The following is a 51,339-nucleotide window of genomic DNA, read 5'->3' as shown; positions in this document are numbered from 1 at the left end:
GGAGGATTCGAACCTCCGACCGCCTGGTTCGTAGCCAGGTACTCTATCCAGCTGAGCTACAGCCGCTTAAAACTGTGTCGTTTTTGATAAATGGCGCGGCTGGGAGGATTCGAACCTCCGACCGCCTGGTTCGTAGCCAGGTACTCTATCCAGCTGAGCTACAGCCGCGCATCTCAAAAACCTGTTGGATGCTACCCCAACTGTTCTCATTTCCTGAAAAGGAAATGGCGGAGAGGGAGGGATTCGAACCCTCGATACGCGTAATGCGTATGGTTCCTTAGCAGGGAACTGGTTTCAGCCACTCACCCACCTCTCCGTGAGAACGCCGCGTATACTACCATAAAATTTCTGTTTTCATAGGGTTGACACAACTTTTTTCGCCGCGGATTTCACTCACCATAAAAAAAGCCGCTTGGGTTTCCCGCAAGCGGCTTTTTAGCGCCTTAGCTGTTGCCGGGTTCCGGCTCGTCAGAGTCTGATTTCTCACTCTGAATGCGCTGATAAATCTCTTCACGGTGAACCGCCACTTCTTTGGGGGCGTTCACCCCGATCCGCACCTGATTCCCCTTTACACCCAGAACGGTGACAGTGACGTCGTCACCGACCATCAGGGTTTCGCCAACACGGCGAGTCAAGATCAACATATCCTTTACTCCCTTTTAAGAGCTACCAGTTCCGACAAATGAACTCTACAAAACGTTATAGTGGGCTCACGCACGATTTAAAAGGCGAGTGACCACTTATGCAGTGATCGGCCGCCTTTCGGAATCGTGAATGCAACCCTTCTTCTCTTACTTGGACAACCCCGACGCAACCAGTTCACTGACCTTCGGCGTCTGGCTCCCCCAATTCAAAAGCACTGTGAAGCGCCCGAACGGCTAGTTCGAGGTACTTCTCGTCAATCACCACCGAAATCTTGATCTCAGAGGTGGAAATCATCTGGATGTTGATGCCTTCACGAGACAGTGCTTCAAACATTGTAGTCGCTACACCCGCATGTGAACGCATTCCCACACCGACAATGCTCACTTTGGCAATTTTGTTGTCACCGCTGACTTCCTCACGGGCTCCCAGATCAACGGCGACCTTGTTGAGCACCTCTTTGGCGCGCTTGTAGTCGTTGCGATGGACCGTAAAGGTGAAATCGGTGTGATTATCAGCGCCAACGTTCTGGACGATCATATCCACTTCGATGTTGGCATCGCTGATCGGTTTCAAAATGTTCAGGGCGCTGCCCGGGGTATCCGGCACACCCGATATGGTTAGCTTGGCTTCATCGCGATTAAACGCTATGCCGGAAACAACCGGTTGTTCCATGACGCTCTCATCCTCAAAAGTAATCAGGGTACCGCCGCCGTCCTGGAAACTGGACAACACCCGCAGCGGTACGTTGTACTTGCCCGCAAACTCAACGGCACGGATCTGGAGCACTTTCGAGCCCAGACTCGCCATCTCAATCATTTCTTCAAAGGTAACCCGGTCGAGCCGGCGGGCACTGTCCACCACCCGTGGATCGGTGGTGTAGACACCATCAACATCAGTATAGATCTGGCACTCATCGGCCTTCAGCGCGGCCGCCAGGGCCACCGCCGTGGTATCGGAGCCGCCACGGCCAAGGGTGGTGATGTTGCCGTGCTCGTCGGTGCCCTGAAAACCGGCAACCACAACCACGCGACCGGCATCCAGGTCTTGCCGCATGCGCTGTTCGTCAATCTGGCGGATTCGCGCCTTGGTGTGGGTGCTGTCGGTGAGGATGCGCACCTGGCTTCCGGTGTAGGAGCGGGCTTCGCAGCCACGCTTCTGCAAGGCCATGGACAACAGGGCGATGGTCACCTGCTCACCGGTGGAGACCAGCACGTCCATTTCCCGGGGCGTGGGCTCTTCCATAATGTCGTTGGCCAGCCCGATCAGGCGATTGGTCTCGCCACTCATCGCTGACACCACCACGACAACGTCGTGACCCTCCTTGCGGAACCGGCAGACCTTCTCGGCAACTGCCTCAATCCTCTCGGTGGTACCAACCGAGGTGCCACCAAACTTCTGAACCAAAAGAGCCATTGCTTTCCCAACAATCCAATCAGGAACCCACGACGACCGGAATGTGTCGCCAGTCAAAAATCAAGCCGGCGGAATTATATACATCCGCCGGCTCGCGTTAACAGCCTCTCAGGCAATGTTTTTGTCAACCCACTCGGCAACCCCGTCCAGGGCCCCGGGCAACTTGGCCGGATCGCTGCCGCCACCCTGCGCCATATCCGGGCGTCCACCGCCCTTGCCATCCACCTGAGCCGCCAGGTGCTTCATCAGGTCACCCGCCTTGATCCGGTTGGTGGCGGACTTGGTGACCCCGGCCACCAGGGTTACTTTGCCTTCCTCGACACTGGCCAGGACAACCACCCCTTCTCCCAGCTTGTTCTTGAGCTGGTCGGCGGTTTCCATCAGCGCCTTGCGATCGGCGCCTTCCAGCTCTGCCGCCACAACCTTCAGCCCTTTCACCTCAACGGCGGACGACGCCAGATCGGATCCTGCAGAGCTGGCCAGCTTCGCTTTAAGCTGCTCCAGCTCCTTCTCCAGTTGGCGGGTACGATCAACCGTGGCCTGCACTTTCTCCACCACCGTGTCGCGGGAACCTTTTACCAGTTGGGCGGCTTCCTTCAGTTTCTGGTCGGTGTTATCAATCCAGTTCAGCGCGTTGAAGCCGGTAACCGCCTCGATGCGACGAACCCCGGACGAAATGCCGCCTTCGGACACAATTTTCAGAAGACCGATATCGCCGGTCCGGGACACGTGGGTGCCGCCACACAGCTCGACGGAGTAGCGGTCGGTGCCCATGCTCAGCACCCGAACGGTATCGCCGTACTTCTCACCGAACAGTGCCATGGCACCCTTGGCCTGAGCATCCTCCATGTCGGTGACTTCGGTTTCCACCGGCGTGTTGGCCAGGATCTGTTCGTTGACCTCACGCTCAATCTCCTTCAGTTCCTCCGGCGTGACCGCCTCGAAATGGGAGAAGTCAAAACGCAGCTTGTCCGGGTCCACCAATGAGCCTTTCTGGGTGACATGCTCCCCCAGTACCTTGCGCAGGGCCGCGTGCAACAGATGCGTGGCGGAGTGGTTGAGCGCTGTCGCCTGACGACGCACATGGTCAACCCGGGCATCCACTTCCAGGCCGGGGAACAGCTCACCCTCGATCACGGTACCGATGTGGATGTGATGATCCCCTTCCTTGCGGGTATCGTTGACCTGGAAACGGCCACCGCTCCAGGTCAGCAACCCGGTGTCCCCCACCTGACCGCCGGACTCGGCGTAGAAAGGTGTCCGCTCCAGCACCACAATGGCCTCATCACCCGCCTGGGCAGTCCTCTCTTCGCCGTCCACGATCACTGTCGTCACCGTCTCGTGGCCGTCCACTGTCTCGTAGCCGGAAAATTCGGTCTTGCCTTCCAGCCGGAGGCCGGCGTTGTAGTCGATGCCGAACTTGCTGGCGGCGCGGGCCCGCTCCCGCTGGTCGTTCATCGCCTTCTCGTAGCCTTCGTAATCCAGGGTCAGGCCACGCTCACGGGCGATGTCGTTGGTCAGATCCACCGGGAAGCCGAAGGTATCGTACAGGGTAAAGACGGTTTCACCGGGAATAACGTTCCCTTCCAATTCGGCGATGTCCTGCTCGAGCAGTTTCAGGCCCTTGTCCAGGGTCTTGGCGAACTGCTCTTCTTCCTGCAGCAGGACCTTCTCAATCTGCGCCTGGGTACGCACCAGCTCGGGATACGCCTCGCCCATCAGTTGAACCAGCGCTCCCACCAGCTTATGGAAGAACGGTCCCTGGGCACCCAGCTTGTTGCCATGCCGGGCGGCCCGGCGGATGATGCGGCGCAGCACGAAACCGCGGCCTTCGTTGGAGGGCATCACGCCGTCGGCAATCAGGAATGAACAGGAACGGATATGGTCCGCCACCACCCGCAGCGAAGCCTCGGTGGTGGCAGCACCACCAAGCACCTCGGACGCCGCCTTCAGCAGGTCGTCGAACAGGTCGATCTCGTAGTTGCTGTGCACACCCTGCAAGACCGCTGCAATGCGTTCCAGCCCCATGCCGGTGTCCACCGACGGCTTGGGCAGCGGCAGCATTTCACCGTCGGCGGTGCGGTTGTACTGCATGAACACCACGTTCCAGATCTCGATGTAGCGGTCGCCATCTTCCTCGGGACTGCCGGGCGGACCACCGGCAACGTCGGGACCGTGGTCATAGAAGATTTCGGTGCAGGGGCCACAGGGGCCGGTATCGCCCATCTGCCAGAAGTTGTCGGAGGCATAGGGCGCGCCCTTGTTGTCACCGATGCGGACAATGCGCTCCTCCGGCACCCCCATCTCCCGGGACCAGATGTCGAACGCTTCGTCGTCGGAGGCGTAGACGGTAATCCACAGCTTTTCCTTGGGCAGGTTGAGCCACTGGTCGCCGGTCAGGAAGGTCCAGGCGAATTCGATCGCCTCACGCTTGAAGTAGTCACCGAAGCTGAAGTTGCCCAGCATCTCAAAGAAGGTGTGGTGGCGCGCCGTGTAACCGACGTTCTCCAGGTCGTTGTGCTTGCCGCCGGCACGGACACACTTCTGGGCCGTGGTGGCCCGGGTATAGTCCCGCTCTTCCCGCCCCAGGAATAGGTCCTTGAACTGGTTCATCCCCGCGTTGGTAAACAGCAGGGTTGGGTCATCCGCAGGCACCAGTGAGCTGCTTGGTACGACGGTGTGCCCCTGCTGTTTGAAGAAATCGAAAAATGCCTGTCGCAATTCTGCGGTTTTCATAACCCTGCCCTGATCCAGCTTTCTGCCTTTATATAGGCCCTTTGGTGAAAATGACTGCTCCGGAGCGTCAAAACAAGGACGATGGACGTCCGGCGGTGCAAATCGGCTACTCTAGCATACGCCGCATTGAGGAAAAACGAATTACTGCCGGCGAGCCCCAATAACGCCCTCCCCCTGCGACAATCCGTCAAACGGGTTATACTCGGCCACCCGAAACTGAACGGTACCAAGAGGGGTACCGATGACGCAGGAGCCTTCAATGCCTCGCAGATTCCACGACGAAGACCAATTGCTGCCTCCGGCCAACATGCTCCGCCGGGTGCTCGCCATCATCTACGACGGCCTGATCAGCATTGCCGTGCTGATGGTGACGTCCTGGGCCTACACCCTGGTGGCAGCGTCAGTGATCGGATTCGAGCGTTACGAGGCGAAGATGGAGGCCGGCACCCTGGAGGCAGACCCGCTGCTGAGCAGCGTACTGTTCGTCGTGCTGTTCCTGTTCTTTGGCTACTTCTGGACCCGCTCCGGCCAGACCCTGGGCATGCAGGTCTGGCGCATCCGCATCCAGAACATCAGCGGCTGGTCGGTGAGCTGGGTGCAGGCGCTCAAGCGCTTCATGGTCGGCGCACTGACGCTGTTTGCGGGCATGCTGTGCCTGTATAACTGGGGAAGCTGGAGCCTGATTATCGTGGCACCGGCGGTGACAGCCGTGTTCTGGCCCATCAATGGCGAATCGGTCACCGACCGCCTGTCCCGCAGCCAGGTGGTTCGGGTACCCACGCCGCCCAAGAAGGCCGGCTGACGGAACCGGCACCACCGTTTTCGCGCGGACTTACCCGGCCCGGCGCATCAGGACGGCCCCCACCACCGCATTGATGGCGATGGGTACCAGGATGGCAATGACGGGGTTGAAGCCGAACACCAGGCTCATCGGCCCCAACAGATCCTGCATGTACTTGAACAGCAACCCGACGATCAGCCCGGTAAATACCCGGAAGCCCATGGTGACCGACCGCAGCGGGCCGAAGATAAAGGAAATGGCCACCAGCACCATCACAGCGGTACCCAGCGGCATCAACACCTTCTTCCAGAACGCCAGCCAGTAGTTGGCCGAGTTCAGTTCCTGGTCGTCCAGATAGGATGCGTAGGTGAAAAGCCCGCTTACCGACAGGTTCTCCGGCTTGACGATCAATACGCTGAGCACCTCGGGCGAGAGCCCGGTCTCCCAGCGCAATTCACGCCGCACTTCCCGCTCGGTGGCGACATCGGAGAAATGGGTGATACGGGCATTCTGTAGCAGCCAATGATCGCCCTGGTAGATCGCCCGGGGTGCAAACGTGGCCTGCTCCATGGCGCGCCGGTCCGAAAACTCGAACAGCGAGACGCCGTGCAGGACGCCGTTCGGCTCGACCGCGTTCAGGTGAATGAAGGTATCCCCTTCCCGATGCCAGATCCCACCCGAGGACGCGATGTTGCGGCTGGCCCCCTGGGCCACCGCCTTCTGGCTCTGTGCCATGCGCTCAAACGGGGGCGCCACATACTCGCCGATCAGCAAGCCAACAACCACCACCACCAGGGTGGGCTTCATCGCCGACCAGACGATGCGCCTGATGGAAACACCGGCGGCCCGTATCACCGTGAGTTCGGAGGAGCTGGCCATGGCCCCCAGCCCCACCAGGCAGCCCATGAACGCGCCCAACGGCAGGTAATCGTAGATCCGCCGCGGCAGGGTCATGAAGACATACAGCAGGGCCTGCAGGGTTTGGTAGTCGGCCTCGGCGTCGTCCAGCTCACCGATGAAGGCAAAAATCAGGTCGAGGGACAGCACCACCACCATCACCAGCAGGGTGGCGCCACCGACGGTGCGCATCACATAGTTGTCGAGCTTACGCACGGCGACGGCCCTCCCGGATCAACCGCCGCCGACGCAGCCAGGGCGGCCCGAAGTGCAGCCACAGGGCCAGCGCCAGGAACAGGGCATGGACCCACATCATCCCGATCCACTCGGGCACCTTACGGTCCTCCACCGCATCCCGGGCGACAATCAGCAGGCCCAGGTAGACGATGTACACCAGCATGGCCGGCAACAGGTGAAAGAAGCGGCCCTGACGGGGATTGACCCGACTCAGGTGCACCGCCAGCAGCGTCACGATGGGAACGATCAGGGGCAACGAAAAACGCCAATGCAGCATGGCCCGGTGCTCCGGGTCGTCCGACGACAGCAACTCCAGGGTGCTGATGGCCTCGTCCAGCTGCCGATCCCGGGCGTTGCCGGCCTGCACTTTCAGACCATAGGCATCAAACGTGGTCACCTGGTAATCCAGTTTGCCAGGCATTCCCTGGTAACGGGAGCCGCCCTCCAGGATCAGGAACCGGCTGCCGGTCTTGTCGTCGAGGAACTGGGAGCCAACGTCCGCGGTAATGATGGTCAGCCCCGGTTCGCCGCGGGAATATTCAGCGATGAATACGCCATGCAGTTCCCGCTTGTCGTTACTGAGGGCCTCGGTGTAGGTGACCCGCTCCCCCGAGGAGAGATCCTGGAAGCGCCCGGGCGCGAGCATTTCGAACTCGGTGGCCTTGCGCTGCTCGTTGAAGATCCGCTCCACCTGCTTCATGCCCCAGGGCGAGAGGTACAGACTCATGCCGCCCACCACCAGCATCACGATCACGCTGCCGATGAGGGTCTGGTTGATGACCTGCCGATCGCTGACCCCACAGGCATACAACACCGTCATTTCACTTTCCAGGTACATGCGCCCGTAGGCCAGCAGAATGCCAATAAAGAAGCCCAGCGGCAGGATCAGCTCCAGGAACCCCGGAAAACGATAGGCCATGATCTGGAACAGCACGTCACCGGCCAGTTCGCCGGCGGCGGCATCCGCCAGGTACTTGATAAAGCGACCGCTCATGAACACCAGCAGCAGGACGCCAGATACCGCCAGCATGCTGATCATGACTTGTCGAGTCAGGTAACGGAAAACTATGCTCAAAGCAGTCTCTTCAGTTGGCCGGTTGGATGCAACGATCAAATAGTGGGGTATTCTATGTAACCTGACCGGCGAATGACAGGGCCGCCTGCGCCTTTGAGCACGGGAACCGCTTGATTAATGACGCCTTAGCCCCAATGCTAGTGTCTTTCAAAATTGCCATCCCCGCCTTCGGACGGGAACGACAAAACAACCAGTTTCGGGAGTTGCCATGAATTTCACCCTGAGCAGTAAATCCATTGCCAGCCTAAAAGCCGATTGCCTTGTGGTCGCGGTACCGGAGAACGGCGACTGGCCTGCCACAACCCAGGAGGTGGATGAAGCGCTGGACGGCCTGCTGCGTCAGCTGAACAAGAGTGGTGACATCACCGGCAAGAACGGCAACTGCCTGCTGATCCCGGTCGCCGGCCAGCCCTGGCCCCGGGTTCTGGTGGTGGGCACCGGTCCGGACGAGGAGCGCTCTCCGACCAACTTCCGCAAGGCCGTCGCCGCCGCCGTCGGCCAGATCAAGGACGGCGCCGCCGGTCATGTGGCCATTGCCCTGACCGACACGCCCACCACCGGTGACGATCAGGCGCAGTCTGAAGCCAACCGCCTCAGCTTGATTGGCCGCACCCTCGAGGAGCAGCTCTACACGTTCAACGCCTACAAGAGCGGCAAGCCGCCGGTGCGCAAGCTGAAGAAGGTCACGGTGCAGGCGTCCGCCGCCACCAAGGTGCTGAAAAGCGCGTTTGAGCTGGGCCTGGCCACCGGCCGCGGCATGAACTTCACCCGCGACCTGGGCAACACGCCCCCCAACGTCTGCCACCCGAGCTGGCTGGCGCAACAGGCGGAAAAGCTGGCCAAGGAACACGACACCATCAAGACCGAGATCCTCGATGAGAAGCAGATGAAAAAGCTGGGCATGAACACCCTGCTGGCGGTTTCCGCGGGCAGTGCGCAGCCGGCCCGGCTGATCGTCATGGAGTATCGCGGCGGCAAGGCAAAGGACAAGCCCTACGTGCTGGTGGGCAAGGGCATCACCTTCGACACCGGCGGCATCAGCCTGAAGCCCGGCGAGGGCATGGACGAGATGAAGTACGACATGGGTGGTTCCGCCTCCGTGTTCGGCGCCATGCAGGTACTGGCCGAGACCAACGCCAAGATCAACGTGGTGGCCGTGATTGCCGCAGCGGAGAACATGCCCAGCGGTGACGCCACCCGCCCGGGGGACATCGTGACCTCCATGTCCGGCCAGACCGTGGAAATCCTCAATACCGACGCCGAAGGCCGCCTGGTGCTGTGCGATGCCCTCACCTACGTCAAACGCTTCAACCCGGAGGTGGTGATCGACCTGGCCACCCTGACCGGCGCCTGCATCATTGCCCTGGGCCACCACGCCAGCGGCCTGCTCAGCAATGACGACGACCTGGCCAACGAGCTGCTGGCCAGCGGCGAACGGGCCTGCGACCGGGCCTGGCGCCTGCCGCTGTGGGACGAATACCAGTCCCAGCTGGACAGCAACTTTGCCGATATGCAGAACATCGGCGGACGCCCCGCCGGCACCATCACCGCCGCCTGTTTCCTGTCCCGCTTCACCAAGGAATACCGCTGGGCCCACCTGGACATCGCTGGCACTGCGTGGCATTCCGGCAAGGCCAAGGGCTCCTCCGGACGCCCGGTCCCGCTGCTGGTTGACTACCTGATGTCCCATGCCGACCAATAATTCCGGCAACACTGGCCAGGACAGTCGGAACCAGTCCTACTGGTTCCACATCCTGAGCCAGAACACCCCGGCCGCGCGCAACCTCCATGCGGCGCGGCTGGTGGACAAGGCCTGGCAACAGGGCGACCGGGTGTGCATTGTCTGTGACAGCAGCCAGCAGGCCCAGGAGCTGGATGACCTGCTGTGGCAGTTCAGCCCGGATGCGTTCATTCCGCACAGCATCGTTCCGGACACCGCCACCACCTGCACCGACCCAGTGGGCATCCTGTTATGCCCGCCGGTCGCTGAAGACTGGGACACGGTGGTCGTCCTGTCCGCCACCCTGCCGCCGGATGCCGACCGCTTCCACCGGTTGGCCCTGGTGGCGCACAACGACCCGGCCGTGCTCAATCAGGCCAGGTCCCAGTTCAAACAGTTACGAGCCCTGGGGATCGAACCCCGGGTGCATGACTTCCGCAAGCGGTAACATCCCGGCACAGGCAGAGCAGCGACCTGCCGACCGCTGGCCGCGAGATCCATCGCTCCCAGCCAGGGCACACCACCATCGGCACGGGGCCGTTACAACCACCAGCGCCTCAGAGGGGAACCAGTTTGGGACTGCTATTCGAACAGATCGACACACAACCTTCCGCCATTGGCGACATCACACTTCGTCGACGCCGGATACCCGCCCTCGGTGACCGGGACATCTACGAGGTAAAGCTGGGCGAGGAGTTCCTGATGTCCAGCATGTTTGTGGACGCCGAAGTCGCGCTGTCAGACCTCGGGCTTGGCGCACTCAAGGGGGACAACCTGAGCGTCGTGGTCGGCGGGCTCGGCCTCGGGTACACCGGCCACGCCGCCCTCAAACATCAGAGTGTGGGCGAATTGCTCATCGTTGAGTATCTCGAACCCGTGATCCGCTGGCACCGGCAGGAACAGGTTCCCCTGGGCAAAGAGCTTAACGCCGACCCCCGCACCCGCTACGTCCACGGCAACTTCTTTGACCTGGCCATCGCCGATCCGGACACCGGGGGGTTCGACCCCAACGCCCCTGGCCGCCGTTTCGACGCCATCCTGCTGGACATCGACCACTCCCCGCGGGCCCTGCTGCACGATTCCAGCGCCAGTTTCTACACCGCCAGGAACCTCGGTCTGATGGCGCGCCAGCTCACGCCCGGCGGCGTCTTCGCCATGTGGTCCAACGAGGGAGAGGACGCCGACTTTATGGCCACGCTTGACGAGGTCTTCACCGACGTGGCCTGCCATGTGATCACCTTCTTCAACCCGTTCCAGAACCGGGAAGCGTTCAATACCGTCTACCTGGCCCGAAAGCGGGACTGAGCCACCCGCGGCCGCGACGCGGACGGAGGGTGGCGGGGGTTCGCCGCGCCACCACCGACCATGTATAATTGCGCTCCTGAAAAACTGAATTCAACCAACCAAAACCGGTCACCAGCAAAACCCATGGAAAAAACCTACCAGCCAGAAAACATCGAGCGCCAGTGGTACGAGAACTGGGAAGCCAAAGGGTACTTCCGCCCCTCCGGCGAGGGCGAATCCTACAGCCTGATGATTCCGCCCCCCAATGTCACCGGCAGCCTGCACATGGGTCACGCGTTCCAGCACACCATCATGGACACGCTCACCCGCTACAAGCGCATGCAGGGCAACAACACCCTCTGGCAGGTAGGCACCGACCACGCCGGCATCGCCACCCAGATGGTGGTGGAGCGCAAGCTGGCCATTGAAGAAGAGAAGACCCGCCACGACCTGGGCCGGGAAGACTTCATCAAGCGCATCTGGGACTGGAAGGAACATTCCGGCGGCACCATCACCCGCCAGATGCGCCGCCTCGGCAACTCCGTGGACTGGGACCACGAACGCTTCACCATGGACGATGGCTTCTACAAGGCGGTCCAGGAAGTGTTCATCCGCCTGTATGACGAAGGCCTGATCTACCGCGGCAAGCGCCTGGTGAACTGGGATCCCAAGCTGCACACCGCCATCTCCGACCTGGAGGTGGAGAACAAGGAAGAGAAGGGCCACTTCTGGCACCTGCGCTACCCGCTGGCCGGCGGCGCCACCACCCAGGATGGCAAGGACTACCTGGTGGTGGCCACCACCCGGCCGGAAACCATGCTCGGTGACACCGCCGTGGCGGTGCACCCGGATGACGAGCGCTACCAGCACCTGATCGGCAAGACGGTACTGCTGCCGCTGGTGGACCGCGAGATTCCCATTGTCGCCGATCACCACGCCGACCCGGAGAAAGGCAGCGGCTGTGTGAAGATCACGCCCGCACACGACTTCAATGACTACGCCGTCGGCAAGCGCAACGAGCTGCCGATGATCAACGTCATGACCCAGGACGCCAACATCCGTGATGTGGCCGAGGTGTTCAATGCCGACGGCACCGCCAACGACGAGATCGACGCTACCCTGCCCGCCGCCTACGTCGGCAAGACCCGCGAGGAAGCCCGCAAGCTCATCGTCGCCGACCTGGAAACCGCCGGCCTGCTGGAGCAGGTGGAAGATCACGTGCTGAGCGTGCCCCGGGGCGACCGTTCCGGCCTGATCATCGAACCGATGCTGACGGACCAGTGGTTCGCGGACGCCAAGACCCTGGCCAAGCCCGCCATCGAGGCGGTGGAAGACGGCCGCATCCAGTTCGTGCCCAAGCAGTACGAGAACATGTACTTCTCCTGGATGCGGGACATCCAGGACTGGTGCATCTCCCGCCAGCTGTGGTGGGGCCACCGCATCCCGGCCTGGTACGACGCCGAGGGCAATATCTACGTGGGCCGCGACGAAGCGGCGGTGCGTGAGAAGTACAACCTGGCCGCCGACCTGGAATTGAGCCAGGATGAAGATGTGCTGGATACCTGGTTCTCTTCCGCCCTGTGGACCTTCGGCACCCTGGGCTGGCCCGAGAACACCGAGCGCCTGCAGACCTTCCACCCCACCGACGTGCTGGTGACCGGTTTCGACATCATCTTCTTCTGGGTGGCCCGGATGATCATGATGACCATGCACTTCATGAAGAACGACGATGGCACCCCGCAGGTGCCCTTCAAGACCGTCTACGTCACCGGCCTGATCCGCGATGAGCACGGCCAGAAGATGTCCAAGTCCAAGGGCAACGTGCTCGACCCGCTGGACATGATCGACGGCATTGATCTGGATGCCCTGCTGGAGAAGCGCACCGGCAACATGATGCAGCCGCAACTGGCGGAGAAAATCGGCAAGCGCACCAAAAAAGAATTCCCGGAAGGCATTGCCGCCCACGGCACCGATGCCCTGCGTTTCACCCTGGCAGCAATGGCCACCACCGGCCGGGACATCAACTGGGACATGAAGCGGCTGGAAGGCTATCGCAACTTCTGCAACAAACTGTGGAACGCTGCCCGCTACGTGCTGATGAACACCGAAGGCGAGGACTGCGGGGTGAATGACGAGCCGGTGGTGCTGTCCCTGGCGGACCGCTGGATCATCGGCGAGTTGCAGCACTGCGAACAGGAGGTCATCCGTCACCTGGAACAGTACCGCTTTGACCTGGCCGCCCACGCCCTGTACGAATTCATCTGGAACGAATACTGCGACTGGTACCTGGAACTGTCCAAGCCGGTGCTCAACGACGACAGCGCCGGCGCTGACGCCAAGCGCGGCACCCGTCGCACCCTGGTGCGCGTGCTCGAGGCCGTGCTGCGGCTGGCCCACCCGATCATGCCGTTCATCACCGAAGAAATTTGGCAACGCATTGCGCCGCTGGCGGGCAAACAGGGCGACAGCATCATGCTGCAGCCTTACCCACAGGCCGACCACAGCCGTCAGGACGAAGCGGTGGCCGCTGACATCGAGTGGCTCAAGGGCGTCATCGTGGCGGTGCGCAACATCCGCGGCGAGATGAACATTTCCCCGGCCAAACGGATTCCGGTACTGCTCCGCGGCACCAGCAGCGAAGACCAGCGGCGGATGGACGACAACCGTCAGTTCCTGATTTCCCTGGCCAAGCTGGAAAGCCTGGAGTGGTTCACCGGCGGTGAAGCACCGATGTCCGCCACCCAGCTGGTGGGCGAAATGGAAGTGCTGGTCCCCATGGCCGGCCTGATCGACAAGGCCGCCGAACTGGCCCGGCTGGACAAGGAACTGGAACGCCTGCGCAAGGAAATCGGTCGGCTGGAAGGCAAGCTGGGCAATGAGAAGTTTACCGCCAAGGCCCCGGCGGACGTGGTGGAAAAAGAGAAAGAAAAGCTGCGCGATGCCCAGGGCAGCCAGAGCCGACTGAGCGAGCAGCGAAAAGCCATCAAGGCGATGTAACCATGAGGGCGCCGCATGACCCCAATCTTGCCCAGGTACGCCAGGGCAAGATCCTGATCCTGGGGGCCGGCGCCATGGGCCGTCTGTGGGCAGCCTCGCTGCCCTTGGGCACGGCCCGCTTCCTGCGGCGGGCCAACAGCGTCGCCTCAGACTGCCAGTATTATTTTCGCCCCCTCGATGGTCAGCAGCGCACGGTGACGGTGACCTATTGCGACGCCGCCGATGTTGTCGACGTCCGCCTGCTGCTGGTGACCACCAAGGCGCCCGCAACCCTGGCCGCGCTCCAGGACCAGCTCTCCGCGCTGCACCCCTCAGTGCCCGTGGTGTTGTTCCAGAATGGCATGGGCAGCCAACAGGAAGTCGCCCGGCACTGGCCGGACCGTCCCATCCTGGTCGCCAGTACCACTGAAGCCGCCAACCGGCCGGCACCGGAAATGACCGTTCATGCGGGTGCTGGCCATACCTGGGTGGGCGCCCTGACCCCGCTGGGGCAGGCGTGCCTGCACGAAGCCGTCGAGCAACTGGCGCAGAGCCGGCTCACCGTGTCCGCCGAGGCCGACATCCACCAGAGGCTGTGGCGAAAGCTGGTGGTCAATGCCGGCATCAACCCATTCACCGCGCTGCTGGACTGCCCCAATGGCGAAATCCTCCACCAGCCCCTGTACCGCCAGTACATAGACCCCTTGTGCGAGGAGCTCTACCAGCTGATGGTGCGGGAAGGCCTGGATGCCCCCTCCCCGACGGAGCTGAGAAGCACCATCGAAGCCGTGGCGCACAGCACCGCGGCCAACACCTCCTCCATGCGCAGCGACGTCCTCACGGGGCAGACGACCGAGATCGACTACATCAACGGCTATGTGGCCCGGCGGGGCCAGGAACTGGGACTCGACCTGCCGGTCAACCGGATGCTCACCGACAGCGTAAAAATGCTAACCAACCACTCTTCGCTGGGCTGAGCTGCGCCCCGCCAACAGCAAGGAACTATCCACAGGAAGAAACTATGGGAAACCGACTGTCAAAGATCTATACCCGTACCGGCGACGACGGCACCACCGGCCTGGCCGATGGCAGCCGGGTGGGCAAGAACTCGCTGCGGGTGGAGGCCCTGGGCACGGTGGACGAGGTCAACAGTCACCTGGGTCTGCTGATTGAACTGCTGGCCGGCGAAGACGCCCTCATCCCCTTGCTGCAGCGGGTTCAACATCACCTGTTTGATCTGGGTGGCGAGTTTGCGATTCCAGACAGCGCCTTGATTACCGACGGCCACGTGAGCTGGCTGGAAGCCCGGCTCGATGAGCTCAATGGCGACCTGCCGCCGCTGAAGAACTTCATCCTGCCCGGCGGGTCGATGGCGGCGGCCCAATGCCACCTGGCCCGGGCGGTGAGCCGCCGGGCCGAACGGATCGTGGTCGCCTTGGCGGAGCAGGAAGCCATCAACGCCTTCGGACGGCAGTACCTGAACCGCCTGTCAGACCTGCTGTTCGTGGTGGCCAGGGTCTTGGCCCGTCGGGAGGGCGCCCGGGAAGTGCTCTGGGAACAACACAAGTCCCAACTTCCCGGACAGTAACCGCAGCGCGTCTCAGACCCGGAAGGCCTCGACCAGCCGCTGCAGTGAGGCGGTAAGATCGGACATCTCGCGGGAGGCCCCGAGGGTTTCTTCGGCATTGGCCGCCGTACGCTTGCCCAGTTCGCCGATCTCTGCCACGTTGGTATTGACGTTCTTCGCCACTGCGGACTGCTCTTCCGCAGCCTGGGCAATCTGGTGCCCCATGTCCACAATCGTGGCAATACCCCGAGCGATACGGTCCAGGGCCTCGGTCACCTCCGAAGACTTGCCCACCGTCGCCTCGGTCACTTCGTGACTGTTGGTCATTGCCGATACCGCATCCTTCACACCGCTTTGCAGGCGTGAAATCATGCCTTCGATTTCCTCGGTGGACTTGTGGGTGCGCTGGGACAGCGAGCGGACCTCGTCGGCCACCACCGCAAAGCCTCGGCCCTGCTCGCCGGCACGGGCCGCCTCGATGGCGGCGTTCAGGGCCAGCAGGTTGGTTTGCTCGGCAATAGCCTTGATCTCCACCAGCACCTGACTGATGCTGTCGCTGTCTTCGCTGACCCGGTTGATCACGCTGACTGCGCCATTGATTTCCGACGCCAGCCGGTTGATGGTCTCCACCGTGTCCGCCACCACCTGACGTCCGGTCTCGGTATCCTGCTCGGCATTATTCGCGCTGTCGGAGACCCTCAGGGCGCTCTCGGCCACTTCCTGTACCGCTTCCACCATTTGCTGCATGGCATCGGTGATCTGGTTGGTCTCGTCCATCTGGCGGGCCGACGCCTCGCTGTTCATGGTGGCGGTGTCGTTGACCCGGCTGGCCTGACGGTCGACATCCTGGGTGGTGGCGCTCACCGACTGGATCAGGTCGGCCATCTTGGAGGTCATGTTGTTGAACTCGGTGGTCAGTTGCCCCAGCTCATCCCGGTTCTCCAGGTCGATACGGACCGTCATGTCCCCGGCGGCCACGGTGCGGGCGGCATCACTGAAGCGGGCAATGGCCGTTCGTACCGAGACAAAGAAGCCCACGTACAGGTACACCACAATCAGCAGCACCACCAGTAGCGCAATGAAGATCAGGCTTCGCTGGGCCTTCTCCGCCACCAGGCGCTGGTTGAGGTTTTCCGCAATGACCTCAAAGATAACGCTGTGAAGATCGTTGAGGTGAGCGAACTGAGCCTCGATCACCCGGTTAAAATCCGACCACGGCATTTCCAACCGCATCGGAGCAATGACGTTCAGATCGAGCATCTCACGGGATTGGATCAGGCTCTGAGAGACCGCCTCAATGGTCTCGCTCCCCCGGCTGGCAAACTGGCTGGAGGCGCTGGTGGCCAGCTCCAGACTTGGCTTCAGCAAGGCCTGGCGGTTGGTCATCTCGTCAAAGATTTCATTGAGAACGTCACTCAACGCATAGCCCACCCGGCCCTCATTAAGGGCATAGATACCAAACGCCCGAGCCTTGCCCAGCACCTTCCGGGTATCCTGGGACGACTCCTTGACCAGCTTGAGCAAGGCGAGGTTTTCGCGGTCACTGTCGTTTCCCAGCCCGGAAATTTCCAGCGTTGCCCCCAGCAGGCCCCGGGCTTTCTGCACGAATTCCTGATAATAGGCAAACTGAGGTACGATATTGCGTTGGAAGCTGTCTTCCTGGCGCAATTTGCTCCACTCGGCGTGAAGCTGTTCAACCTGCTGTTGCCAAACACCCTCCGTATCGAAGGCCACTGAGTTCGCCATCAAGGACTCAAACACCGCGTCAATATCCGCGGCAGCGTCTTCTGAACGGTCCATCAACGCCTGATCGTTTTTTACCATCCCCGGGGATCTGAAATCCCGGTAGCGGTAGGCGGCATCCAGAAGCCGGTCCACTTTCTTCACCTGCGCCAGCCCCTCAACCTCTTTGGTCAGGCTGCTAACCGACTCGTTAAGCTGGCTTACCACCAGATAGGAAAGCCCCCCTATCGGCAACAGGAACAGGATGCTGATCAGGCTGAATTTGTAGAACATGGGCAGCCGGTTCATGAGCGAAACGGCAGGATAGATGAAGCTCTTCACAAAGTTTTTCCCCCAAACGGGACAGCTGCTTGGATATCGGAATTCATTATTATTCGAGCGATCGCGGATCAGAATCCGAAGCCCTTGAATCAGTTGTCGTCCGATTTTGTCAGAACTTGAGAGATTTTTAATGTAGTTTTTTGCAATAACTTCAGTTTCCTACCGGAGTCACCGTCGCTATCGCAGTCTTTTTCGGCGTCAGACCACACCGGCGATCACCAGCAGGGCCAACAGACACACCCACACCAGCATGCTCCGGTTGAGCAGATCCTGAATGGCCGCCAGGCTCCGGCCGCCATAATCCGACCACTCACTGGGATGCAGTTGGGAAAACCGCTGTGGATCGAGCGCATACCCGGTCAGGGCGCTGTTCGCCGCCGCCATCATCACATCATCCGCCAGCGCCAAAGGGGTGGCCAGGCTCTGTCTTCCTTCCCGCAACCAACCGGCCAGGTCCCCGGCCAGACCAAAGCTGAACGACAGCAGCCGAACCGGAGCCCAGGCCAGCCACTCAACTATGGCAGCAAACCGCGGACGGGCGCTGGCCTGGGGCCATTGCTCCCGCAATGCAATCAGGCCCCGGACGAAGACGACGGCACCCACACCGCCAAGGACGTACCAGAATACCAGCAGGAAATAACGATCGAAGACCATCGCCATAAACCGTCGACACAGGGACAGGTGCATGGAGTCGGGAGACGATGCCTGGCCCCGTTCGCTGGCCGGCAGATGGTCCCGGATATGGTGCCAGGCGCCCTGCATATCCCCTCGCTGCCAGGCTTCGCGATAGGCCCTCAGGACACCACGCCATTCCGGGGCCCCCATCAGGATCACCAGAACCAAGCCCTGCAGTGGGTAGGCGACCAGGCCCCACCCCCGAGTGCGGGCCCACCAATCGATCCCGGCAAGTGCAACCGACAGCCCCCCGACCAGCAGCAATCCCGGGACGGTCCGGTGCTCGTCGCCGGGTGAGGTGGTGGCCATGCGTCGAAACAGACCCCGAAACAGGCGATCACTGTCGAAGCGGCCTGCGGCGTCGAGCCGGCGGCGAACGAAGTAGGCCAGCAGGAAAATCAGTAACAGCATGAGTTGTGTCCCGCTTGGTTAATTCGCTGACCTACTGAGCCACTGAGAGCCTTGAGAGCAAGGCGCGGTGGCGAAGGGTTGGCGGCCAGCGTTTCGGTGGTTCCAAATCGAGTCAGCACAACACGGCTATCAAGGCTCACAGTGGCTCCCAAAGGGCGTGACGCTGGGGCCTCTGGCCAACGGCCCCAGCGTCACGCAGTAGGTCAGCGAATTAACCAAACGGGACACTAGGTTTCCGCCAGAAGCGATTGGAAGTATTCCCAGTCGAACGCTGGGCCCGGGTCGGTTTTTCGGCCTGGAGCAATATCGCAATGGCCGGTAACGCGCTCCGGGGTGACGGCCGGCCACGCCTGCATGATCTGCCGGGTCAACCGTACCAGGGTGACATACTGGGCCTCGGTATAAGGCACCTCGTCGGTCCCTTCCAGTTCGATGCCGATGGAGAAATCGTTACACTCCGGCTCACCCTCGAAGCAGGATCGACCGGCATGCCAGGCCCGATCCAGCAGGCTGACAAATTGGGTCACCTCCCCGTCCCGGTCGATCAGGGCATGGGCAGAGACCTTAAGCCCGGCAATGGTCCGGAAATAGGGATGCGCCGTCGGGTCCAGCCGATTACAGAAGAACTGCTCAATCTCCCCGCCTCCGAATTCTCCCGGCGGCAAACTGATGTTATGGACCACCAGCAGGGAGATGCCGGCTCCGTCAGGCCGAGGCCCGAAATTGGGTGACGGACACCAGCGCGCTTCCGGCAGACGCCCGGTTTCCCGCAAGGCAGCGATGGCATGATCAGAAGACTGGGATAGTGGGGTCAAGGTGAATCCGTTGGCCTGTAGGCCGGCAACCCATGCTACCGGCGCACCGTTAATTTACGGCAGAGATTGAAGCATAAAGACAAGAGCGATGCCAATGCGGCCGACCAGGTACCGTCCCGGAGGGCCAACTCAGTCCCGACGGTTGCTGCGCAGGTTATCGATGATGGATTCCAGCGCACGGTCAAAAATCAGGCCGTCGTCGAGCATGGAAATATCGCCGGAGGACAGGGCCCGAGCCAGATCTTCGCGCAGATACTCGGCTACCTTGGCGCCGTTGCGGTTAACAAAGATGTACTTGCCCGTGGCTTTGATAAAGGCCGCCAGCTTGCAACGCACCCGATTGCCATTGCTCAGCAGCTCCACCCAGGAGCCGACCCCCAGGGAATCGGCCCGGTCCAGCCACACATCCTCTGCCGCCGCCACTGCGGCAACCTCGGGCCGAGCCGACGGCGGCTCTGGCGCGGTCTCCGTGGAGGGCTGCGGTTCCTGGCTGACGGCTGGTTCGGCGGCCATCGCAGAGGGCTCCGGGGCCTCGGTTGGTGCGGGTGCCGGCGTCTCTGCTGGCGCCTGCATTTCCGGCTCCGGTTCAGCCTCCCGGGTTGTCACCAATGTCTGGAACACATCGACATGGGCCAGTTCCAGATCGCGGATGGCATTGTCGGTGGCAAACGGATCCCAGGAGATGGTCTGCAGGCCCTTGCGCAGGCCGTCCACTATCGAGGGGATCGCCCGGAGCAGGTCGCTGCGGGTATTCTCGTCCACCGGATTGGGATCAACACTCCAGACCAGACGCCGACTCAGTTCCACCGCTGCTTCCCAGCGACTGCTGCCTTCCCCTTCCCGCAACACCGCCCACTGCAGGTACTTGCGCCAGGGCTGTTGGAGAAATTCATGGACCACCGGCGGCACCTCCCGGCCCTCCAGCAGCTCCGCCAGCAACTCGTCCACCATTGTCTTGGCCCGCTCCTGCTTGGCCCGACCTTCCTCCGCGTCCCGCAGGCGCTGCTCCACCAGGGCGCGACGCCGATTATCGAGATCCATAAAATGAGAGAAGTCCGAAAGCAACTCCCCAAACAATTCAATGTTGTCGGTAAAGTCGTCCAGCAGCCGATTAACCACGGATTCAATCTTGTCCTTGAGCGGATCCCGCTGCCCTTCCCCCTTGGGGCTCCAACCCATGCCTGCCAGCGCCAGCTCGTTCAGCAGCTTGCGGGCGGGATGACCGCCCCGGTTGAAGAAACTCTGGTCACTGAGTGCCACCTTCAATACCGGAATCTGCAACCGTCCGATGAGCGCTTTCATCTCGGCGGGCAACTGACGGTCCTCCAGGATGAAATCAAACAGCATGGAGACGAGGTTGATCACGTCGTTATCCACCTGCTTCACCGCGTAGACCGGACCGGACTCAGGTTTGAAGATGGGGGCCAACAGCGCCGACAGGGACGGAATGTCATCACCGTCCCACCCCCCTGACGGCTTCTGAATCCGGCCCAGAAACTCCATCAGCCCGGCGGTTTCCAACTGGATGGATTCACCGCCGCCACCAGCCTCTCCCCCGGTCAGTCCCTCCTGATGCAACAAGGCGGCCAGCTCGGAGAAGGTTGCCTGGGAGCCGGCCTGACCCGAAGATACCTGGCCGCCGCCCCCCGAGCCTGTGGACGGAGCCTTCGGAGGTACCGGGGAACGAACCGGGGCCTTGGCGGCTGCGGGCGAGGAACTGGCCGTTGCCGGGCGCTTGAGCTGCGGCAACACTCCTTCCTTGATCAACAGCTCGTTGGCCGCCTGGTAAAGCCCGTCGAGCTTGTTGACCAGTAACTTGTCGAACAGCTTGAAGACAACGAGCTTGGCACGGATGTCGATGTCCAGGTCACCGCTGGCTTCGGACAGCCCGCTGCAGATCACCTCCGGGCTCAGTGGCACCTGGCGGTCCTCCAGTTCCAGGCTGGGCACCAGGTATCGTATCCTGGCAGCCAGGTCATGTGCCGATTTGGCGTGGTGGTTGCGAAGCTTGGCCATCAGGTTATCAATGGCAACACTCTGCTCGAGATCGGCGTGCTCCATGAGCGAGAGCGAATCCTGATCGACCTGCTCCAGCGACGACATCCCCGGTACCGGATCGAATCGCCCCAGCTCGTTGAACGAGCGACTGACCCACTGCAGGATGGAAACGGTCATGTTCTTGCGCTGGAGGCGCAGCTCCCGCATGGCGTTAAAATAGGCGGACTGGTCTTCGGTGGAGGAGGCCTTCTCAGACAGGTTGAACAGCACATCATCCGCGCTGTCAAAGAAATTTGAGAGGACATTGCGCAGTTCCTGGCCGGAGACATCCCGCAACCGGATCAACGGTCCCGGCAGGCTGACCCGGCTGACGAGTCCCTGCGACTTCAGGCTTACCACCTTATTGTCCTGTGCCATACGGAAGACCCCGATCCAAAGAATGAGCGAACACCGCACTTCACAGCATAGGCGCTGCCCCCGTCACCTTGTGTCAGGATTTGTCACCTTTTGTGTATACCGGAACAGGTTCACAATTTACCATTTTTCCTATTTCAAACGACGAGTTACAAGAGCACTCAAAGGCGACACATCGATCCGGGAAGTGACGTTCTACGTCACCTGTGAGCCCGCTGGCCCGGCAGTCCGGCTTGGCGTAAGCTGCCCGATGGCAGTAAACTCCACACCCTTCAACTCCCAGCAGCATCCGATTCCAAGGCCACCGAGATCATGATTCCTCCCGAACTCCTTCGACAGTCCCTAGTGGAAACCGTGGCGCAGAGCCTGCGCGAAGACGTTGGCAGCGGAGATATCACCGCCGCCCTGATTCCCGAAGAACGCGTCACTTCCGGCCAGGTGATCACCCGGGAGACCGCCGTCATCGCCGGCCAGCACTGGGTCAACGAGGTGTTTCGTCAGGTCGATCCAGGGGTACAGGTTCAGTGGCACGTACGCGATGGTGACAGGGTTCAGCCCAACCAGGTGCTCTTCAGCTGTGAGGGCCGGGCCCGCAGCCTCCTGACCGCCGAACGCGCGGCGCTGAACTGGCTCCAGTCCCTGTCCGGGGTGGCCACGACCTGCCACCACTACGCCCAATTGGTGGCCCACACCGGCGTTAAGCTGCTCGATACCCGGAAAACCCTGCCTGGCCTCAGACTGGCGCAGAAATACGCCGTCACCTGCGGGGGCTGCTTCAACCACCGCCTGGGCCTGTGGGATGCGTTCCTGATCAAGGAGAATCACATCGCCGCCTGTGGCTCCATCGCTCAGGCAGTGCAGGCGGCTCACCAGCTTGCACCGGGTCGCCCCGTGGAAGTGGAAACCGAAACCATGGACGAACTGAAGGAAGCGCTGGCCGCCGGAGCCGACACCATCATGCTGGACGAATTCTCCCTGGAAGACATGCGGGCGGCAGTTGCACTGGCCAACGGAACGTCTAAACTGGAAGCGTCAGGCGGGATCAATGCGGAAACCCTGATCAAGGTTGCCGAAACCGGGGTTGACTACATTTCCATTGGCGCCCTGACCAAGGATATTAAAGCCATCGACCTGTCAATGCGGCTGAATGCCTTTTAAAGGACCGGCAGGACGGTCGTGGCGATCCAGGCCTGACCCGTGATGCCGCCGTCATACCGCATCACTTGCAGCCCATTGGTGGGAGGTGGTGCCCAGCTTCCAAAGGCACCATCTGGTACGGCGATGTAGTCACTGTCGAAAGCAAGGATAGAGCTTCCGGCATTACGCAGGTAGGGATACCAGTGACAGAAAGCGATCAAACGACACCAGAGACGGACTGGCTCAAATTCATAGTGGATCTGGCGCTATTTGTGGCGCTGGCCTGCGTCAGCTATGTCTTTCTGAACGACTCGCTGGTCTACCCATCGGCCTGGCTGCCCACCGGCTACGCCGTAGGCCTGCTCTTTACCCGCGGCTCCCGCAGCCTGATGACCGTGCTGATGGGCCTGTTGCTGGCCTCCCTGGTCTCCGCCTCACGCGAAGTCCCCGACTGGCATGCCGCATCCCAGAGCCTGCTCTACGCCAGCGCCTACACCCTGACCACCTCGTTCATCACCTGGTGGGCCTATCGCAAGTTGCAGACGGGGCACTCCCCCCTGGCCAGCTATAAGGCTTTTCTCTGGTTCCTGGGCACACTGACGCTGGCCAGCTTCGTCGCCACCCTGCCCCTGTTGACTCAACTGATACAGTGGGAGGGCCTTTACAACCTGAACATCCAGATCCTGCCGCTCCACCCCTGGTTTGCCAGTGTACTGGGTACGGTTCTGGTCGCGCCTCTGGTGATGAGCGCCCGCTGGGGGAGCCTTTACCGGCGCGCCCGCAAACGTCCGCTGGAATCCCTCGCCTGGGCACTCACCCTGGCCTTCATTCTTCTGGTGATCTGGCACGATCCCCAGCAGAGCCTTTACCTGCTGTTCCCGCTGACCATCTGGGCAGCCACCCGCTTCCCGCTTGCCGACGCCATGGCCAGCATTTCCCTGTGCGGAGGGGCGGCTCTGGCCACGGTTTTCCTGTTCGGCTCCGCCACCATCCCGCCGTCCCAACTGCTGGTCATGGAGGCCCTGCTGGCCCTGATGGTGACGGTTTCCTGTTACGTTCGCATACTGCTGAATGACCGCGAACGGATCGAGAACGACCTCGAGAACATGGTGAAACAGCGTACCAATGAGCTGCAAATGGCCAATGCGGAGCTCAAGGACGAAATTTTCGTGCGCCAGCAGGCCGAGAAGTCCTTCCGGCGCTCGTCCCGCCACTACCGGGCCCTGTTTGAAACCGCCAGCACCCCGATCGTGGTGGTGGACGAGAAGATCAACATCCGTCAGTGGAACAGCGCGGCGGAATCCCTGTTTGGCTACAGCCGGGATGAAGCCATCGGCCGCAACCTCAGTACCGCGTTCATTCCCCGGGAGCAACAGGACGAGCTCGCCTGGAAGATTCTCAAGCTGTTCAACAGCGGCCTGCCCAAGGAGACCCTGGAAACCGAAATTTATGGCTTTAACGGCAGCCGGCACTTCATCCTCTGGAACCTGAGCCGCCTCAACGAGGACGACGACCCGGGGCAGCGTCGGTTGATCCTGATCGGCCAGGACATTACCGAAATCCGCGATTCCCAGACCCAGCTTCACTACCTGGCCCATTACGATGTGCTGACCGACACCGCCAACCGCAGGCTGTTTGAGGACCGCTGCGGGCAGGCCATCAGCAGCGCCTTGCGACACGGCCATAGCAGCGCCCTGATCTGCCTGGATGTCGACCACTTCAAGCGCATCAACGATACCCTGGGGCACGATGCGGGTGACCAGCTGCTGCAGGAAATTGCCAGACGCCTGAGAAACTGCGTACGCAAAGAGGACACCATCGCCCGGCTGGGTGGCGACGAGTTTGCCGTATTACTCAGCCAGGTCAAGGGGGCGGAGGGCTGTGAGAAAGTCGCCCGCTACATCCTGGAAACCCTGATTCAGCCGATCAAGGTCTCCGGCGGCGAGCTGGTAATCACCTCCAGCATCGGCATCACCCTGGCCCCGGAGGACGGCAACAGCTATGAACAGTTGTTGAAGAACGCGGATATGGCCATGTACCGGGCCAAGAACGCCGGCCGCAACAATATCCAGTTCTTCAGCAAAGACATGAATGAGGAGATGCAGCGGCAACTCTCGCTGGAACAGGAGCTGCGGGAGGCCATTCGCGGTGGTCAGTTCGACCTGCATTACCAGCCGGTACTGAATGCCAGGACGGGCGGCATCGACAGCCTGGAGGCACTGCTGCGCTGGCACCACCCCACCAAGGGTACGCTGACACCGGCAAGCTTCCTGGACGTTGCCGAACAAACCGGTCAACTACAGCCCCTGGCGGAATGGATCTGCCAGAACGCCTGTCTGCAGGCCCGCGCCATTCAGGCCATGAGCGACTACCCGGTGAGCATTCGGGTCAACTTATCCTCCCGGCAGTACAACCACCCCCGGCTCGCGGATCAGCTTACGCGCATTGTTCGAGAGACCCGGCTGGACCCTTCCCTGCTGATGGTGGAAATTGATGAGCGCATCCTTTCGGAGCGCCAGGGCGAATCGATACTCGTGCTGGATAACCTGAAGCGGGTGGGCGTGCGTCTGGTGCTGGACCACTACGGTAGCGGCCTCTCCACTCTGACGCTGCTACGGGACTTCCCCTTCGACCAGGTCAAGATCGACCAGCAGCTGTTACACCTGACGCCGAAGGATGACAGCAGCCGCGCCATCGTCCACACGCTGATCAACCTGGCGCGGCAGTTGTCGTTGACGGTGGCGGCATCCGGCGTCGAGACCGAGGAACAGGAAGCCTTTCTGCGTTCGGCGGGGTGCCACCTGCTACAGGGGCACCGGTTCTGCCAACCGGTCCCCAGCAATCGGCTGGCGGACCTGTTTGCCCGGGTCAGCAAGGAAGGGGAGCTGCTGGCCAAGAACCAGTCGCGGCTGCCTTTCTCCGGTGTCTATCCGGCAAACAGGGAATAATGCCGGGAGGGCACATTAACCGGATAACAGCTGATCCATAACCTCCAGCTCCCGGATCAGGCGCTGCCCGGATTCGTCCCGCCCACGAAAATGCTCTTCCGCCATGGGGGCCATGCCGGAGACACTCGGCAGCGGCGCCCCCTTCTCCACCAGTGTTTTCATCCGCCGGATGAAGATGAACTGGAGCCACTCGGTAAACTCCAGGGTATCGACTGCGAATGGCTGGTTGCTCTGCAGCGCTTCCGGTGCCGGTGGCGTCGCCGACCAGGCATCCAGGCGGCGGAGCTCCAACTCGATCTGCAGCAGCGAATCGGTGACCTGGTCCAGTTTCTCTTGGTCGTTGGCACTCATCGGTGTTACCACTTGGTCTTGATCATTGGGGTAGCCTTGATCCTTGAGGCCCGCGGCAGACCTCAGTCCGCCAGCGGTTCCAGCTCAACAGACTCGCCGTGCAGGACACCAAACAGATTCTCGAACTGCCTGGTCAGTGCATGCTTCGGTGCCATGTGCACCAGCGGTTCGCGGCTCTGGTGAGACTCCTTCATTTTAACCGAACTGGAGAGCCTTACCGGCAGTACCGGCAACCCTTCCTCCAGCAACTCGCTGATCAGCTTCTTGGGCAGGCTTGCACGAGGCTGGAACTGGTTGGCCACAATCCCCTCCACCACCAGCTCCTGGTTATGGTCTTCCTGCAGATCGCGGATCTCATTGAGGATGTTGTAGAGGGCCTGACGGGAGAAATCGTCACAGTCAAACGGGATCAGGCAGCGTTCCGCCGCGATCAAGGCCGACCGGGTGTAGAAATTGAGTGCCGGCGCGGTGTCGATGTAGATCGCATCGAAGGTTTCGCCCAATTTTTTCAGCGCTTCGCGCAGCTTGTAGATTTTGTGCTTGGCTTCAAGCTTGCGCTCCAGGAAATCCAGCTCCGGGCTGGAAGGCATCACAAACAGGTTATTGAACGGCGTGGCATGGACAAACTCGTCGGGGCGGCGGTTGAACATCGTGAAAGCCACCGTCTGCTCCAACAGATCAGCCACCGTGTCCCTCAACTCGCTGGACGGTTTGTCCAGCAGGTATTGAGTGGAATTCCCCTGGGGATCGAGATCGACCACCAGCGTGCGCTTGCCGCGGGCCGCGCTGATCGCTGCCAGGTTGCAGGTGATGCTGGATTTACCCACGCCGCCTTTCTGATTGAATACCACTCGTCTCATATTGCCCTCTGAATGTTGTGCGCGAATGTCCAGTCCACGGGGACTGGTTTATTGTTGTTACCCGTTGGTTAGTGCAGCACTGCCGCTACCAGCCCATCACCGATTTCACGAACGGGATGGTCAGTTTTCGTTGTGCCTGCAGGGAATTCTCGTCCAGCCGGTCCAGCATCGCCAGCAGATCCGCCAGTTTTCGCGGTGCCCGGCGCAGGATGAAGGTGGCCACGTCGTCGGCCAGCACCAATCCCCGCTGTTCGGCCCGAGCCCGCAGGATGGTGAGCCGATCACCATCCCGATACATACCCAGTTGCAGCAGCAAGCCATGCTGCAGTCTCGACATCAGATCCCGGAGCCCGAAAGGCAACGCCGCCGGTGTATCCGACAGGCTGATGATCATGCGGTGCCCCTGATCCAGGATGCGATTATACAGGTGGAACACCGCCTCTTCCCATTCCGGCTGGCCAGCCACCAGGTCCAGATCGTCCAGGCAGGTCAGCTCGTGATGCTCCAGCCCCGACAGTGCCTCCGGGCCAAACGGCAGCAACTCCTCGATACTGATACACACCGCCGAGCCACTACGCTTCTCCACCTCATGACACGCGGCCTGCAGCAAATGACTCTTGCCGGTATCGGCGTCGCCACACACCACCACCACCGGTAGATCGTGGGCGGTGTCGCACAGCTCCCTCAGTCGGGTGGCGGCAGCCGAATTACGGTCGCCGTGGAAATTATCAAATCTGGCGTCGTCACGGAGTTTAACGCCCAGGGTCAGTTGAGGCCCACTCAATGCTGCTTTGCCCTCCATGCTCTCATTCCCCACACCAACACATAGTGTGCACCGCTCACAATCGCGGTCACCGCCACCAATGCGATTCCAACCTCAATGATCCAGGAAAACATGGGGAGGTTCGCCAACAGGATGATGATGGCCAACACCACCAGAATCTGCACCAGGGTGTTGAACTTGCCCAGCAAGCTGGGCTGCATATCGAAGCGTCCGATGCCGTAATGGTACGCCAGCCCGCCCACCACAATCAGCACATCCCGGCCAAGCACCAGGGCAAACAGCCAGACAGGCAAAACCCCGGTCAGGGTCAGCATCAGATAGGCGGTGATTAACAGGGCCTTGTCGGCCAGAGGATCGGCAATAGCGCCCACACGGGAACGCCAGTCATATTGGCGCGCGAGAAATCCGTCGCAGGCATCAGAGGCCGCTGCTACCGCAAAGACCACCAACGCCAGGCCATATTCCTCCCGCCAAAGGGCAACCGCAAAAGGAATGATCAGTGCAACGCGCAGGAACGTCAGGGCATTGGGAATCCAATTCCACCTCAACATCAGTCTCAGGCCTCGCTCACCTCAGCCAGTACCTCATTCCTGCCCGCCAGGACGCACAGCCGGTGCGGCCTGCCAACGGTAGTGAAGTATGGGATAGAGCGATTCGAACGCCTTCTCTGCCTCGGCATCTTCAACCGCCAACGGTTGGTAGCTGAACAGGTCATCCGCCTCCACAGACTGCCCGGAGGTGTCTGTTGTCTGGCCAGCGTCCACCGGGGGTGCCGGCGCGGCCGGATTGGGCCCGGTCGGCGTGCCTTCGGTCTGCGGCGACTCTACGGTCTCCGGGTGGGACGGTGTCGGCTGAACCGGTACAAAGCGGGCATCCAGGGCCATGTACTCCTGGAGTTGGCTGAGTTCGCCGGAAAAGGCCACGCGCAGGGTAGCCTGCCGGGCCTTGATGTTAATCGCGCCAACGTTCTGCACCGGTGTCAGTTTGTTCAGTGCCGCGGTGGCGTCGGCATAGTCCTCCAGGGAATCCACCTCATCCAGCACGATATCCACTTGCGGCGAATCGCCAACCTCACCGGCCGCCACCGCATAGCGGGCGGCGAGCATATCGGCCCATTGGGCGACGATCCGTTGGGCCAGCTGTTCGGGCGAACTGGCTGTCAGCGACGACTCCTCGGCCTCGACACCGCGGCCTTCCAGCAACCAGGAAGCCCGCCAGGCGTTACGCTCAAAACTGATACGGACGGACGCCAGAAGGTTGTGGCCAATGGTCTCCGATTCTTCCCGGATTCGGCCCATAAACTGCCCCCAGACCTCAGACAACAGCGCCCGGTTGCCGGCCACCGACTGCGGCGGCATGGTCAGCGGCAACCCACGACTGGCGGCCGCTGCCTGGAAGGCCCGGTACCAGCGGCTGGACGGGGCCGCCGAGCTGTCCTGCTCCGGAGCCGTCACCAACTGGCGCCCACTGCTGGTCTGAACGGCGATCCACGCCAGCGTCAGGGGCCGGTTGGCGCCCCAGACCGGCGCCTGGATCGAGGACAGGGCCTGATTGACCCCAACCGAACCAAAGGTCATCCGCAGGCGCCCACCAGCCCCGCTGTTCTCGCCCCGCAGGAACTGGTAGGACTGCAGCAACGACTCGGCCCGCTGGAGGACCTCACCAACCTCCTCTCTCTGCAGCACCTCGCTGCTACCGCTGACCCGAACCAGGACACGGCGCAGGCCCTCGGCGTAACCCGCCTGCAGCTGCTGCGGCAAAGAGCCGGCGACGGGGACTTCGACAGTATAAAGCCCGTCCACCGTCACCGCCTGCGCGGGCGAGTGGAGACCAAACAGGACCAACAACAGGAGAAACACCTGCTTGGTAATACGGGAAACTGGCGTCGTCAATTGACCTGGTTCTGGCATGAAGCACCCTGTCCGTCAGTGTGTTGGCGCATAGGATACACCATGCCCCCAACGCTGAGTAGCAATGAGGCAAATGCATTTGGAGCCCCATCGCGCACCTGTTAAAATCCCGCGCTTATCTCACTGCCAAAACGGTTTCCACTACCATGAGCGAACAGAAGCCCTCCCTCACCTATCGCGACGCGGGTGTTGATATCGACGCCGGCAACGAACTCGTCAACCGGATCAAGAACACCGCAGCCCGCACCCGACGCCCGGAAGTACTCGGTGGCCTGGGTGGATTCGGCGCTACCGTGGCCATCCCGGCCGGATACCGGGAGCCCGTTCTGGTGTCCGGCACCGACGGCGTGGGCACCAAGCTGCGGCTGGCGATGCAGCTCAACAAGCATGACAGCATTGGTATCGACCTGGTGGCCATGTGCGTCAATGACCTGGTGGTGGGCGGTGCCGAGCCGCTGTTCTTCCTGGATTACTACGCCACCGGCAAGCTCAATGTGGATGTCGCCGCCCAGGTGGTCGAAGGCATCGGTGCCGGCTGTGAACTGGCCGGTTGTGCCCTGGTGGGCGGTGAAACGGCCGAAATGCCGGGTATGTACGAGGGCGACGACTATGACCTGGCCGGTTTCTGCGTCGGCGTTGCCGAACGCAGTGAGATCATCGACGGCAGCCGTGTCCAGGATGGCGACGTCCTGATTGCCCTGGGCTCGTCCGGCCCCCACTCCAACGGCTACTCCCTGATTCGCAAGATCCTCGAAGTCAGCAAGGCGGACCTGGACCAGCCAATCGGCCAAGAGAGCCTGGCGGATGCCCTGATGGCGCCAACCCGCATCTACGTCAAGAACCTGCTGCAGCTGAACAAGGAGGTGGACATCCGCGCCATGTCCCACATCACCGGCGGCGGCCTGCCGGAAAACATCCCCAGGGTTCTGCCCAAAGGTTGTTGCGCGGCCATCGATACCGACAGCTGGTCCCTGCCCCCGGTGTTCCAGTGGTTGCAGGATGCCGGCGGCGTCCAGACCAACGAGATGTACCGAACCTTCAACTGCGGTGTGGGGATGATTCTCTGCGTTCCGGCCAACCAGAAACAACAGGCGCTGGAGACGCTGTCTGAATTAGGCGAACAGGCCTGGCAGATCGGCCGCATCGAAGCCGCAGATGAGGCGGCTGCCGAGCCGGAAGTCCGTTATGCGCCGGGGTTGCTGGCGGAATGATGGCACCGGACATTACCGAACCGCGCATTGTGGTGCTGGCCTCCGGCAGCGGCACCAACCTGCAGGCGCTGATTGAGGCCACCCGGGCGCAGGATTTCCCGGGCCAGATCGTGGCGGTAGGCTGCAACCGGCCCCAGGCGTTCGCGCTCGAGCGCGCTCGCCAGGCCGGGATCGACACCTTTACCGTGGACCACACCGAGTACCCGTCGCGGGAGGAGTTCGACGCTGCCTTCCGGGCACAGATCGAGCGCCACAGCCCCGACCTGGTGGTACTGGCCGGTTTCATGCGCATTCTCACCCCCGGCTTCGTGAAGGCCTTCCACGGCATCATGCTCAACATTCACCCTTCCCTGCTGCCCAAATACACCGGTCTCAACACCCACCAGCGGGCACTGGAAGCCGGCGATACACGGCACGGGGTCTCCATTCACTTCGTGACGGAAGATCTCGACGGGGGGCCGGTCATCGCCCAGGCGGAGGTCGCTGTGTCCCCGGAGGACACGCCGGAGAGCCTGGCGGAGAAAGTGCAGCGCCAGGAACACATCCTGTACCCCATCGTGGTCCGCTGGTTCTGCGAGGGCCGGCTGCAGCTGTCCGAGGAAGGCGTCTGCTTCGATGGCCAGCCCATCCCAGCCCCCATGGTGCTGCCCGCCGACGAGACCTGATATCGAACGAGGCGCGGATCTACCTCCCATTCGTGCCCCGCTTCACGTTCCTGGCGATCCCCGGCACTTTCCTGACCATATTGTCATGCACCCTTCACCCGTCACAGGCTACACTTACTAAGCTATTGAATCGAAAACCTCATCATTGAATGCGACCGGGGCATCGCGCATTGGAAGCACCCCATTGCACACCCCCGGCCAGGGATGGGTTGAACGGGAGCATGAGAGATGCCAAACAAGGTTTTTTCAACTCGCGGCGGCGTCCTGATCGGCAGCCTGGTTATGCTGGCGGTCACCGCCCTGCCGGTCCACGGCCAATCCGAGGCCACCGGGCCAGCCGATGACAGCCGGCCTCCCATTCCGTTCACCGCCACCTTCCGAGCCTCACTGGACAAGGGCATTGCCATAGACGGCAGCGCCACCCGCAGCCTGGAGCAGCTGGACAGCGGCCTGTGGCGCTACCGGTTCCGCGTGGACTCGTTCATTGCAGACATCGAGGAGTCGGCCATCTTCCGCTGGGACCAGGATCATGCCGTCCCGCTGCGCTACCGCTATGAGCTCTCGGGCATGCTGATCCGGGATCGGGAGCGAAGGATCGACTTCGATTGGAGCGAAGGGGTGGTCAGCGGCCACCATGAAGGCAAGGCATTCCGCCTGCCGCTGAAGGACGGCGCCCTCGACCCCCTGAGCTACCAACTGCAGCTGCACCAGGACCTGCGCGCCGGACACACGGATGTCACCTACCACGTGGTCGACAAGGGCCGCTATGATGAAGATCGATTTGCCGTCATTGGTGAAGAAACCCTGGATACCCGGCTGGGGGAGGTGCTGACCGTGGTGGTGGAGAAAGTGCGAAGCGACGACAGCAAACGGGAAACCCTGATGTGGTTTGTGCCGGAATGGGATCACCTGCTGGTGCGGCTGACCCAGACCGAACCGGATGGCTCGTTCTACGAAATCCACATCGAGGATTCCAGCCTCACCCCCTGATCCACCCTACGAGCGGGTCGCCCACACCGCCTGCACCTCATCGGCAATGATCCGCAGCCCTTCGGCCACCTGGTCATCGTCCTGGGAGTAGGTCACCCGCAGGCACTCGTGTCGGTGACGCCAATCGTCCTCCGGCAAGCCGGGGAAGAAATAGTGGCCGGAGACCACCAGCACGCCCCGGGCCTTCAGCCGCTGGTACAGCTCCAGACTGGTGATGGGCAGGTTGGGGAACCACAGCCACAGGAACATCGCACCCTCGGGCTTGTGGATGTACCAGTGACAACTGTCCCCCATCGCCTCGGAAAACACCTGCACCGCCCGCTTCATCTTGTCCTGATAGAAGGGACAGACCACCTCCCGACTCAGGCTCAGGATTTCGCCACTGCGCACCAGCGGCTCCGCCAGCATGGCCCCGAAACTGCCGGTGGCCAGGTTCATGATGGCATTGACCCCGGACAGAGCCCGGATGATCTTCTCATCGGCGATCACGATGCCGGTACGGGCAGCCGGCAGGCCAAACTTGGACAGGCTCAGGCACAGCACGATCTGCTCGTTCCAGTGCGGCGTGGCATCAACAAACAGCAGGCTGGGGAACGGGGTGCCGTAGGCCCCGTCCACGATCAGCGGTACATCGTGGCTTCGGGCCAGCACCTCCAGCCGTGCCAGTTCCTCATCGGTGACCACATTGCCGGTGGGATTGGTGGGGCGGGACACACAGATGGCACCGGTATCGGCGGTCACCTCCACCGCGTCAAAATCCACCCGGTACTTGAACTCATGGGCATCGGTGAAGCTGATCTCCGGGCGCACCGCCTTGAACAGCCCGGGGGCAATGCCGGCGTCGGCGTAACCGATGTACTCCGGCGCCATCGGCAGCAGGATATGCTTGTGGTGGCCCTCGCCAAAATCGCCACCGAACATGTTGAACAGCATGAAGAAGGCCGCCTGACTGCCGTTGGTCAGGGCCACGTTTTCCGGCCGCAACCCCCAGCCGTATTCCCGGTTCAACAGGTCGACCAGGGACCCAATGAACTGCTTTTCTCCCTGGGGTGGATCATAGACCCCCACCAGCCGCCGCATCGCTGCGGGGTCCGCCACCAGCCGGGTCAGCTCCTGACCCAGACGCTCCTGGACCTGGGGAACATGCCCCGGGTTGCCTCCGCCCATCATGATCAAGTCATCGCCGGAGGCCAGGGCATTGCCCAGGTCATCCATCAGCGAGGTGATACCGGCATCAGCAGTAAACTTGCGACCGAAAGCAGACAGTTTCATGGACGTTTGGCCGTGTGGTGATTGATACGGGTTTCGATAAAGTGTAGAAGCGGTTCAGTCGTTCAGTGAAATGCCCAGGTTGCTCACGCCGTCGTTGGCCGCCATGCCTCGCAGCTGCGCGACGAAGTCCTCCGTGGGGGTACGCTGGCGCTTGAGCGCCAACACCAGGTCCCGCTGGAAGGCCTTGTCGGCTTTCATCAGGGGGTGGTGGTCCAGCACCCGGACCAGCTCGTCCTCATCCAGACCCTCGCCCTCGGACACTTCGATAAACCCGATCACCGTTTCCATGGCCCACTGAGAGGCTTCGCTGGCCCGGTGTTTGTCGGGATTCAGCCGTCCCAGCAACGCCTGCTCCAGCAGGCGACAGAAATCGAAGGCAGGGTGTACGCCATAGGCATCGTAGGCCTCCACGTCCGGCGACAGGGTTTCCAGCTTGGCCAACAGTTGCGGAATGGCGGCCTCGGACGGAATCTCCTGCAACAGGCCCCAGGCCAGATCGAGCAGCTGCCGCATCTTGGCACCGGTTTTCAGGCCCATGGCGTCGGCAAACAGCGCGTAGTTGGGGAAGCCCCGCTCCGCCAGCGCCAGCAGGAAAGCGCACTCGCGCCAACCCTGCAACTGCTCCACGGCCTTGAGAAACTGATTGGCATTCATCGCAACACCGCCTCGGCTCTTGGATAGTCGAGCGCCATCGACCCGATCATGTCTTCGGCAACGTGACGCCGGTCTGGCCGAGGTACTTGCCGCCCCGGTCCTTGTAACTGGTCTCGCACACCTCGTCGGACTCGAAGAACAGCATCTGCGCCACCCCCTCGTTGGCGTAGATCTTCGCCGGCAGGTTGGTGGTGTTGGAGAACTCCAGGGTGACCTGCCCTTCCCACTCCGGCTCCAGCGGTGTGACGTTGACGATGATGCCGCAACGGGCGTAGGTGGACTTGCCCAGGCAAATGGTCAGCACGTTGCGGGGAATGCGGAAGTACTCCACGGTACGCGCCAGGGCAAAGGAGTTGGGCGGGATGATGCAGACGTCACTGGTAACGTTGACGAAGCTGTTGTCGTCGAAGTTCTTGGGATCGACGGTCGCCGAATGGACGTTGGTAAAGATCTTGAACTCGTTGCTGCAACGCACATCATAGCCGTAGCTGGAGGTACCGTAAGAGATCACGCGCCCTTTCTCGGACTCTCGCACCTGGCCCGGTTCAAACGGTTCGATCATGCCAGCCTCTTGGGACATGCGGCGGATCCACTTATCGGATTTTATGCTCATTGTTTGCGTCTCATGGTGAATTCAGAGGTCATAAAGATAAAGGGCGGTAGTTTACCTTCCCGCGTCGTTCAACGCCAAAGGCAAACCACCGCGCGGGGCCGGCCCTCAGTCGTCGCTAATGGAAATGCTCGGGATGGGAGAGCTGAGGTTGCGTGACCGCTGGGACAGCAGCGCACTGGTGCGACGTGCAATGTCCCGGTAACGGCGCGCGACCTCCGAGTCCGGCTCCGCCACCACAGACGGATTGCCGCCGTCGGTCTGCTCCCGGATGGTCATGTGCAGCGGCAACTGGCCCAGCAGCGTGGTGTCGTACTGTTCCGCCACTCGTTCACCGCCGCCATGACCGAACAGCGCCTCCTCGTGACCGCAGTTGCTGCAGATATGCACACTCATGTTCTCCACCACCCCCAGCACCGGGATCTCCACCTTGCGGAACATCTCGATGCCTTTCTTGCAGTCCAGCAGGGCGATGTCCTGGGGCGTGGTCACGACCACCGCGCCAGTGACCGGCACTTTCTGGGCGAGCGTCAACTGGATATCGCCGGTTCCCGGGGGCATATCGACGATCAGGTAATCCAGCTCGTCCCACAGGGTCTGGGTCAGCAGCTGCTGCACGGCACCGCTGACCATCGGCCCACGCCACACCATCGGCGTCTTGTCGGTGACCAGGAAGGCCATCGAGATGGCTTGCAGGCCATGGGCCTTGACCGGGATGAAATACTTGTTTTCCTTGGTGTCCGGACGGGTACCCTCCTTGATGCCCAGCATCATGCCAATGCTGGGCCCGTAGATGTCGGCGTCCAGGATGCCCACCCGGGCACCCTCCTGACTGAGCGCGAGGGCCAGGTTGACCGCGGTGGTGGACTTGCCCACGCCGCCCTTGCCGGAAGCCACCGCAATGATATTCTTGACGCCGGCAATGGACTGCAAATCCCGCTGAGCTTCGTGAGCGTGGATTCGCTGGCTCACGGTCACGGTAGCGTCGGTCACGCCGTCAACGTCATCCAGGGCATTACCCACCAGTTGCCGGAGCGCTCCGGCAATACCCTCGCTGGCGTACGGCAATTCCACTGTCATGCTGACCTTGCCATCGCCGTCCACCTCCAGCGACTTCACGGCATCCAGCTCATAGAGGTCGCGCTCCAGATAGGGATCTTTGTACTCTTTGATGGCCGCTTCCAGTGCCTGCCGGGAAACTTCGGTCATGCCTTTCTCCAGGGATTGCAACGTAAATCGGGGAACATCGGACCAAGCATCCGGTCCGACCTCATCAAAACCGCCCACCGGACAACAAAATTGGGGCGTCCAGATGAAAAATTGCCGCCCGGAAGGTATCATCTGTGCCCGCTTCTGACCACAACCATTCTTGATCAAGGTTCGGACATTTAACATGACGCAAGCGAGTGCACAGAAACAGCGCGACATTCTGGTGACCAGCGCCCTGCCCTACGCCAACGGCCCGATCCACCTCGGCCACCTGTTGGAGTACATCCAGACCGACATCTGGGCCCGGTATCAGCGAATGCGTGGTCAGAACTGCTACTACGTCTGCGCCGACGATGCTCACGGTACTGCCATTATGCTACGGGCCGAGCGCGAAGGCATCACCTCCGAGGCCCTGATCGACCGCATCCGTCAGGAGCACCAGGAGGACTTTGCCGGCTTCCACATCCACTTCGACAACTACCACTCCACCCACTCGGAGGAGAACCGGGAGTTCTCGGCGTACATCTACCGCCGGCTGCAGGAAAACGATCACATTGCCACCCGCAAGATCACCCAGGCCTATGATCCCGAGAAGGAAATGTTCCTGGCCGACCGCTTCATCAAGGGCACCTGCCCAAAGTGCAAGTCGGAAGACCAATACGGGGACAACTGCGAAGTCTGCGGCGCCACCTACACCCCGGCCGAGCTGATCGACCCGAAATCCGCGGTCTCCGGCGCAACGCCGATCGAGAAGGAATCCGAGCACTATTTCTTCCGGCTGCCGGAGTTCACCGATTTCCTGCAGAACTGGACCCGCAGCGGCACCCTTCAGCCGCAAATTGCCAACAAGCTGGCCGAGTGGCTGGATGCCGGCCTGCAAGAGTGGGACATCAGCCGGGACGCCCCCTACTTTGGCTTCGAAATCCCCGATGCCCCCGGCAAGTACTTCTACGTCTGGCTGGACGCCCCCATCGGTTACCTGGCCAGCTTCAAGAACCTGTGCGACCGGGAAGGCATTGACTTCGACCACTTCTGGCACGCTGATTCCGAGGCCGAGGTCTACCACTTCATTGGTAAAGACATCATCAATTTCCACGCGCTATTCTGGCCGTCCATGCTGCACAGCGCCGGCTTCCGCACGCCGAGCGCGGTCTGGGCCCACGGTTTCGTCACCGTCAATGGCAAGAAGATGTCCAAGTCCCGCGGCACCTTCATCATGGCTCGCACCTACCTGGACCACCTGAATCCGGAGTACCTGCGCTATTACTTTGCCGCCAAGCTGGGCAGCGGCGTGGACGACATGGACCTGAACCTGGAGGACTTTGCCTCCCGGGTGAATTCCGACCTGGTGGGCAAGGTGGTCAACATTGCCAGCCGCTGCGCCGGCTTCATCACCAAGCGTTTTGACGGCCAGCTTGGCGAGGTGACCGAAACCGACAAGCTGAAGATCTTCGTGGAGGCCGGTGAAGAAATCGCCGAGTGCTACGAGGCCCGGGAGTTCGGTCGCGGCATGCGCCGGATCATGGAGCTGGCGGACATCGCCAACCAGTACGTCAATGACGAGCAGCCCTGGGTGATTGCCAAGCAGGACGGCCAGGAAGCAAACCTGCAGGCCATCTGCACCAACGCCATCAACATGTTCCGCCTGCTGATGACCTATCTGGCGCCGGTGCTGCCCCAAACCGCCGAGGCCTCGGCCGCGTTCCTCAACGCCGCCCTGGACTGGAACAACCGGGCGCAATTGCTGGAGAACCACGGCATCAACAAGTTCAAGCCGCTGATGAACCGAGTGGACATGGCGCAGATCGAGAAGATGCTGGAGGCCTCCAAAGAGAAGGAGCAGGTACCGGCAAAACCCGCAAAGTCCGCCGCCGCAGCCAATCTGGAACCGGTGGCCGATGAGATAGAATTTGGGGACTTTGCCAAGGTGGATCTTCGGGTGGCAAAGATTGTCAAAGCCGAACAGGTGGAAGGGGCGGACAAGCTGCTGCGCCTGACCCTGGACATCGGCCACGGCGAGCGCAACGTGTTTGCCGGCATCAAGTCCGCCTACAAACCGGAGCAGCTCGAGGGCCGGCTGACCGTTATGGTCGCCAACCTGAAGCCCCGCAAGATGAAATTTGGCCTCTCCGAAGGCATGGTACTGGCGGCCGGTCCCGGCGGTAAGGACATCTTCCTCCTGGCCCCGGATTCCGGCGCCACCCCCGGCATGCGGATTATGTGAGTTCCGCGGGAGCACTGATTGATGACGGAATACCTGCTGATCCTGGTCAGCACCATTCTGGTGAACAACTTTGTGCTGGTGCAGTTTCTCGGTCTCTGCCCGTTCATGGGCGTGTCCGGGAAGCTGGAGACCGCCATGGGCATGTCCCTGGCCACCACCTTTGTGCTCACCCTGGCCTCGGTGTGCAGCTACCTGGCCTACACCTATCTGTTGGCACCGCTGGACCTGGCGTTCCTGAAGACCATCACCTTCATCCTGGTGATCGCCGTGGTGGTGCAGTTCACCGAGATGGTGGTGCGCAAGACCAGCCCCCTGCTGTACCGGGTGCTGGGCATCTTCCTGCCACTGATCACCACCAACTGTGCGGTTCTGGGGGTTGCCCTGCTGAACCTCAACAAGCAGAACAACTTTGTCGAATCCGTGCTCTACGGTTTTGGCGCCGCCGCCGGCTTTTCCCTGGTGTTGGTGCTGTTCGCCGCCATGCGAGAGCGTATCGCCGTTTCCGATGTGCCGACGGCCTTCCAGGGGGCGGCCATTGGGATGGTCACCGCCGGGCTGATGTCACTGGCCTTCCTGGGCTTCACCGGCCTGGTCGGCGTGTAAGCGGAGCAAGATCACCATGTTGACCAGTATTCTCATTGCCGTCGCTGTCCTGTTGCTGCTTGCCGTGGTGTTTGGTGGCCTGCTGGGCTTTGCCGCCGAACGATTCCGGGTGGAAGGCAACCCCCTGGTGGACCAGATCGATTCGCTGTTGCCGCAGACCCAGTGTGGCCAGTGCGGTTTTCCCGGTTGCCGGCCCTACGCGGAATCCATCGCCGATGGCGACGCCATCAACAAGTGCCCCCCCGGGGGCGAAGCCACCATCAAGGCGCTGGCCGACCTGCTGGATGTCGAGCCCCAGCCCCTGGACGCCGAACATGGCGTGGAGCAGGACAAACGGGTGGCGGTGATCCGGGAAGACGAATGCATTGGCTGCACCAAGTGCATCCAGGCCTGCCCGGTGGACGCCATCCTGGGCGCCGCCAAGCACATGCACACCGTGATCGAGAGCGAGTGCACCGGCTGCGACCTGTGCGTGGAGCCCTGCCCGGTGGACTGCATCGACATGGTGACCATCGAGCCTGACATCCGTACCTGGACCTGGAGTCCACCGGGGGGCAACATCATCGCGACTGACCGGCAGGGGGCGACCGTCTGATGGGAACCTTGTGGGACTTTCCGGGCGGCATTCACCCGGCTGAAAAGAAAGACCTTTCGACCACCCGACCGGTGGAAACCGCGGGTATTCCCGATGTCTTGATCCTGCCCCTGCAGCAGCACATCGGCGAGCCGGCCAACGTGCTGGTTTCCGTGGGCGACCGGGTTCTCAAGGGCCAGGTGCTTGCCGCCGTCGATGGCCCGGTGGGCGTACCGGTACATGCCCCCACCTCCGGCACCGTTGAAGCCATTTCCCAACAGCCGGTCCCCCATCCCTCGGGCATGATGGATAGGTGCATTACCCTGCGCCCAGATGGCCAGGACAGCTGGTGCGAACGTCATCCGGTGGCGGACATTCGGGCCCTGGAGCGGGATGAGGTGCTGGAGGCCATTCGCAATGCCGGGATCGCCGGCATGGGCGGTGCGGGCTTTCCCTCCAATATCAAGCTGCGCCCGCACAAGGTTCGCAAGGTCGACACCCTGATTCTCAACGGCGCCGAGTGCGAGCCCTACATCACCGCCGATGACATGGCAATGCGGGAACGGGCCAGCGAGGTCATCGAGGGCATGAAGATCATGGCCTGGATCCTGCGCCCGGAACGCTGTGTCGTGGCCATCGAGGACAACAAGCCCCAGGCCATCGCCGCCATTCGTGCCGCCTGCACCGGCACCCAGATCGAGGTCGACGTCATTCCGACCAAGTACCCGTCCGGCGGGGAAAGGCAGCTGATCCAGATCCTGACCGGGCTGGAAGTCCCCCACGGCGGGATTCCCGCCGATATCGGGGTCATGTGCCAAAACATCGGCACCGCCATCGCCGTCCATCGGGCCATCAACCTTGGCGAGCCGCTGATCTCCCGATTCACCACCATCACCGGTGAGGCCGTGGCCAACCCCGGCAACTTCGAGGTGTTGCTGGGTACGCCCATCAGCTACCTCCTCGACAAGGCGGGCTTACGGCCGGAAACCCTGCACCGGCTGGTGCTTGGTGGCCCGATGATGGGCTACACCCTGCAGACCACCGAGATTCCGGTGATCAAGACCACCAACTGTGTGATCGCCGCCACCGCCGAAGAGCTGCCGGATCCCGAGCCGGAGCAGCCCTGTATCCGCTGTGGCACCTGTGCCGAAGTCTGCCCCATGAACCTGTTGCCGCAGCAACTGTACTGGTACGCCAAGGCGGACGAGTTCGACAAGGCCGAGCAGGAAAACCTGTTCGATTGCATTGAGTGTGGCGCCTGCACCTATGTCTGCCCCAGTTCCATCCCTCTGGTGCAGTATTACCGCTACGCCAAGGGCGAGATCCGCACCCAGCGTGCCGAACACCTGAAGGCCGACAAGGCACGGCAACGCTTTGAAGCCCGCCAGGCCCGCCTGGAACGGGACAAGGCCGAGAAAGAAGCCAAACGTAAGGAGCGGGCCCGCGCCGCCGCCGAAGCCCAGGCCAGGAAGCAGGCCCAAGCAACCACGGCGGAGGCCGCCGCAAGCGATGAGCGAGCCGCCAAGGCCGCCATGGTGCAGGAGGCCCTGGCCCGCAAGCAGGCGGCGGCCAGCCCGGCCAAGCCGGAGCCCGCGGCGCCGGAAGCCGACGTTGAAGCACTGGAGAAACAGCTGGCCCAGGCCAAGGACAAGCTGGCCAACATGCAATCCATGCTCGACGAAGCACGCGCCGCCGGCGCTGACAACGTCGAGAAACTCGAACGGGCCGTCGCCAAGAACCAGGATCGGGTACAGCGGGCACAGGCGGCGTTGGACCAGGCACAAGGCCCGGCTGCGCCTCCCGACGAACCGGTTTCCCCCCAGGCCGCCCCCGTGGAGCAGCCGGACCTTCCCTCCCTGGAGGCCGCGCTGGAAAAAGCCCGGGCCAAGCTGGACAACATGCAGGGCTTGCTGAACGAGGCCCTGGAAGCCGGTACCGGCACCGCCGAAAAGCTCAAGCGAGCGGTGGCCAAGAATGAGGAACGGGTAAAACGGGCGGAAGAAGCCCTCGCCCAGGCCAAGGGCGCCGAAGCCACGCCTCCGGCACCGGACCCAGAGCCCCCCCGGGCGGAGGAGCCGCCCGACATCGCGACACTGACCGGCCAACTGGAAAAGGCCCGGGCCAAGCTGGACACCATGCAGGGCCTGCTGGACGAGGCCCGGGAGGCCGGCGGCGACAACGTCGAGAAACTGGAACGGGCCGTCGCCAAGAACCGGGAACGGGTGGCCAGGGCCGAGCAGGCGCTGACCCAAGCCCAGCAGCAGCTAGCGACGCAAGACACCGACTGACCTATTGGCGATCCCCAGGAATCAGGCAAGTACCACATGGCATTACGACAGCAATCCTCCCCCCACGCCCGCGGCGCCCGGCCCACCTCCCGGGTGATGCTCTGGGTGATCCTGGCCGCCCTCCCCGGGCTGCTGGCCCAGACCCTGTGCTTCGGCTGGGGCAACCTGATCAACGTCATCTGGTGCATTGGCGTGGCCCTCGCTGCGGAAGCGGTGATGCTCACCCTGCGCAAACGGCCCCTGGCGTTCTTCCTGAAGGACAATACCGCGGCAGTCACCGGCCTGCTGCTGGGTCTGTCCCTGCCCCAGTTCGCCCCCTGGTGGGTGTCTGCCATTGCGGTGATCTCGGCCATCGTACTGGCCAAGCAGCTGTACGGCGGCATCGGTTCAAACCCCTTCAACCCCGCCATGGTCGGCTACGCCCTGGTCCTGGTGTCGTTTCCGGTGGCCATGACCACCAACTGGGCGCAGCCCGGGCTGCTCTGGGAGACCGCACCGGGCTTCGGCGAAACCCTGGCAACCATTGCCTCGGGCCAGCAAACCGCGGTGGATGCCTTCACCATGGCCACGCCGCTGGATGAATACAAACACCAGATCGCCAGCCACACCGCGGCCGAGGTGCTGCAGCACCCCACCTTCGGCGACGGCATCGCCAGGGGCTGGGAGTGGGTCAATGCGGGCTTCCTCGCCGGCGGCCTGGTGTTGCTGGCGCTTAAGCTCATCACCTGGCACATCCCGGTGGGCATGCTCGGGGCCATGACTTTGCTGAGCCTGGCCTTCGGCAGCAACGAAGACCTGTACGCGCCCCTGAGCCTGCACCTACTGGCCGGTGGCACCATGCTGGGCGCCTTCTTCATTGCCACCGACCCGGTGTCCGCCGCCACCAGTCGCCAGGGCAAGCTGATCTACGGCATAGGGGTGGGCCTGTTGGTCTACGTCATCCGTACCTGGGGCAACTACCCGGACGCGGTGGCGTTCAGCGTGTTGCTGATGAACTTCGCCGTGCCGTTTATCGATCACTACACCCGGCCACGGACCTACGGCCACCACAAGGCCCGTCGCGGCATTCCCAGTAAGACATCGGGGTAAACTATGGCAGCTCTCGGACAATCCATTCGTCGCAGCGCCATCGGCCTGGGCCTGTTTGCCGTCATCACCGGTGGCACCATTGCCGTGACCCAGGTGATGACCGAGGAACGAATCGAACAGCAGATCGCCCGCGCGGAAGCCCGCGCGCTGTTCGAGATCATTCCGGAAACGGTGCACGACAACAACATGCTGGAGGATGCCTTCGAGCTGCCCGCCGATCCCGAGCGGGGATTCCGCCAGCCATTCACCGCCTGGAAAGCCACCTCCCAGGGACAGCCGGTGGGCATCATCCTTCCGGTGACCGCCCCGGATGGCTATTCCGGCGATATCAAGCTGCTGGTGGGCATCGACCCGGTGGGAAAGGTGCTGGGCGTCCGGGTCACCAGCCACAAGGAAACCCCGGGGCTGGGGGACAAGGTGGAACGGAAAAAGTCGGACTGGGTGCTCGACTTCAATGGCCGCTCCCTGGACAACCCGGGCCCGGAAGGCTGGACCGTCGCCAAGAACGGCGGGGTCTTCGACCAGTTCACGGGCGCCACCATCACGCCCAGAGCGGTCACCAAGGCGGTTCATAAGGCCCTGCTCTACTTCCGCACCCACCAGCCTGAGATCCTCCAGGCCTTCGACGGCGTGAACCCACAGGAGCAATCATAATCATGGCAACCAAGAGCAACGCCGAGATTGTCAAGGACGGCCTCTGGACCAACAACCCTGCCCTGGTGCAGGTGCTGGGACTGTGCCCCCTGCTGGCGGTAACCTCGACCGTGGTCAATGCCATTGGGCTGGGGCTGGCAACATTGCTGGTATTGATGGGATCCAACCTGGCGGTCTCACTGATTCGCAATTTCGTCAGCGATTCGGTGCGGCTCCCCGCCTTTGTAATGATCATTGCCTCCTTCGTGACCTGTGCCGAACTGCTGATGCAGGCGTTCACCTACGAGCTCTACCAGATCCTTGGCATCTTCATCCCCCTGATTGTGACCAACTGCGCCATTCTGGGCCGCGCCGACGCCTTCGCCTCCAAGAACGCCCCGCTACCGGCGCTGCTGGACGGCGCCATGATGGGGCTTGGCTTCTTTGCGGTACTGGTGATTCTGGGCGGCCTGCGCGAACTGGTTGGCCAGGGTACCCTGTTCACCGATATGGACCTGCTGCTCGGTCCGATGGCGGCAGACTGGGGTATTCGGCCTATCGAGAACTATCCGGATGTCCTGTTTATGATCCTGCCCCCGGGAGCGTTTGTGGGCCTGGGCCTGCTGATTGCCATCAAGAACGGCATCGACAACCGCCTCAAGGCCCGCCGCGAGGCTCAGAGGAAAGACCCCGTCGTCACCGGCAGCAAACGGGTTCGGGTCACCGGTAACGTGTCGTAAGCCAGGTAGCATTGGGCATGAACAAGCAGAAGCGTACGGAAATCTTCGCCCGGTTACGGGATGCCAATCCCAACCCCACCACCGAGCTGAACTACACCACCCCCTTCGAGCTGCTGGTGGCGGTGATGCTGTCGGCCCAGGCGACGGACGTCGGGGTGAACAAGGCCACCGACAAGCTGTTCCCGATTGCCAACACCCCGGAAGCAATCCTGGCCCTGGGCGTGGAGGGGTTGAAGGAGTACATCAAAACCATCGGGCTGTTCAACAGCAAGGCAGAGAATGTCATCAAGACCTGCCGCATCCTGATCGAACAGCACGGCAGCCAGGTACCGGCCACGCGTGAGGCCCTGGAAGCCCTGCCCGGCGTGGGGCGAAAGACCGCCAATGTTGTGCTGAATACCGCGTTTGGCCAGCCGGCCATGGCCGTGGATACCCATATCTTTCGGGTCTCCAACCGAACGGGCATTGCCCCGGGCAAGACTGTGCTGGAGGTGGAAAAGCGGCTCCTGCGCCTGGTCCCCAAGGAGTTCCTGCTGGATGCTCACCATTGGCTGATCCTGCACGGCCGCTACACCTGCACGGCACGCAAGCCGAAGTGCGGCGCGTGCCTGATTGAGGACCTGTGCGAGTTCAAACACAAACGGGATTATATGGAATAGCGCCCGGCCAGGCTGCCGAGCTGGGAAACCGGCCGGCGATCAGCGCCGGCCGGAACACTGGAATCAACGTTGTCCCAGCATCTTCTCTTTCAGATCCTGCTGCGCAGGCTGGTCCGATAGCCAGATACCGAACAGGGCTTTCTTGAATGCCAGATCACCGATGGTGGCCTTGGCTTCGCCGTTCTTCAGCACCCGCACCCCCTCATTCGGCAGGTAGACCAAATCAAAGACATCGCCTTCGCTGATCTCTTCGGCGAACACGTTCAGGAACGCCTCCACCTCGCCCTGGATGGCAGAAAGGTCGCCCCCGGTGGCGTTCTCAAAGCCCTCCAGTGTAGCGGAGGTCATCTTGTCGCTGGTAATCAGCCCGGAGATGATATGCAGGGTGATGGCCTGCGGCTCGTCGGCGTCGATGATCGCCTGGGCGTCGCTGCCCTTTTGCTGGGTGTAGAGACCACCCACGTAAAGATCCATAAACCACTTGGAACGGACCCCGGCACCGTTCAGGGTCAATTCGGTGTCCTGTGCCGCATAGCTATCCGGTACGTCGACACCGTCCACGGTCAGGGCGGCCGCGGGCATGGAAAGCGCTGCCGACAGCAGCAACGAGGAAAGTAAGGTTGGGAAGGCCTTGTTCATCATTCTATCCTTAGTTGACTTGTTATAAGTGTTCTGAACTGCCGAGGATCGACTTCCTGACCAGCCTCGACCGCAGAATTGTAACAAGCCAGTTGATCGGCCCGACGCAACCTGGTTCTCAAATGTGGCGCAATAAAAAAACCGACCAGTTGCCTGGTCGGTTTCTGTTCCTGGTACTGGCGGTTCCGTTACTTGAACAGCATGGTACCGGACAACCCCTCTTTTTCCAGGATCTCCCTGAGCCGGCGCAAAGCCTCTACCTGAATCTGGCGGACCCGCTCCCGGGTCAGGCCGATTTCCTGGCCCACCTCTTCAAGGGTACTGGTGGGATATCCGCGCAACCCGAAACGCCGGGAGAGGACTTCCTGCTGCTTATCACTGAGCTGGTCCAGCCAGCTCTCGATGCAGGAACACATGTTGTTATCCTGCAACAGGTCAGCCGGATCCATTGCTCCCTCGTCGGCCACTGTATCCAGCAGCGATTTTTCGCCACTGCTACCGATGGGGGTGTCCACCGAGGCAACCCGCTCGTTGAGCCCCAGCATGCGCTTGACGTCGGAAACCGGCTTATCCACCATGCGGGCGATTTCCTCGGCGGACGGCTCATGATCCAGTTTCTGGGTCAGTTCCCGCGCGGCACGGAGGTAGAGGTTCAGTTCCTTCACCACATGAATGGGCAGACGAATGGTACGGGTCTGGTTCATGATGGCCCGCTCAATGGTCTGGCGAATCCACCAGGTGGCGTAAGTTGAAAAGCGGAACCCCCGTTCCGGGTCGAACTTTTCCACCGCGCGAATCAGACCGAGATTGCCTTCTTCGATCAGGTCCAGGAGGGTTAGGCCACGATTGACGTAGCGACGTGCAATTTTGACCACCAGTCGGAGATTGCTCTCAATCATCCGCTTGCGGCCCGACTCCTCTCCCTTGCGGGCCAACCGGGCAAAGTATACTTCCTCTTCCGGCGTCAACAGTGGCGAGAAGCCAATTTCGTTCAAGTAGAGCTGGGTGGCATCCAGCTGCTTTTGGCTACCCAGGTAGCGGCCCTGGGTTGGAAAATCTTCTTTGTCGGCTGAACCCCCTTGCGAGGAAGTCTTTGCTTCCGGTTCAGACGTCATCAGTTCCTCTTCTGCATCCTCCGCGTCGGAATCACGTTCAACAATGAGATCTTCATGTTCTACTGACATAATGCTAGCCCCGCCTTCGAATGACCCTGTATTCGCCTACCGATTGTTATTCTGTTGGTAAGCGCCTGCTGAAAGTTTCGTTTTCTTGTTAGTTCAGGAACATTGTGTCGGCTGGTCACTGTGGGACCACCCTTGGTTCATCTGCGGTATTCTTGGCGCCAGCGTCTCGCGTCCACTGCTAGCGGGGAGGTAGGTATCGCGCGGGGTCGACCGGGTTACCGTTCTTTCGAATCTCAAAGTGCAACTTGGGTCGATCTGCGCCACTGCTCCCCAACTCGGCGATGACTTGTCCGGCTTCGACGTCCTCCCCTTCCTGCACCAGGATAGTTCGGTTGTGAGCATACGCGCTCAAGTACTGCTCATTATGATTCACAATAATCAGATTCCCGTAACCAAGCAACCCACTGCCGGCATAGACTACGTTTCCGGCGGCGGCGGCCCGAACCCGGTCACCTGAATTCCCGGCAATATCAAGCCCTTTATTGACCTTGCCGGAGGTTGAGAATCCTGCAATTACGGTGCCAACGTGTGGCCAGCGCCACTGGATGTTGGATACCGTCTGGGTCCGACCGGACGCTGTCCCGGGCCTGGACGGACGGGGCGTGACGGGAGTCGACGCGCGGTCTTCCGCACTGCCTCGCGCCGCCGCGCCATCGGAACGGCGGCCGGATGGGGCCTGGTTGTTGGAAGCAGTGTGCCGTGTCGAAGTTACAGTACCGCGAAGGTCCAGCCGCAGTACCTGGCCCGCCTGGATGTGATAGGGCGGCGAGATGCCGTTGGCATTGCCCAGTTCGCGGTAATCCCGCCCGTAACGCCAGGCAATGCTGTATAGGGTCTCCCCCCGTTTGACAACGTGTTGCCCCCAGTACACGGGTGGATTGTAGGAGCTGTCCTGGTAGAGGGCGGAGGAATTACAGCCAGACACCAGCGCGACAATCAGCAGAATCAGCCCAAGGGGTAACAGACGTCTCCCGGATGCGCGTCCGATGGGAACACGACGACGGGACACCCCCTCGCCGACTCGCCGGATGAAGGGAACCTGCGCCGAACCGATCAGACTACGCCCCGGGAACACAAGTATAAAAACACCTTTACTATTTCTAATTGGTATAAAAAATGTGGCGCTTTCTAAACTAAACCCAATAACCTGCTAATTTATTGCACATTTTCTATGCAAAACCAAGCGGCACCACGCCTCCCGTGTTACTTCCCGAAACAGCCCAAAAGGCCAAAAGGTAACACCTGCACGTTTTTTCACTGACGGCGGGCTCAGGACTGCTGGGGACGTCGCAGGAAGGTCTGAGAACTTCCCAGCCACTCGATGGCCAACACCAGCGCAAATCCAATGACCGCACACACCAGCGCTAACGGCCACTGGGACGGCTCCCCCGATAATTCAGCGTAGTAAATCGGCGAGACACTGGCCTCAGTCAGCGGCACCTGTTCGCCGGCACTGTTGGTTCGCCAACTGAGGGTCTCTTTCCAGGGCCAGACTTTGTTGAGGGCACCAATCATGAAACCGGTCAGCAGCGCCAGCACCACATCGTGAAATTTATGGATCGCCCAGGTCAGTACCCGCGCAATGGACAGCAACCCGATCAGGCAACCCGCCGCGAACAGCCCCAGAGTCAAGAGCTCTGCGCCCTTGATAGCGGCCAGCACCGGTGCGTACATACCCAGGATGACCAGAATGAAGCTGCCGGAAATGCCGGGCAGGATCATGGCGCAGATGGCGAGGGCACCGGCGCCGAAGAAGACCAGCCCGGTGGGGGAGGCTTCGCCCGCTGGCAGGGTGGTTACCCACCAGGCAAAGGCAATGCCCATTGACAGCGGCCCCAACAGTGTCCAGTTGGGGCGTTGCACCTGCCGCACCACATGCCAGACCGAGGCCACAATCAACCCGAAGAAGAAACTCCAGAGCAGGATCGGATAGACCATCAGCAGGTAGCTGATCGCCGAGGCCAAAGTGGCGATGCTGGCCACAATCCCCGTCAGCAGAGTCACCAGGAAAGTGCCGTCACAGCGTTCCCAGAACCGCCGGAACTGGCCTTTGAGCAATTCCCGATAGCAGGCGCCGGGCACTTCGCCAATCGCGGTCAACAGACGGAAGTAGATGCCGGTGATGAACGCAATAGTGCCGCCGGAGACGCCCGGGACGATATCCGCCGCCCCCATGGCCACACCCCGCAGGAACACCCCCACCGGACGCTGACTGCGCTCACAGGAGCCAATGTCCCTCACCGGACCACACCTCCCAGCAGGGGAACGAAACGAACCGGTTCGATGTCCGTGGTCACAAACTCGTCACCCTGCCGGACCACTTTCACCAGCATCTGGCGCTCCTCCCCCACCGGGGCCACCATGATGCCGCCGTCGGCGAGCTGGTCCATCAACTCCGGGGACAGCTCTTTGGGGGCCGCAGTGACGATGATGCCGTCAAACGGTCCTTTCTCCGGCCAGCCAATGCCGCCGTCGGCATGTTTCAGGGTAACGTTGCGCAGCGACAGCTTGCGCAGTCGATCCCGGGCCCTGTCCTGCAGCGGTTTGATGCGCTCAACACTGAACACCTCGTCCACCAGGTTCGCCAGAATCGCGGACTGGTAACCAGAACCGGTGCCCAACTCCAGCACCCGTCTGGGCGTCTCCGGCTCATGCTCAAGCAGAATCTCGGTCATCTTGGCGACGATGTACGGCTGCGACAGTGTCTGGCCGTAACCGATGGGTAATGCGGTGTCTTCGTAAGCCCGGTGGGAGAGCGCCTCGTCGAGGAAAATATGCCTCGGCACCTCGGTCATGGCCTGCAGCACGCGCTCGTTGCGAATGCCATGGTCCCGCAACCGTTGTATCAGCCGTAATCGGGTCCGACGCGATGTCATACCAATACCCTGCAGTTCCACGCCCATCAACGAACCCCCTCGAGCCAGTCCCTTAGGCCCGAGAGAGCCTCGTGGCGGGTCATGTCCACGTGCACTGGAGTTACGGACACATAACCGTTGCGGACCGCCTCGAAATCCGTGCCCTCGCCGGCGTCCCCTCCTTCGCCGGCCGCTCCGATCCAGTAACGGGCCTTGCCCCGGGGGCAGGTCATGGGGACGGCGCCCTCCGCGGTGGTGCGGTGGCCCAGGCGGGTGACCCGGAACCCGGCTAACTCTTCCCAGGGCAGATCCGGCACGTTGACGTTCAGGATGCAACGGGGGCCCAGGCACAGCGGCTTGTCCTGCTCCAGTAACGCCCGTACCACTCGGGCGGCGGTGTCGTAATGGAGGCGGCCGTTGTTGGCGAGGGAGACGGCAATCGCGGGCAAGCCCAGATGGCGCCCCTCAGTAGCTGCCGCAACGGTGCCAGAATATATGATGTCGTCACCCAGGTTGGCGTGGGTGTTGATCCCGGAGATCACCCGGTCAAACCCCTGATCAAACAGCCCATTCACGGCCAGGTGGACGCAGTCGGTGGGCGTGCCATCCACCGAGCGAAAGCCGTTGGGATGCTGCTCAACGGTCAGTGGACGATTGAGGGTCAGGGCATTGCTTGCCCCACTGTGGTCCCGGTCCGGGGCAACCACTTCCAGTTCCCCCATGCCTTCCAACCCCTTGTAAAGGGCCAGCAAGCCGGGCGAATGGACGCCGTCATCGTTTGACAACAGAATACGCACGATTCTCTCCGCTAGCCTTCAACCGGAACAGATCCTGCCGGTTGCGTATGAACTTGTTTTAGTAACCTTGACTTAAGGACATCGTTTTAGTCGCCGGCAGGTTCACTGCCGGCCGGTCAATAACTTGCGGTCTCTCAGACCAGCAACCCGCCCGGGGGCTTCGTATAATATGCCCTGTTTAGGCCCCGTCTGCGAGCCCCGGCACCGGTCCTGCTTCCCGCAGATCAAACACGTTACCGATGAGCGTGGTGGCATACTGCCCCGGCGCCAAGGCAAATCGCAGGGTCAGGCGACCGGTATCCTGCCATTGCCAGGCGAAGCCGACAGGGTTGAGGACCAGTGGTCGCCGTTCCGGCTTCATCCGGGTGTCGGAGAAGACCCGCTCCAGTTCGGGATGCTCGGCGACCACAGCGCGCTCCAGCTGTTCCTGCTCGCCGATGGCGGTGGTGCCGCCATCGCCCCAGAGCGGACCGGTGACGGCTCCGGGTTCCGGCTCGCCACTCAGTGGGGTACGCCAGCTGCCCTCGGTCACCCGTCGAGCCAGAATTTGGTTGAACAACCACGAACGGGCGGCGGAAAAATACAGCCCCTGCCGATGCCGATTGCGGCCCTTGCGGCGACCACGCCGAGGACGACCGGGTTCCATTCGGATGGCCCGGTCCAGGTTGCTACCAGCGTGACCAAACCGCTGTTTGCCGAAGTAGTTCGGGCACCCCCGCTGTTTGATGGCAGTCAGGGCCTGGTC

The 51,339-nt window shown here is 61.7% G+C and carries 45 protein-coding genes and 2 tRNA genes; 20 read left to right on the top strand and 27 right to left on the bottom strand.

The features are described 5' to 3' along the window. Positions 1 to 91: 91 nt before the first annotated feature. From R3175_RS15595 to alaS, 5 genes are all read right to left on the bottom strand, one after another. Positions 92 to 168, bottom strand: a tRNA-Arg gene (locus R3175_RS15595). 57 nt (positions 169 to 225) lie between these two features. Next, a tRNA-Ser gene (locus R3175_RS15590) sits at positions 226 to 316 on the bottom strand. 127 nt (positions 317 to 443) lie between these two features. Continuing rightward, complete coding sequence (gene csrA, locus R3175_RS15585; protein WP_318945249.1) at positions 444 to 644, bottom strand: carbon storage regulator CsrA; 201 nt, start codon at positions 642 to 644, stop codon at positions 444 to 446. Positions 645 to 819: 175 nt separating this feature from the next. Further along, positions 820 to 2,058, bottom strand: a complete 1,239-nt coding sequence (locus R3175_RS15580) for an aspartate kinase (RefSeq protein ID WP_318945248.1) — start codon at positions 2,056 to 2,058, stop codon at positions 820 to 822. 108 nt (positions 2,059 to 2,166) lie between these two features. Next, on the bottom strand, positions 2,167 to 4,794 hold the full coding sequence (alaS, locus tag R3175_RS15575; protein WP_318945247.1) for an alanine--tRNA ligase: 2,628 nt from the start codon (positions 4,792 to 4,794) through the stop codon (positions 2,167 to 2,169). Between the two features lie 259 nt (positions 4,795 to 5,053). On the opposite strand from alaS, the gene R3175_RS15570 reads away from it, so the two are divergent. Continuing rightward, complete coding sequence (locus tag R3175_RS15570) at positions 5,054 to 5,596, top strand: RDD family protein (protein WP_318945246.1); 543 nt, start codon at positions 5,054 to 5,056, stop codon at positions 5,594 to 5,596. A gap of 30 nt (positions 5,597 to 5,626) precedes the next feature. Here the strand turns inward: R3175_RS15570 and lptG are convergent, their stop codons facing one another. After that, positions 5,627 to 6,688, bottom strand: a complete 1,062-nt coding sequence (gene lptG, locus R3175_RS15565) for an LPS export ABC transporter permease LptG (protein ID WP_318945245.1) — start codon at positions 6,686 to 6,688, stop codon at positions 5,627 to 5,629. Continuing rightward, entirely contained in the window at positions 6,681 to 7,784 is a 1,104-nt protein-coding gene (gene lptF, locus R3175_RS15560; protein ID WP_318945244.1) for an LPS export ABC transporter permease LptF, read from the bottom strand. Before lptF ends, lptG begins: the two co-directional genes overlap by 8 nt. A gap of 208 nt (positions 7,785 to 7,992) precedes the next feature. Here lptF and R3175_RS15555 point away from each other — a divergent pair, with 208 nt between their 5' ends. The 6 genes from R3175_RS15555 (at position 7,993) to R3175_RS15530 (ending at position 15,352) form a co-directional block, all read left to right on the top strand. Then, positions 7,993 to 9,486 (top strand): leucyl aminopeptidase, encoded by a 1,494-nt coding sequence (locus R3175_RS15555; RefSeq protein ID WP_318945243.1) that lies wholly within the window; start codon positions 7,993 to 7,995, stop codon positions 9,484 to 9,486. Then, complete coding sequence (locus R3175_RS15550; RefSeq protein ID WP_318945242.1) at positions 9,473 to 9,952, top strand: DNA polymerase III subunit chi; 480 nt, start codon at positions 9,473 to 9,475, stop codon at positions 9,950 to 9,952. The genes R3175_RS15555 and R3175_RS15550 overlap by 14 nt, the downstream gene beginning before the upstream one ends. Before the next feature lie 125 nt (positions 9,953 to 10,077). Beyond that, complete coding sequence (locus R3175_RS15545) at positions 10,078 to 10,809, top strand: spermidine synthase (protein ID WP_318945241.1); 732 nt, start codon at positions 10,078 to 10,080, stop codon at positions 10,807 to 10,809. A 123-nt stretch (positions 10,810 to 10,932) separates the two neighbouring features. Then, on the top strand, positions 10,933 to 13,785 hold the full coding sequence (locus R3175_RS15540) for a valine--tRNA ligase (protein ID WP_318945240.1): 2,853 nt from the start codon (positions 10,933 to 10,935) through the stop codon (positions 13,783 to 13,785). 2 nt (positions 13,786 to 13,787) lie between these two features. Continuing rightward, complete coding sequence (locus tag R3175_RS15535; RefSeq protein WP_318945239.1) at positions 13,788 to 14,741, top strand: 2-dehydropantoate 2-reductase; 954 nt, start codon at positions 13,788 to 13,790, stop codon at positions 14,739 to 14,741. A gap of 44 nt (positions 14,742 to 14,785) precedes the next feature. Next, the gene (locus R3175_RS15530) at positions 14,786 to 15,352 is read left to right on the top strand and encodes a cob(I)yrinic acid a,c-diamide adenosyltransferase (RefSeq protein ID WP_318945238.1); all 567 of its coding nucleotides are present in this window, start codon (positions 14,786 to 14,788) and stop codon (positions 15,350 to 15,352) included. Positions 15,353 to 15,364: 12 nt separating this feature from the next. On the opposite strand, the gene R3175_RS15525 is transcribed toward R3175_RS15530, so the two are convergent. The 4 genes from R3175_RS15525 to R3175_RS15510 all read right to left on the bottom strand — a co-directional run bounded on the left by R3175_RS15525 (position 15,365) and on the right by R3175_RS15510 (position 21,711). Continuing rightward, positions 15,365 to 17,395 (bottom strand): methyl-accepting chemotaxis protein, encoded by a 2,031-nt coding sequence (locus tag R3175_RS15525; RefSeq protein WP_318945237.1) that lies wholly within the window; start codon positions 17,393 to 17,395, stop codon positions 15,365 to 15,367. Positions 17,396 to 17,593: 198 nt separating this feature from the next. Continuing rightward, positions 17,594 to 18,481 carry a regulatory signaling modulator protein AmpE gene (ampE, locus tag R3175_RS15520; RefSeq protein ID WP_318945236.1) on the bottom strand — a complete coding sequence of 296 codons (888 nt, stop codon included), beginning with the start codon at positions 18,479 to 18,481 and terminating at the stop codon, positions 17,594 to 17,596. 227 nt (positions 18,482 to 18,708) lie between these two features. Further along, on the bottom strand, positions 18,709 to 19,263 hold the full coding sequence (gene ampD, locus R3175_RS15515; RefSeq protein ID WP_318945252.1) for a 1,6-anhydro-N-acetylmuramyl-L-alanine amidase AmpD: 555 nt from the start codon (positions 19,261 to 19,263) through the stop codon (positions 18,709 to 18,711). A 162-nt stretch (positions 19,264 to 19,425) separates the two neighbouring features. Further along, on the bottom strand, positions 19,426 to 21,711 hold the full coding sequence (locus R3175_RS15510; protein ID WP_318945235.1) for a DUF1631 domain-containing protein: 2,286 nt from the start codon (positions 21,709 to 21,711) through the stop codon (positions 19,426 to 19,428). Positions 21,712 to 22,020: 309 nt separating this feature from the next. Between R3175_RS15510 and nadC the strand changes: the two genes are divergently transcribed. Then, positions 22,021 to 22,866, top strand: coding sequence for a carboxylating nicotinate-nucleotide diphosphorylase (gene nadC / locus R3175_RS15505; protein ID WP_318945234.1), 846 nt, complete (start codon positions 22,021 to 22,023; stop codon positions 22,864 to 22,866). A gap of 182 nt (positions 22,867 to 23,048) precedes the next feature. Continuing rightward, complete coding sequence (locus tag R3175_RS15500) at positions 23,049 to 25,793, top strand: EAL domain-containing protein (protein WP_318945233.1); 2,745 nt, start codon at positions 23,049 to 23,051, stop codon at positions 25,791 to 25,793. Between the two features lie 15 nt (positions 25,794 to 25,808). On the opposite strand, the gene R3175_RS15495 is transcribed toward R3175_RS15500, so the two are convergent. The 5 genes from R3175_RS15495 to R3175_RS15475 form a co-directional block, all read right to left on the bottom strand. Further along, positions 25,809 to 26,144, bottom strand: coding sequence for a YqcC family protein (locus R3175_RS15495; protein ID WP_318945232.1), 336 nt, complete (start codon positions 26,142 to 26,144; stop codon positions 25,809 to 25,811). A 62-nt stretch (positions 26,145 to 26,206) separates the two neighbouring features. Continuing rightward, positions 26,207 to 27,004, bottom strand: coding sequence for a ParA family protein (locus tag R3175_RS15490; RefSeq protein ID WP_318945231.1), 798 nt, complete (start codon positions 27,002 to 27,004; stop codon positions 26,207 to 26,209). A gap of 85 nt (positions 27,005 to 27,089) precedes the next feature. Next, on the bottom strand, positions 27,090 to 27,806 hold the full coding sequence (hda, locus tag R3175_RS15485; RefSeq protein WP_318945230.1) for a DnaA regulatory inactivator Hda: 717 nt from the start codon (positions 27,804 to 27,806) through the stop codon (positions 27,090 to 27,092). Then, a complete protein-coding gene (locus tag R3175_RS15480; RefSeq protein WP_318945229.1) occupies positions 27,785 to 28,339 on the bottom strand; it encodes a CDP-alcohol phosphatidyltransferase family protein in 555 nt (184 codons plus the stop codon). The genes hda and R3175_RS15480 overlap by 22 nt, the downstream gene beginning before the upstream one ends. 33 nt (positions 28,340 to 28,372) lie before the next feature. Continuing rightward, the gene (locus tag R3175_RS15475) at positions 28,373 to 29,698 is read right to left on the bottom strand and encodes a DUF2066 domain-containing protein (RefSeq protein WP_318945228.1); all 1,326 of its coding nucleotides are present in this window, start codon (positions 29,696 to 29,698) and stop codon (positions 28,373 to 28,375) included. 146 nt (positions 29,699 to 29,844) lie between these two features. Here R3175_RS15475 and purM point away from each other — a divergent pair, with 146 nt between their 5' ends. The 3 genes from purM (at position 29,845) to R3175_RS15460 (ending at position 32,564) form a co-directional block, all read left to right on the top strand. Next, entirely contained in the window at positions 29,845 to 30,909 is a 1,065-nt protein-coding gene (gene purM / locus R3175_RS15470; protein WP_318945227.1) for a phosphoribosylformylglycinamidine cyclo-ligase, read from the top strand. Then, positions 30,906 to 31,574 carry a phosphoribosylglycinamide formyltransferase gene (purN, locus tag R3175_RS15465; protein ID WP_318945226.1) on the top strand — a complete coding sequence of 223 codons (669 nt, stop codon included), beginning with the start codon at positions 30,906 to 30,908 and terminating at the stop codon, positions 31,572 to 31,574. The genes purM and purN overlap by 4 nt, the downstream gene beginning before the upstream one ends. Before the next feature lie 228 nt (positions 31,575 to 31,802). Beyond that, the gene (locus R3175_RS15460; RefSeq protein ID WP_318945225.1) at positions 31,803 to 32,564 is read left to right on the top strand and encodes a DUF3108 domain-containing protein; all 762 of its coding nucleotides are present in this window, start codon (positions 31,803 to 31,805) and stop codon (positions 32,562 to 32,564) included. Positions 32,565 to 32,570: 6 nt separating this feature from the next. Here the strand turns inward: R3175_RS15460 and R3175_RS15455 are convergent, their stop codons facing one another. The 4 genes from R3175_RS15455 to apbC form a co-directional block, all read right to left on the bottom strand. Then, the gene (locus R3175_RS15455; RefSeq protein WP_318945224.1) at positions 32,571 to 33,836 is read right to left on the bottom strand and encodes a valine--pyruvate transaminase; all 1,266 of its coding nucleotides are present in this window, start codon (positions 33,834 to 33,836) and stop codon (positions 32,571 to 32,573) included. A gap of 54 nt (positions 33,837 to 33,890) precedes the next feature. Continuing rightward, positions 33,891 to 34,490: a YjaG family protein gene (locus tag R3175_RS15450; protein ID WP_318945223.1), complete on the bottom strand. Its 600-nt coding sequence runs from the start codon at positions 34,488 to 34,490 to the stop codon at positions 33,891 to 33,893. A 46-nt stretch (positions 34,491 to 34,536) separates the two neighbouring features. After that, positions 34,537 to 35,103 (bottom strand): dCTP deaminase, encoded by a 567-nt coding sequence (dcd, locus tag R3175_RS15445; protein WP_318945222.1) that lies wholly within the window; start codon positions 35,101 to 35,103, stop codon positions 34,537 to 34,539. A gap of 105 nt (positions 35,104 to 35,208) precedes the next feature. Continuing rightward, positions 35,209 to 36,309 (bottom strand): iron-sulfur cluster carrier protein ApbC, encoded by a 1,101-nt coding sequence (gene apbC / locus R3175_RS15440; protein ID WP_318945221.1) that lies wholly within the window; start codon positions 36,307 to 36,309, stop codon positions 35,209 to 35,211. Between the two features lie 184 nt (positions 36,310 to 36,493). On the opposite strand from apbC, the gene metG reads away from it, so the two are divergent. The 8 genes from metG to nth are packed head-to-tail and all read left to right on the top strand — an operon-like array spanning position 36,494 to position 45,119. Next, positions 36,494 to 38,533, top strand: coding sequence for a methionine--tRNA ligase (gene metG / locus R3175_RS15435; protein ID WP_318945220.1), 2,040 nt, complete (start codon positions 36,494 to 36,496; stop codon positions 38,531 to 38,533). 21 nt (positions 38,534 to 38,554) lie between these two features. Then, positions 38,555 to 39,136, top strand: a complete 582-nt coding sequence (gene rsxA, locus R3175_RS15430) for an electron transport complex subunit RsxA (RefSeq protein ID WP_318945219.1) — start codon at positions 38,555 to 38,557, stop codon at positions 39,134 to 39,136. Positions 39,137 to 39,152: 16 nt separating this feature from the next. After that, positions 39,153 to 39,731, top strand: a complete 579-nt coding sequence (gene rsxB, locus R3175_RS15425; protein ID WP_318945218.1) for an electron transport complex subunit RsxB — start codon at positions 39,153 to 39,155, stop codon at positions 39,729 to 39,731. Next, on the top strand, positions 39,731 to 41,998 hold the full coding sequence (gene rsxC / locus R3175_RS15420; protein ID WP_318945217.1) for an electron transport complex subunit RsxC: 2,268 nt from the start codon (positions 39,731 to 39,733) through the stop codon (positions 41,996 to 41,998). The genes rsxB and rsxC overlap by 1 nt, the downstream gene beginning before the upstream one ends. A 36-nt stretch (positions 41,999 to 42,034) precedes the next feature. Further along, on the top strand, positions 42,035 to 43,087 hold the full coding sequence (gene rsxD, locus R3175_RS15415; protein WP_318945216.1) for an electron transport complex subunit RsxD: 1,053 nt from the start codon (positions 42,035 to 42,037) through the stop codon (positions 43,085 to 43,087). 3 nt (positions 43,088 to 43,090) lie between these two features. Then, on the top strand, positions 43,091 to 43,741 hold the full coding sequence (gene rsxG / locus R3175_RS15410) for an electron transport complex subunit RsxG (protein ID WP_318945215.1): 651 nt from the start codon (positions 43,091 to 43,093) through the stop codon (positions 43,739 to 43,741). Between the two features lie 2 nt (positions 43,742 to 43,743). Further along, positions 43,744 to 44,460: an electron transport complex subunit E gene (locus tag R3175_RS15405; protein ID WP_318945214.1), complete on the top strand. Its 717-nt coding sequence runs from the start codon at positions 43,744 to 43,746 to the stop codon at positions 44,458 to 44,460. A 17-nt stretch (positions 44,461 to 44,477) separates the two neighbouring features. Continuing rightward, positions 44,478 to 45,119, top strand: coding sequence for an endonuclease III (gene nth / locus R3175_RS15400; protein ID WP_318945213.1), 642 nt, complete (start codon positions 44,478 to 44,480; stop codon positions 45,117 to 45,119). A gap of 63 nt (positions 45,120 to 45,182) precedes the next feature. On the opposite strand, the gene R3175_RS15395 is transcribed toward nth, so the two are convergent. The 7 genes from R3175_RS15395 to truD form a co-directional block, all read right to left on the bottom strand. After that, complete coding sequence (locus tag R3175_RS15395) at positions 45,183 to 45,758, bottom strand: chalcone isomerase family protein (protein ID WP_318945212.1); 576 nt, start codon at positions 45,756 to 45,758, stop codon at positions 45,183 to 45,185. Positions 45,759 to 45,946: 188 nt separating this feature from the next. After that, positions 45,947 to 46,873 (bottom strand): RNA polymerase sigma factor RpoS, encoded by a 927-nt coding sequence (gene rpoS / locus R3175_RS15390; RefSeq protein ID WP_413231783.1) that lies wholly within the window; start codon positions 46,871 to 46,873, stop codon positions 45,947 to 45,949. A 247-nt stretch (positions 46,874 to 47,120) separates the two neighbouring features. Further along, positions 47,121 to 47,906 carry a peptidoglycan DD-metalloendopeptidase family protein gene (locus R3175_RS15385; protein WP_413231782.1) on the bottom strand — a complete coding sequence of 262 codons (786 nt, stop codon included), beginning with the start codon at positions 47,904 to 47,906 and terminating at the stop codon, positions 47,121 to 47,123. A 305-nt stretch (positions 47,907 to 48,211) separates the two neighbouring features. Then, a complete protein-coding gene (locus R3175_RS15380) occupies positions 48,212 to 49,117 on the bottom strand; it encodes a DUF368 domain-containing protein (RefSeq protein WP_318945250.1) in 906 nt (301 codons plus the stop codon). Between the two features lie 62 nt (positions 49,118 to 49,179). Then, positions 49,180 to 49,845, bottom strand: a complete 666-nt coding sequence (locus tag R3175_RS15375; RefSeq protein ID WP_318945210.1) for a protein-L-isoaspartate(D-aspartate) O-methyltransferase — start codon at positions 49,843 to 49,845, stop codon at positions 49,180 to 49,182. Continuing rightward, positions 49,845 to 50,594, bottom strand: coding sequence for a 5'/3'-nucleotidase SurE (gene surE, locus R3175_RS15370; RefSeq protein ID WP_318945209.1), 750 nt, complete (start codon positions 50,592 to 50,594; stop codon positions 49,845 to 49,847). Before surE ends, R3175_RS15375 begins: the two co-directional genes overlap by 1 nt. Before the next feature lie 178 nt (positions 50,595 to 50,772). Continuing rightward, positions 50,773 to 51,339: tRNA pseudouridine(13) synthase TruD (truD, locus tag R3175_RS15365; protein WP_318945208.1), on the bottom strand; the 567-nt coding region annotated here is incomplete at its 5' end.

The organism is Marinobacter sp., assembly GCF_033722735.1.
In the GTDB taxonomy this organism is placed as follows: domain Bacteria; phylum Pseudomonadota; class Gammaproteobacteria; order Pseudomonadales; family Oleiphilaceae; genus Marinobacter.
Note: the sequence above shows the minus strand (reverse complement) of the source record. Positions and strands in the feature narration are given on the sequence as shown.

Bases quoted from the DNA above. Each gene is read 5' to 3' on its own strand.
- csrA (WP_318945249.1), bottom strand. From the start codon at position 644: ATGTTGATCTTGACTCGCCGTGTTGGCGAAACCCTGATGGTCGGTGAC.
- R3175_RS15580 (WP_318945248.1), bottom strand. From the start codon at position 2,058: ATGGCTCTTTTGGTTCAGAAGTTTGGTGGCACCTCGGTTGGTACCACC.
- alaS (WP_318945247.1), bottom strand. From the start codon at position 4,794: ATGAAAACCGCAGAATTGCGACAGGCATTTTTCGATTTCTTCAAACAG.
- R3175_RS15570 (WP_318945246.1), top strand. From the start codon at position 5,054: ATGCCTCGCAGATTCCACGACGAAGACCAATTGCTGCCTCCGGCCAAC.
- R3175_RS15555 (WP_318945243.1), top strand. From the start codon at position 7,993: ATGAATTTCACCCTGAGCAGTAAATCCATTGCCAGCCTAAAAGCCGAT.
- R3175_RS15550 (WP_318945242.1), top strand. From the start codon at position 9,473: ATGCCGACCAATAATTCCGGCAACACTGGCCAGGACAGTCGGAACCAG.
- R3175_RS15540 (WP_318945240.1), top strand. From the start codon at position 10,933: ATGGAAAAAACCTACCAGCCAGAAAACATCGAGCGCCAGTGGTACGAG.
- R3175_RS15535 (WP_318945239.1), top strand. From the start codon at position 13,788: ATGAGGGCGCCGCATGACCCCAATCTTGCCCAGGTACGCCAGGGCAAG.
- R3175_RS15530 (WP_318945238.1), top strand. From the start codon at position 14,786: ATGGGAAACCGACTGTCAAAGATCTATACCCGTACCGGCGACGACGGC.
- ampE (WP_318945236.1), bottom strand. From the start codon at position 18,481: ATGCTGTTACTGATTTTCCTGCTGGCCTACTTCGTTCGCCGCCGGCTC.
- R3175_RS15510 (WP_318945235.1), bottom strand. From the start codon at position 21,711: ATGGCACAGGACAATAAGGTGGTAAGCCTGAAGTCGCAGGGACTCGTC.
- nadC (WP_318945234.1), top strand. From the start codon at position 22,021: ATGATTCCTCCCGAACTCCTTCGACAGTCCCTAGTGGAAACCGTGGCG.
- R3175_RS15495 (WP_318945232.1), bottom strand. From the start codon at position 26,144: ATGAGTGCCAACGACCAAGAGAAACTGGACCAGGTCACCGATTCGCTG.
- R3175_RS15490 (WP_318945231.1), bottom strand. From the start codon at position 27,004: ATGAGACGAGTGGTATTCAATCAGAAAGGCGGCGTGGGTAAATCCAGC.
- hda (WP_318945230.1), bottom strand. From the start codon at position 27,806: ATGGAGGGCAAAGCAGCATTGAGTGGGCCTCAACTGACCCTGGGCGTT.
- R3175_RS15480 (WP_318945229.1), bottom strand. From the start codon at position 28,339: ATGTTGAGGTGGAATTGGATTCCCAATGCCCTGACGTTCCTGCGCGTT.
- R3175_RS15475 (WP_318945228.1), bottom strand. From the start codon at position 29,698: ATGCCAGAACCAGGTCAATTGACGACGCCAGTTTCCCGTATTACCAAG.
- purM (WP_318945227.1), top strand. From the start codon at position 29,845: ATGAGCGAACAGAAGCCCTCCCTCACCTATCGCGACGCGGGTGTTGAT.
- purN (WP_318945226.1), top strand. From the start codon at position 30,906: ATGATGGCACCGGACATTACCGAACCGCGCATTGTGGTGCTGGCCTCC.
- R3175_RS15460 (WP_318945225.1), top strand. From the start codon at position 31,803: ATGCCAAACAAGGTTTTTTCAACTCGCGGCGGCGTCCTGATCGGCAGC.
- R3175_RS15455 (WP_318945224.1), bottom strand. From the start codon at position 33,836: ATGAAACTGTCTGCTTTCGGTCGCAAGTTTACTGCTGATGCCGGTATC.
- R3175_RS15450 (WP_318945223.1), bottom strand. From the start codon at position 34,490: ATGAATGCCAATCAGTTTCTCAAGGCCGTGGAGCAGTTGCAGGGTTGG.
- dcd (WP_318945222.1), bottom strand. From the start codon at position 35,103: ATGAGCATAAAATCCGATAAGTGGATCCGCCGCATGTCCCAAGAGGCT.
- apbC (WP_318945221.1), bottom strand. From the start codon at position 36,309: ATGACCGAAGTTTCCCGGCAGGCACTGGAAGCGGCCATCAAAGAGTAC.
- metG (WP_318945220.1), top strand. From the start codon at position 36,494: ATGACGCAAGCGAGTGCACAGAAACAGCGCGACATTCTGGTGACCAGC.
- rsxA (WP_318945219.1), top strand. From the start codon at position 38,555: ATGACGGAATACCTGCTGATCCTGGTCAGCACCATTCTGGTGAACAAC.
- rsxB (WP_318945218.1), top strand. From the start codon at position 39,153: ATGTTGACCAGTATTCTCATTGCCGTCGCTGTCCTGTTGCTGCTTGCC.
- rsxC (WP_318945217.1), top strand. From the start codon at position 39,731: ATGGGAACCTTGTGGGACTTTCCGGGCGGCATTCACCCGGCTGAAAAG.
- rsxD (WP_318945216.1), top strand. From the start codon at position 42,035: ATGGCATTACGACAGCAATCCTCCCCCCACGCCCGCGGCGCCCGGCCC.
- rsxG (WP_318945215.1), top strand. From the start codon at position 43,091: ATGGCAGCTCTCGGACAATCCATTCGTCGCAGCGCCATCGGCCTGGGC.
- R3175_RS15405 (WP_318945214.1), top strand. From the start codon at position 43,744: ATGGCAACCAAGAGCAACGCCGAGATTGTCAAGGACGGCCTCTGGACC.
- nth (WP_318945213.1), top strand. From the start codon at position 44,478: ATGAACAAGCAGAAGCGTACGGAAATCTTCGCCCGGTTACGGGATGCC.
- R3175_RS15395 (WP_318945212.1), bottom strand. From the start codon at position 45,758: ATGAACAAGGCCTTCCCAACCTTACTTTCCTCGTTGCTGCTGTCGGCA.
- rpoS (WP_413231783.1), bottom strand. From the start codon at position 46,873: ATGACGTCTGAACCGGAAGCAAAGACTTCCTCGCAAGGGGGTTCAGCC.
- R3175_RS15380 (WP_318945250.1), bottom strand. From the start codon at position 49,117: ATGGGGGCGGCGGATATCGTCCCGGGCGTCTCCGGCGGCACTATTGCG.
- R3175_RS15375 (WP_318945210.1), bottom strand. From the start codon at position 49,845: ATGGGCGTGGAACTGCAGGGTATTGGTATGACATCGCGTCGGACCCGA.